Origin of the sequence: Psychrobacter sp. P11G5, from assembly GCF_001593305.1 — a bacterium.
In the GTDB taxonomy this organism is placed as follows: domain Bacteria; phylum Pseudomonadota; class Gammaproteobacteria; order Pseudomonadales; family Moraxellaceae; genus Psychrobacter.
On the sequence record NZ_CP012533.1, the window covers coordinates 519043 to 576713 of the forward strand.

49 protein-coding genes and 1 other annotated feature (2 of these 50 only partly in view) are annotated in these 57671 nt (G+C 41.4%); of the genes, 27 read left to right on the forward strand and 22 right to left on the reverse strand.

What is annotated here, in order from left to right:
* The 4 genes from AK825_RS02170 to cysM all read right to left on the reverse strand — a co-directional run.
* A protein-coding gene (locus tag AK825_RS02170) for a bifunctional (p)ppGpp synthetase/guanosine-3',5'-bis(diphosphate) 3'-pyrophosphohydrolase (RefSeq protein WP_068034361.1) crosses the window boundary here: on the reverse strand, window positions 1–598 show its 5' portion. 1961 nt of this gene lie to the left of the window's left edge; 598 of the gene's 2559 nt are visible here — the first part of the coding sequence; it begins with the start codon at window positions 596–598; the stop codon falls past the left edge of the window.
* 434 nt (window positions 599–1032) lie between these two features.
* Window positions 1033–2574, reverse strand: coding sequence for a 23S rRNA (uracil(1939)-C(5))-methyltransferase RlmD (gene rlmD / locus AK825_RS02175; protein ID WP_068034362.1), 1542 nt, complete (start codon window positions 2572–2574; stop codon window positions 1033–1035).
* 117 nt (window positions 2575–2691) lie between these two features.
* Window positions 2692–3516 carry a 3'-5' exonuclease gene (locus tag AK825_RS02180; protein WP_068034364.1) on the reverse strand — a complete coding sequence of 275 codons (825 nt, stop codon included), beginning with the start codon at window positions 3514–3516 and terminating at the stop codon, window positions 2692–2694.
* A gap of 20 nt (window positions 3517–3536) precedes the next feature.
* Window positions 3537–4490 carry a cysteine synthase CysM gene (gene cysM / locus AK825_RS02185; RefSeq protein WP_068034366.1) on the reverse strand — a complete coding sequence of 318 codons (954 nt, stop codon included), beginning with the start codon at window positions 4488–4490 and terminating at the stop codon, window positions 3537–3539.
* A 698-nt stretch (window positions 4491–5188) separates the two neighbouring features.
* Between cysM and AK825_RS02190 the strand changes: the two genes are divergently transcribed.
* From AK825_RS02190 to tsf, 13 genes are all read left to right on the forward strand, one after another.
* Complete coding sequence (locus AK825_RS02190; protein ID WP_068034369.1) at window positions 5189–8770, forward strand: ATP-binding protein; 3582 nt, start codon at window positions 5189–5191, stop codon at window positions 8768–8770.
* 240 nt (window positions 8771–9010) lie between these two features.
* A complete protein-coding gene (locus tag AK825_RS02195; RefSeq protein ID WP_068034371.1) occupies window positions 9011–9823 on the forward strand; it encodes a crotonase/enoyl-CoA hydratase family protein in 813 nt (270 codons plus the stop codon).
* Between the two features lie 251 nt (window positions 9824–10074).
* Window positions 10075–11334: a multidrug effflux MFS transporter gene (locus AK825_RS02200; protein ID WP_068034373.1), complete on the forward strand. Its 1260-nt coding sequence runs from the start codon at window positions 10075–10077 to the stop codon at window positions 11332–11334.
* 394 nt (window positions 11335–11728) lie between these two features.
* Complete coding sequence (locus tag AK825_RS02205) at window positions 11729–12613, forward strand: transporter substrate-binding domain-containing protein (RefSeq protein WP_068034375.1); 885 nt, start codon at window positions 11729–11731, stop codon at window positions 12611–12613.
* Between the two features lie 350 nt (window positions 12614–12963).
* Window positions 12964–14183 (forward strand): IS3 family transposase gene (locus tag AK825_RS02215; RefSeq protein ID WP_149038742.1). Its coding sequence is split into 2 segments (ribosomal slippage): window positions 12964–13249 and window positions 13249–14183, totalling 1221 coding nucleotides; the frame shifts between segments, so codons are not numbered across the junction.
* Window positions 13239–13355, forward strand: a sequence feature (AL1L pseudoknot). (Overlaps the previous gene by 117 nt.)
* 66 nt (window positions 14184–14249) lie before the next feature.
* Window positions 14250–15092, forward strand: a complete 843-nt coding sequence (locus tag AK825_RS02220) for a transporter substrate-binding domain-containing protein (protein WP_068034381.1) — start codon at window positions 14250–14252, stop codon at window positions 15090–15092.
* Between the two features lie 516 nt (window positions 15093–15608).
* Complete coding sequence (locus AK825_RS02225; protein WP_068034383.1) at window positions 15609–16490, forward strand: transporter substrate-binding domain-containing protein; 882 nt, start codon at window positions 15609–15611, stop codon at window positions 16488–16490.
* Window positions 16491–16502: 12 nt separating this feature from the next.
* Window positions 16503–18710, forward strand: coding sequence for an ATP-binding protein (locus tag AK825_RS02230; protein WP_068034385.1), 2208 nt, complete (start codon window positions 16503–16505; stop codon window positions 18708–18710).
* Window positions 18711–18742: 32 nt separating this feature from the next.
* Window positions 18743–19093 carry a response regulator gene (locus AK825_RS02235; RefSeq protein WP_228138930.1) on the forward strand — a complete coding sequence of 117 codons (351 nt, stop codon included), beginning with the start codon at window positions 18743–18745 and terminating at the stop codon, window positions 19091–19093.
* 30 nt (window positions 19094–19123) lie between these two features.
* The gene (locus AK825_RS02240; RefSeq protein ID WP_068034388.1) at window positions 19124–19573 is read left to right on the forward strand and encodes a chemotaxis protein CheX; all 450 of its coding nucleotides are present in this window, start codon (window positions 19124–19126) and stop codon (window positions 19571–19573) included.
* Window positions 19574–19614: 41 nt separating this feature from the next.
* On the forward strand, window positions 19615–20064 hold the full coding sequence (locus AK825_RS02245) for a chemotaxis protein CheX (protein WP_068034390.1): 450 nt from the start codon (window positions 19615–19617) through the stop codon (window positions 20062–20064).
* Between the two features lie 433 nt (window positions 20065–20497).
* Complete coding sequence (rpsB, locus tag AK825_RS02250; RefSeq protein ID WP_068034393.1) at window positions 20498–21313, forward strand: 30S ribosomal protein S2; 816 nt, start codon at window positions 20498–20500, stop codon at window positions 21311–21313.
* Window positions 21314–21645: 332 nt separating this feature from the next.
* Entirely contained in the window at window positions 21646–22530 is an 885-nt protein-coding gene (gene tsf, locus AK825_RS02255; protein ID WP_068034395.1) for a translation elongation factor Ts, read from the forward strand.
* 122 nt (window positions 22531–22652) lie between these two features.
* Here tsf and AK825_RS02260 read toward each other — a convergent pair whose 3' ends face one another.
* The 4 genes from AK825_RS02260 to hflX all read right to left on the reverse strand — a co-directional run bounded on the left by AK825_RS02260 (window position 22653) and on the right by hflX (window position 27060).
* Window positions 22653–23468 (reverse strand): lytic transglycosylase domain-containing protein, encoded by an 816-nt coding sequence (locus AK825_RS02260; RefSeq protein ID WP_068038919.1) that lies wholly within the window; start codon window positions 23466–23468, stop codon window positions 22653–22655.
* A gap of 503 nt (window positions 23469–23971) precedes the next feature.
* On the reverse strand, window positions 23972–24661 hold the full coding sequence (locus tag AK825_RS02265; protein WP_068034397.1) for an LrgB family protein: 690 nt from the start codon (window positions 24659–24661) through the stop codon (window positions 23972–23974).
* Window positions 24662–24677: 16 nt separating this feature from the next.
* Window positions 24678–25112, reverse strand: a complete 435-nt coding sequence (locus AK825_RS02270) for a CidA/LrgA family protein (RefSeq protein ID WP_068034398.1) — start codon at window positions 25110–25112, stop codon at window positions 24678–24680.
* 469 nt (window positions 25113–25581) lie between these two features.
* Window positions 25582–27060: a ribosome rescue GTPase HflX gene (hflX, locus tag AK825_RS02275; RefSeq protein WP_068034400.1), complete on the reverse strand. Its 1479-nt coding sequence runs from the start codon at window positions 27058–27060 to the stop codon at window positions 25582–25584.
* Window positions 27061–27498: 438 nt separating this feature from the next.
* On the opposite strand from hflX, the gene AK825_RS02280 reads away from it, so the two are divergent.
* Window positions 27499–28323: a lysophospholipid acyltransferase family protein gene (locus AK825_RS02280; RefSeq protein ID WP_068034402.1), complete on the forward strand. Its 825-nt coding sequence runs from the start codon at window positions 27499–27501 to the stop codon at window positions 28321–28323.
* Between the two features lie 116 nt (window positions 28324–28439).
* Here AK825_RS02280 and AK825_RS02285 read toward each other — a convergent pair whose 3' ends face one another.
* Together AK825_RS02285 and fkpB are read right to left on the reverse strand one after the other, a co-directional pair.
* Window positions 28440–29480, reverse strand: a complete 1041-nt coding sequence (locus AK825_RS02285) for an aldo/keto reductase (protein ID WP_068034404.1) — start codon at window positions 29478–29480, stop codon at window positions 28440–28442.
* A gap of 49 nt (window positions 29481–29529) precedes the next feature.
* Complete coding sequence (fkpB, locus tag AK825_RS02290; protein WP_068034406.1) at window positions 29530–30027, reverse strand: FKBP-type peptidyl-prolyl cis-trans isomerase; 498 nt, start codon at window positions 30025–30027, stop codon at window positions 29530–29532.
* Between the two features lie 532 nt (window positions 30028–30559).
* On the opposite strand from fkpB, the gene AK825_RS02295 reads away from it, so the two are divergent.
* The 5 genes from AK825_RS02295 (at window position 30560) to AK825_RS02315 (ending at window position 33457) form a co-directional block, all read left to right on the forward strand.
* Window positions 30560–30955 (forward strand): outer membrane protein assembly factor BamE, encoded by a 396-nt coding sequence (locus tag AK825_RS02295; protein WP_068034408.1) that lies wholly within the window; start codon window positions 30560–30562, stop codon window positions 30953–30955.
* Between the two features lie 11 nt (window positions 30956–30966).
* Window positions 30967–31497, forward strand: coding sequence for a hypothetical protein (locus tag AK825_RS02300; protein WP_068034410.1), 531 nt, complete (start codon window positions 30967–30969; stop codon window positions 31495–31497).
* Window positions 31494–31919 carry a hypothetical protein gene (locus tag AK825_RS02305; RefSeq protein ID WP_068034411.1) on the forward strand — a complete coding sequence of 142 codons (426 nt, stop codon included), beginning with the start codon at window positions 31494–31496 and terminating at the stop codon, window positions 31917–31919. The genes AK825_RS02300 and AK825_RS02305 overlap by 4 nt, the downstream gene beginning before the upstream one ends.
* 181 nt (window positions 31920–32100) lie before the next feature.
* Complete coding sequence (locus AK825_RS02310; RefSeq protein ID WP_068034413.1) at window positions 32101–32781, forward strand: cold shock and DUF1294 domain-containing protein; 681 nt, start codon at window positions 32101–32103, stop codon at window positions 32779–32781.
* 196 nt (window positions 32782–32977) lie between these two features.
* On the forward strand, window positions 32978–33457 hold the full coding sequence (locus AK825_RS02315; protein ID WP_068034415.1) for a hemerythrin domain-containing protein: 480 nt from the start codon (window positions 32978–32980) through the stop codon (window positions 33455–33457).
* A 96-nt stretch (window positions 33458–33553) separates the two neighbouring features.
* Here AK825_RS02315 and AK825_RS02320 read toward each other — a convergent pair whose 3' ends face one another.
* The 4 genes from AK825_RS02320 to AK825_RS02335 all read right to left on the reverse strand — a co-directional run bounded on the left by AK825_RS02320 (window position 33554) and on the right by AK825_RS02335 (window position 39530).
* Window positions 33554–34159: an O-acetyl-ADP-ribose deacetylase gene (locus AK825_RS02320; RefSeq protein ID WP_082787144.1), complete on the reverse strand. Its 606-nt coding sequence runs from the start codon at window positions 34157–34159 to the stop codon at window positions 33554–33556.
* 411 nt (window positions 34160–34570) lie between these two features.
* Entirely contained in the window at window positions 34571–35209 is a 639-nt protein-coding gene (gene lspA, locus AK825_RS02325; protein WP_082785609.1) for a signal peptidase II, read from the reverse strand.
* Complete coding sequence (gene ileS, locus AK825_RS02330; RefSeq protein WP_068034417.1) at window positions 35202–38045, reverse strand: isoleucine--tRNA ligase; 2844 nt, start codon at window positions 38043–38045, stop codon at window positions 35202–35204. Before ileS ends, lspA begins: the two co-directional genes overlap by 8 nt.
* A 768-nt stretch (window positions 38046–38813) precedes the next feature.
* Window positions 38814–39530, reverse strand: coding sequence for a GntR family transcriptional regulator (locus AK825_RS02335; protein ID WP_068034418.1), 717 nt, complete (start codon window positions 39528–39530; stop codon window positions 38814–38816).
* Between the two features lie 218 nt (window positions 39531–39748).
* On the opposite strand from AK825_RS02335, the gene AK825_RS02340 reads away from it, so the two are divergent.
* The 4 genes from AK825_RS02340 to AK825_RS02355 all read left to right on the forward strand — a co-directional run bounded on the left by AK825_RS02340 (window position 39749) and on the right by AK825_RS02355 (window position 43942).
* On the forward strand, window positions 39749–40447 hold the full coding sequence (locus tag AK825_RS02340; protein ID WP_068034421.1) for an aspartate/glutamate racemase family protein: 699 nt from the start codon (window positions 39749–39751) through the stop codon (window positions 40445–40447).
* 61 nt (window positions 40448–40508) lie between these two features.
* Window positions 40509–41879: an NCS1 family transporter gene (locus AK825_RS02345; protein ID WP_082787145.1), complete on the forward strand. Its 1371-nt coding sequence runs from the start codon at window positions 40509–40511 to the stop codon at window positions 41877–41879.
* A 197-nt stretch (window positions 41880–42076) separates the two neighbouring features.
* Window positions 42077–43192, forward strand: coding sequence for an alanine dehydrogenase (gene ald / locus AK825_RS02350; RefSeq protein ID WP_068034423.1), 1116 nt, complete (start codon window positions 42077–42079; stop codon window positions 43190–43192).
* Between the two features lie 156 nt (window positions 43193–43348).
* Entirely contained in the window at window positions 43349–43942 is a 594-nt protein-coding gene (locus AK825_RS02355) for a glutathione S-transferase (RefSeq protein ID WP_068034425.1), read from the forward strand.
* 97 nt (window positions 43943–44039) lie between these two features.
* Here AK825_RS02355 and AK825_RS02360 read toward each other — a convergent pair whose 3' ends face one another.
* Window positions 44040–44591 (reverse strand): protein disulfide oxidoreductase, encoded by a 552-nt coding sequence (locus tag AK825_RS02360; RefSeq protein WP_068034427.1) that lies wholly within the window; start codon window positions 44589–44591, stop codon window positions 44040–44042.
* Window positions 44592–44783: 192 nt separating this feature from the next.
* Window positions 44784–46421 (reverse strand): carbon-nitrogen hydrolase family protein, encoded by a 1638-nt coding sequence (locus AK825_RS02365; RefSeq protein WP_068034429.1) that lies wholly within the window; start codon window positions 46419–46421, stop codon window positions 44784–44786.
* A gap of 534 nt (window positions 46422–46955) precedes the next feature.
* On the opposite strand from AK825_RS02365, the gene AK825_RS02370 reads away from it, so the two are divergent.
* Entirely contained in the window at window positions 46956–47585 is a 630-nt protein-coding gene (locus tag AK825_RS02370; RefSeq protein ID WP_068034431.1) for a BLUF domain-containing protein, read from the forward strand.
* Between the two features lie 126 nt (window positions 47586–47711).
* Here the strand turns inward: AK825_RS02370 and AK825_RS02375 are convergent, their stop codons facing one another.
* Window positions 47712–49154, reverse strand: coding sequence for an FAD-binding oxidoreductase (locus AK825_RS02375; protein WP_068034433.1), 1443 nt, complete (start codon window positions 49152–49154; stop codon window positions 47712–47714).
* A gap of 342 nt (window positions 49155–49496) precedes the next feature.
* Here AK825_RS02375 and serA point away from each other — a divergent pair, with 342 nt between their 5' ends.
* Window positions 49497–50723: a phosphoglycerate dehydrogenase gene (gene serA, locus AK825_RS02380; protein ID WP_068034435.1), complete on the forward strand. Its 1227-nt coding sequence runs from the start codon at window positions 49497–49499 to the stop codon at window positions 50721–50723.
* Between the two features lie 97 nt (window positions 50724–50820).
* Here the strand turns inward: serA and AK825_RS02385 are convergent, their stop codons facing one another.
* Window positions 50821–51819: a rhodanese-related sulfurtransferase gene (locus tag AK825_RS02385; RefSeq protein WP_068038930.1), complete on the reverse strand. Its 999-nt coding sequence runs from the start codon at window positions 51817–51819 to the stop codon at window positions 50821–50823.
* A gap of 307 nt (window positions 51820–52126) precedes the next feature.
* On the opposite strand from AK825_RS02385, the gene AK825_RS02390 reads away from it, so the two are divergent.
* Entirely contained in the window at window positions 52127–52759 is a 633-nt protein-coding gene (locus tag AK825_RS02390) for a peroxidase-related enzyme (RefSeq protein WP_068034437.1), read from the forward strand.
* A 101-nt stretch (window positions 52760–52860) separates the two neighbouring features.
* On the opposite strand, the gene AK825_RS02395 is transcribed toward AK825_RS02390, so the two are convergent.
* The 3 genes from AK825_RS02395 to AK825_RS02405 form a co-directional block, all read right to left on the reverse strand.
* Window positions 52861–53442 (reverse strand): tetratricopeptide repeat protein, encoded by a 582-nt coding sequence (locus AK825_RS02395; protein ID WP_068034439.1) that lies wholly within the window; start codon window positions 53440–53442, stop codon window positions 52861–52863.
* A gap of 409 nt (window positions 53443–53851) precedes the next feature.
* Complete coding sequence (metW, locus tag AK825_RS02400) at window positions 53852–54469, reverse strand: methionine biosynthesis protein MetW (protein ID WP_068034441.1); 618 nt, start codon at window positions 54467–54469, stop codon at window positions 53852–53854.
* The gene (locus AK825_RS02405) at window positions 54466–55773 is read right to left on the reverse strand and encodes a homoserine O-acetyltransferase (protein ID WP_068038933.1); all 1308 of its coding nucleotides are present in this window, start codon (window positions 55771–55773) and stop codon (window positions 54466–54468) included. The genes metW and AK825_RS02405 overlap by 4 nt, the downstream gene beginning before the upstream one ends.
* Before the next feature lie 563 nt (window positions 55774–56336).
* Between AK825_RS02405 and hemH the strand changes: the two genes are divergently transcribed.
* The gene (hemH, locus tag AK825_RS02410; RefSeq protein WP_068034444.1) at window positions 56337–57356 is read left to right on the forward strand and encodes a ferrochelatase; all 1020 of its coding nucleotides are present in this window, start codon (window positions 56337–56339) and stop codon (window positions 57354–57356) included.
* 97 nt (window positions 57357–57453) lie between these two features.
* Here the strand turns inward: hemH and AK825_RS02415 are convergent, their stop codons facing one another.
* Window positions 57454–57671 carry the 3' portion of a hypothetical protein gene (locus tag AK825_RS02415; protein ID WP_068034445.1) on the reverse strand. The gene runs 133 nt beyond the window's last position, so 218 of the gene's 351 nt are visible here — the last part of the coding sequence; its start codon lies off the right edge, out of view; it ends in the stop codon at window positions 57454–57456.

Sequence of the window (57671 nt, forward strand, 5' to 3'; positions counted from 1 at the left end):
TAACTAAGGTCGCGATATCAGTACCAAAGTTTTGCTCGATTTCTACCAAACTGACTAGTGACTTACGTGCGCTACGATAGAGCATAGCCGCGACTAAAGCATCTTCGTCTTGATATAGATAGGTTAGAATATCAGCCATACCAATACCAGTAACATAAGCACCAGAACGCTCAGATTCGCTAGTGTTCATGCGACTGCGGATAAACTCGCAAGCAGTAGATAGATTAGGTACAGAGTCTTGACCAATACGTTTTGCAACGTTATCAAGCCAAGCAGGTACATCAATATTGGCTTGAGCCAAGTCATCGACATTGGATATTTCTGAGAGCATTTGAACGTTATCTAGAAGAATATGCTCTGAATATTCGTTTTCTAGCTTCGGATCATGGTTATGATAAGAGTATCGGGCAGAGCGATCGAAAGTAGTATGGAGTTTGTGAGTTGCCAGCTGTTGTTTGATATCAAGCGGCACTTGAGCATAGCTATTAGCAGATTGATGAGAGCGCTGGCTGGCAACTAACTGTGCTGCCAATGCCGCACTATCAGCATGCGTTGTTTGTCCATCAATCAGCGGTAAACCTTCTCGAATCTTTACCATAGCCGGCTCCTCTTAGCTATTTTCAAAATTTCTTATTGTCTTACCTGCTATGCACAAACTCTCGTTCTAACCCGTAATAAATTATTATCGGATATAACCAACACCGCGGCAAAAGTCCATTTTTGCTAACGATGATAAAGAATTAATGCCCAGTATCTTAAGACTATAAGTGCAAATGCACACAATATTGTTTAACAATACGTATAAAGATTAAATAATACACATACAGACTGTATGGGTATTATTATGTCATTTTAAAGTTGTAATTCAAGCAAGGCTCTGTAGTGATAATGCATATAAGAGTAACTATATCCTAACAAGCTTTTGTTTGTTAAGAAAACGTCCCAGCTGGAGCAATAAAGAACCTAAAAATGTATTCAATAGTCCAGTCCAGTCCAGCCCAGATAAGCTAAGTTAAGCTAAGTTAAGCTAAGTTAAGCTGCTACTTTTTCGAAGCGTGCGATTGACTCAACGTGCCCAGTATGACAAAACATATCCATCACTCCAGCATGAGTCAGACGATAACCTTGCTCCAATAGTGCTTTTGTATCACGAGCAAGAGTAGCAGGGTTGCAAGAGACATAAACAATCCGCTCAGCGTTAAACTTAGGTAAATACTGCATAATTTCCCAAGCGCCAGAGCGGGGTGGATCGATAAGTAATGCATCAAAGCCTTGATTAGCCCATGGTTTATCTGAGCAATCATGAGTCAAATCTTGAGTATAAAATTCAGTATTATGAATGTCATTGCGACGCGCATTCTCTGCTGCACGTGCAGTCATTGCATCACTACCTTCAACGCCTACGACTGAACCGGTTTCTCCGACAAGACGTGCTAATGGCAAACTGAAATTGCCCAAACCGCTGAACAGATCTAGTACGCGTTCACCCGCTTTTAGATCTAATAATTCGCAAGCAAGCTTAGTCATCTGTCGATTAACGGACAGATTTACTTGGGTAAAGTCCGTAGGGATAAACTCAAAAGTAAGATCATATTCTGGCAATTGATAATATAGACGCCCAAACTGCTCGGTCATATCATCAGCGTCAGTTAAAGCAATACGTTTAATACTATCAGCGCCTTTAGACTGTAGATATAACTGCCAGTTGCGTGCAGCAAAAAAGACTTTTAGCTTCTCTATATCTGCGTCAGATAAGGGTGCCAAGTTACGCACAATGAGTGCAACTGGCTGATTGCCATCGGGTAGCTCTGGCATTTGCTCACCCATTGCCAGCTCAAGCTGAGCAATTTTGTCACGGCTCTCAAGCGTACTAATAAGTGTTTTTAAATTCTCAATCTCAAAGCCAATGCGCGGATCTAAGATATGACACTCATTTAACTCTGCCAAAAAGTTACTTGAGCGCTCACGAAAGCCGACCAAAGCGGTTTCTTTTTTGGCGACATAGCGTACGCCCAATCGAGCTTTGGTGCGATAGCCAAGGCGATCACCCACTACCGGCGCAAGCCAAGTATCAGGCTCAACATTCGCTTGATGCACGAGCATCTCCGCAAGTACCGATTGTTTAAAGTTGATCTGACTATCTGGCTGCCAGTGTTGCAAGTTACAACCACCGCATACACCGAAGTGTGGGCAAGGCGGTACAGCGCGTTCAGGGTTTGGATTGGCAGTGATACTAATTGCGTCGCCTTCTTCAAAACTGGTACGGCTATTAGTTAGTTTCACTAAAGCACTTTCACCCGGTAAAGCAAAGCTGACAAAGACCTTTTTGCCATGCTTATCTTCTACATGACCATCGGCCTCACCAAAGCCATTGCCATATACCGCAACCCCGCGACCATCATGCGATAAGCCATCAATAGTAAAAGGTAGTGGCTCTGCCTCTTTTAGACGACGACGCGTCTTTGACGATGGTTTAGATTTTTTCTTATTAGGCGGGATAGTGATCGTTTGGGTATCGTTGACTTGTGACGTAGTATCAGGTGCTGTAGACGTTTGTGAATCGGTGGGTTGCATAAACCTGCCTTAATAATAAATGATAAATAACTAAAAGAATGATGGCGCGTGCTACTATTTATGGCGCTATTTCTATGACTCTGGTTTTTACAATTGGGGTGATTATGGCTTTAGTTTTTATGACTGGGGCGCAGATGACCAATCAGCAATAAACTCATGATGGCGAGCTTTGCCATCTGCTTGAGTGAATTTTGCCAAATAATCACGACTCTGCTGTTGCCAATAAGTATAAGACGGTGACGACAGCTTACCTGTCAGACGCAGCCAGCGTAAATATATCAGCCATGTATTCATGACATCAGATTCGCAATATATCGATAGCGTTTGCCAATCACCCTGGTTAACGAGTTCGCCAACCATGCTGCCATCCACATCAGTCTTACCGGGTAGGCCATATAGGCTTGCAACGACATCCATTGCTTCACGTCGACTCGCACCGTATTGGCTAAATCTGTCCATCAGATCCAAATGCTTTGTTTGAAAACGGTTGACGTAATTATCAAAACGCATACTTTTTATACGTTCGCCTTCCTCAAATAACCATGGGGCAGACAAATCGTATTGCATAGCACGGTAAATAAGAACCGGAATATCAAAGCCAGAGCCATTCCAACTAATCAGCTGTGGCAAGGTTTCAATATCATTAAATGCTCGAAAAAACTTGGCAAGAATATCTTTTTCGCTAAATTTATCTGCAGTTAAAGAAAACAAAGAAAACTGTCCATCTTTAATATATAACGCCGATATGCAGACAATACGTTGTAATGGTAAACGCATAAAGTCATGCCCAGCCTCTTGTATTCTGATCGCAGTCAATGCACTTAAAGCATCGGCATTGTTTAAATCAGCCAACTGCGGATAGATACGGCGTGCGGCGTCAGTATCTGCTACTGTCTCAATATCGAAAACCAGTATGGGATTAGCAGGTAGGGCATGTGACATAAATAATCCTAGTTACTTACTTATGCTTGCGTGCTGCTGTCATCAACATTATACAAGCCAGTTGATAGATAACGATCGCCACGATCACAGACAATAAAGGCAATAACGGCATCTGGGTTTTCTTTGGCAACTTGCGTAGCTGCCCATGCTGCTGCTCCTGATGAAACACCTGCAAAGATACCTTCAGTCTTCGACAGTTTACGCATATAGACTTCAGCGATACGCTGATCAATATCCATAACTTCATCGACTAAATCTGCTTCAAAGATACCGGGCATGTAGGCAGCAGGCCAGCGGCGGATACCAGCGATAGAAGCTTCTTCATCAGGTTGCAAACCGATAACTTTAATCGCAGGATTTTGCTCTTTAAGATATTTTGACACGCCTGTGATAGTACCTGTAGTCCCCATTGAGCTAATAAAGTGGGTGATTTTACCATCAGTTTGTGCCCATAGCTCAGGACCCGTAGTCAGATAATGCGCTTGCTTATTATCAGGATTATTAAATTGATCTAATACGATACCCTGACCTTCAGATTGCATTTGTAGCGCTAAATCACGTGCTGCTTCTATTCCTTCGTCTACTTCAATCAAAGTAGCACCATAAGCCATCATCGCATCTTTGCGCTCTTGGGTAGAGTTGGTCGGCATCAGTAGTGTCATTGGATAACCGCGCATAGCGGCGACCATGGCTAAAGCAATGCCAGTATTGCCACTAGTTGCTTCAATCAAAGTGTCACCAGGCTTGATATCACCACGCTGCTCCGCTTGATAAATCATATTAAAAGCAGGACGATCCTTTACAGAACCTGCAGGATTATTACCTTCAAGTTTGGCCAATAACACCGCGCCATTTATAATGTTTTCTTCTATAGGCAAACGATGTAATTTCACTAATGGCGTCTGACCAACGCAATCGGCAAGCTCAGTGACTTGAGTAATAAAGTTGGCGTTTGACATGGCCGTAGAGGACATAAGGTATCCTTGTTTATTTTCAAATAATAGTTTGTTTTTTTAAATATAGTTTTGGTTTTTGACTAAGTGTTTCCACAGCTACTAGCCGTGTTAGCTAATGATTGATATAAACGCTCATTAAAGCATTTCAATCATAAGAAAATGGCGACAATTAAAAATTTGCATCATTATATCATTTTGTTTTTAGCTACGCTGATAGCATCAAGATATTTTGGTAAACAAATAGTGCTAAAAACAAGGCTGTGCAAGTAAATTGCCTCCCAGTAATAACTATTAACCATAAATGATGAAGCGTTTTTTAGCTATTGGAATATAAGGTAAGCACTAAAATCCATAGCAAGTTGGCAACAACAATCTTCTAAGTTGTGATTTACAGTCGCTCATCAGCAATGATTTGCAATGACAACCTTTATATCTATAAATACTGTTAAAATACCTAAAATATTTAGAAAGTTAACTATTAGGGCATGTCCTCAATTCAATCGATTATCATCTAAATGGACTAAAAATGGCTAAATTTTGCCAAACAGCGTCAAATAGCTGGTTAATATCTCGATATTATCTGCGCTATCTTCCTTGTTTGACTGCAATTTATCTCATTTTTATCACCATTTTTAAAATGAGGACATGCCCTAGGCAAAACAGCTTATATTTGCTATTTATACATAGCATAAACGTCTGTAGGGATTAAATCTAACATGGCATACAAAAAACGCTTTGATACCAGTAGCGCCTATGGTCAGTTGATCATATTGGTGTTTTTGCCGATTTGTGTGTTGGCAGCGGTCGGTGGCATTCTAGTTTTTCATGAAACTATGCGTGCCAGTGAATCAGAGCAGGAGGCTTTAGCTGAAGCCGTGTTGATTCGTTATAAACCTATGGTAACTGAGCTGATCCCTGCATTATTGGAGCAAGAACGTCAGCAGTCAAAAGCTAATGAGGAAAATTCTCAAAATATGGTTAGTGATATGGCAGCTGCTAGCCAAGCGGCACTTGAAAACAATATCCGACCTGAGAATCTACCCTTATCTCAAGTACATTCAGACCATTATATTAGTGCTCGTGGTGGTAGATTGAGTAGTGCAATTCTATCAGAAGAAGCGCTGGGAGGAATGCCTACCTCTCATTCATCTACTGCTCGAGTAATTGATGAAAGTCTCAGTGCGACAACTGATGCTCCTAAAGGCGCCATGGCAACATTGGTATCGATTCGCGATAGACTGAGTCGTATGCAGTCGGAACAGCATGTACAACGCATTGCAATTATCAATGAGAATGATCAGGTGCTCGCGACGGTAGGTTATGGGGTTAGTGAAAGCTGGCCTTTAATTGATACGTCGCAAAATTTTTTATCACAGCAAGCCACGCCTATTGGTACGGCTTATGGCAGCGTATTGGGTGATTTTGAAGGGCAAAGATTGTGGCTGTTCGTCGATATGGATAATGAACCGCTTTACATTGCGCGCTACCGTATCGCTATGGCGCTGGTTATTACCGGTCTCTTTACTATCTTAATCTTGCTGTTGAGTCTTAATATTTATGCCAAACGCTGGATTGCGCCTATTTATGAGCTGCGTTTGCAGCTACAGCGTACTCATGTAGATAATTTATATAAGCCTATTCCAGTAGAGTCCGATGGTGAGTTGAACTTGCTGCAACAAGACTTGGTAAAAACTTTACGGCGCTTGCACTCAAGTTTTCAAGAATTAAAAGATCATGCTGAACAGACCGAGGATGACTTACGTCTGGCTTTTGATGAGATGGAAATGCAAAACATCTCTATCCGCAATGCGCGTGATGATGCGATTTCAACCAGCCAAGCCAAATCTGCATTTTTAGCCAATATTAGTCATGAGCTGCGGACACCGCTGAATAGCATCGATGGTTTTATCAATCTGCTGGCACGCCACGGTGAGCTAAATCCTGAGCAAGACTTATACGTGCATACGATTCGTAAATCATCTGCGCATCTACTGGCGCTCGTGAATGATGTGTTGGACTTCTCTAAGATTGAAGCAGGTAAGTTGGTGCTTGATCGTCATGAGTTTGACCTTTACGACACCATATATGACGTGGTCGATATGCTCTCTCCAGTATCGGCGGAGAAAGGCCTACGTATGGCCGTGTTGTTCTACAATGATGTGCCAATGCGCATTGTGGGTGATGCCCTACGCCTCAAGCAAGTTTTGACCAATCTAGTCGGTAATGCCATTAAGTTTACAGATAGCGGTGATGTAGTGGTGCGAGTAAGCTTGGACGATCATCGCGATAATTATCTGATGATTAGTGTCCAAGATAGTGGTAAGGGAATTTCTCTAGCAGATCAAAAGATGTTATTTCAAAGCTTTAGCCAAGGCGATCCATCCATTACACGTCAGTATGGCGGCACAGGGCTAGGCCTTGTAATCTCTAAGCAATTAACGCGCCTTATGGGCGGTGATATTGGTTTTTATGATAACGCCCAAGAGAACATAGCCAATCAAGGGGCGACCTTTTGGTTCCGCATGCCAACTCATATTGATGTGTTAGAAGCGGCGACAGGGCAAACCATTGCGTTACCGGTACTAGCGCCACTTGCCAGCGAAAATGATGAATTTAACGTCTTGGTTTGGATTAATCACAACGCTTCCAGACAAGTACTCAAAGCCAGCTTGCAGACCTTACCGATTAAGCTTACTCAGGCCAACTCTTTACCAGGTGTACTTGAGTCGCTTAAAGAGCAGGGCAATTATTGGGACTGGGTAATCGTTGATAATGATACTCAAGATGACATGATGGCACTGCTTAAACAAATTCGTTTGCATTATCAAGGTAAGCTCGCTGTCTTTGGCTATCAGGTTGCCGCCGATCAGGCACTATTAAACCGTTATCACGCCAATATCCTATATGAGCCGTTGGATAAAAGGCAGCTGTATGCCATGCTTGATACCCAAAAGAAAAGCGAACCAATCGAAGCGCAAGCACCGCGCTGGCATGGCGTGACTGTGCTTGCTGTAGACGATCATCTGCCCAATCTCTTGGTGTTAGATGCACTTCTCAGCGAGCTTGGCATTCACGTCATTACTGCCAATAGTGGCTTTGATGCTATTGAATTGATTAGTAAACAGCAAACTAAAAATATAAAAAATGCTAAACCTACTCAGCAAAGCTTATCCAACAAAACGCAGATTTCAAAAGCCCAAGCTCGTGCTCAAATCAATACAGCTTCTACTAATACTGCATCGACTACAGATATGCACACAGAAGAAAAATCAGCTAACTCAAAAAATAAGGCGCAAGATAAGGCACAGGATAAAGACAGTATCGATCTTATCTTTATGGATATCCAAATGCCGCGCATGTCAGGACGCGAGGCAGCGCAGCAAATTCGCAAAATCGAAGTCGGTGATAGTCATATTCCTATTATTGCATTAACCGCTCATGGATTATCTGATGAGCGTGACAAGCTGCTCGCGTGCGGTATCGATGATTATGTTGGCAAACCAATCAGCCAACCGCAATTGTTACAAGTGCTACAAAAATGGTTAGGGCGCACGTCAACCACACAAAGTCTGAGCACAGTTACGCCTGCTGATGATATTAATAGCATAGCTCCTGAGGTCATAGATAGTGCTAGTGTCAGCATGCCAAAAAGCACGCCAGTAGATAAACCAGTACCGCGCCCATTATCATTAAAGAAAATTCGTGACGATTATATGCGGGATATTCAACCTCGTGATGATTATATGCGAGAACCGCAACGTGTTACTCAGCCGCGTTATCAAGGCTTACAATACCAAGACCAACTGCAAGAATCTTCCAGCGAACAAGATGGGCAATCACAAGAGCAGTCGTCAAAAGACAACGGTTGGAAGAGTAGTGCTATTGATGGACTAAAGGTATTGGACTGGGAAGACGCCTTGACCCGTTCGGCGAATAAGCCAGATCTTGCTGCTAAGCTAATCATTATGATGATTGATACGATTGCAGATGAAAAAGACGCCTTGGCTCAAGCATGGCAGGCACGAGACCGAAACATGCTCGCGCAAGTTGCGCATCGAATTTTAGGTGCAAGTCGTTACACTGGTGTTCCGCAATTACGGCAAGCTAGCCAAGACTTAGAAGATAAGTGCTTATTAAATGTACAACACACTACGCCAGCACAGTTTGCAATGCTCAAGCCTTATCATGAAGCCCTATTGCTCGCGTTGACCAATTTACAGATGCTTGATCTATCTCCATACCCGCAATTGACCTATCACCGTCTAAGCGAAAATGATATGACATGGAAGATGATTTAATGAGAATAAAAAATAAGTTGAATAAATATTGGCTAAAATAATAGGCTAGATAAGTAGTAAATAGCTATTTGATAAGTTATTTATAATGTCATGGAAACGTGTTTTTAAACATAAAGATATTGATAGCGCTACAGTCAATTATTCGTAAGGTATAGCAGATATAAGCCTGTTAAGATTGATAGCATATTGCAGCTAAAATGAACATTATCTTATCTCCCTCATTTATTATTAAGGATCATTATGCATGCTATCACCGCCTATCAATATAAAACCCTGCAAGTCAGCGTGACTGAAAATATTGCAACCGTTACGATAAATCGGCCAGAAAAAAAGAATGCCATGAGCTTTAAAGTAGTTGATGAACTGATTGCTGCTGCTGGGCACATTAGCAAGGATAAAACGTTGCGTGCTGTCATTCTTAATGGTGCTGAAGGGACGTTTTGCGCTGGTATTGATCTGGGTGATTTAAATCATCCTAAAAATCAGGCTTATGCATTTTGGGAATTAATCAAACCATGCCAGAGTTTATTTCAGCAAGTTTGTTTGGTCTGGCGTGATGTACCAATTCCCGTGATTGCCGTATTAGAAGGATATTGTATTGGAGCAGGTTTGCAATTAGCGTTAGCTTGTGATGTACGTATCAGTCATCCTGATTGCAAGCTTTCTATTATGGAAGCTAAATGGGGTTTGGTGCCAGATATGGGACTAACGCAATCAGCGCTAGGAGTAGTGCGTGCAGACGTCCTAAAAGAGCTGGCGATGAGTGCACGTACCATTGATGCAGAAGAAGGGAAGCAATTGGGATTGGTTAGTCATTGTAGCGAGTCGCCATTACAACAGGCGCAGACACTTGCTGCTGAGTTCGCCGAGCGTTCTCCTGATGCAGTACTTGCTAGCAAGCGAGTCATCAATGCGATGTATCAGCAATCGAATATTACTTTGTATAAAGAAAAAATGTGGCAATTGAAGCTAATGATGGGACGCAACCGTAAGCTTGCATTAAAGAAAGCCAAGCAAGCCAGCACTGCTTTCGCTAAACGCCAATTCCGTTAAGCTGGAACATATCTTAAGGCATTATTTTAGTTGATTTTTAATTGTCAGGGTTTGTTCTATTAACGTTATACATCCATTGAAATATAAGCGAGCAGTACGATATAACACTGTCAGCTTATGTACCTAGGTTTATAAACACTTATGTATGCATAATTATTGTTTTTAGTAGTCTATTTTTATTCATAAATAAAATCTACAAGCAATTAAAATATCAATAACAAAATAATAAACCTATATAAAACGGCCTAACTATGTCTGCTCCAAAATCCTCTCTGCCTAATAGACCTGTTGCTTCTGAACGCGTGCGTTCTGCTGATTTGCCCGTTGCATGGATTATGATGCTCGGGCTGATTGTTGCGGTAGGGCCATTATCTATTGACATGTATTTACCTGCACTCCCATCAATGGCAGATGACTTTGGTGTATCAACGGCATTTATGGCCAACTCTGTCCCTGCCTATTTTTTTGGCTTGGTATTTGGACAGCTGTTTTATGGTCCTTTTAGTGATCGCGTTGGTCGCGTAAAACCTTTATATATTGGTATGAGTTTGTATGTAGTTGCATCAATAGTGTGTGCTACGACCAGTAACGAGTACGTGTTATTCGCTGGGCGTACGCTGCAGGCGCTAGGAGCGTGTGTAGGTGCAGTCGTTACGCGTGCAGCGATACGTGATCGACTTACTGCACGACAAACTGCCAAAGCATTTTCTATTATGATATTAGTAATGGGGTTAGCGCCTATACTAGCGCCATCGCTTGGTGCACTATTTTTGCAGTTCTTTGATTGGCATTCTATTTTTTGGTTTTTAGCAGCTTTTGGGGTGCTCAATCTATTACTAACTAAGTTTTTCTTCTTTGAGACCCTCACTGAAGAAAACCGTAACGTGCGTCCTGCCAAAGAAGTGCTCAGTCAATACTGGGAGCTATTAAAAGATCCAACCTTTAATTATCCAGCGATTGGAGGTGGTCTATTGATGGGGGCGATGTTTGTCTATATCGGCTCAGCTTCTGAGCTAATAATGGATACTTACGGTGTTTCCGCAACGCATTTTGGTTGGCTTTTTGGTATGAATGCCGCAGGCTTTGTAGCATTAACCCAGCTAAACCAATGGCTCACCAATCGCTTCCGTATTTTAAGTATCTTACGTTTCGGCGCGATGATGCAGGTAATCTCTGCCGCTGCACTGTTTATCATAGGTCTTACTCTTGGTGTAGATGCGTGGCTGCCGTTGGTATTAACCTGTATCTTCTTTTGTATTGCCGGTCTTGGTTTGACCCAGCCAAACGCTTCTGCCATTGCGCTGGCTTTTCAAAAGCGTCGTGCTGGTATGGCAAGTGCAATGCAAGGCTCATTGATGTTTTCAGTAGGTATCTTTGGTGGTTTATTATTAAACCTGTTTCCGGTTAATCCAGTACTCAAGATTGGGATTGCTATGTTTACCTTAATGAGTCTTGGTTGTTTTTTGATTTGGAAAATAGACCGTAATTTGAATCTTGACGATACTGAATAACCAATTGGCAAGTTGAAGCTCTCTTTATTTAAGGAGTTTTCTCTATCTAATAAGCATCCATACGTTTAATACGTAGTGGATGCTTTTTTTCGTCTTTATTAAAATATAAGTAAAACTCAAATACAAGTAAGCCCAGTCAATAAAGTTCCTACTTTCTGTTTCATCTTAAATCAGTGATTATTCGTTTAAATTCTCCTAATAATAGTTGTTACTACCACTTGTCAACTTATCTGCCCACCTGTCTATATTTATGTATATGTCCATAGCTATCAAAAAGTTACTGAAGTATTATCGAATGTAATAGTTTGTATTTAATATTATGAAGATATTCTACAAATCTATTAAGTTTTTATTCGAGGTATAGCAAATATTTTCTAATGTTCAAGGATGAGTTATGAAGACATTGTATAAAGTACTTCCAATTATGTTAAGTGTTGGATTGTTTGGATGTAGCAACTCCACTAATAACGCGACTACGCAAGAGAATGCTAATAACAGTAGTACAGCAGCTGTTGAAAACAAAAGTCAATTTGTAAGTAAGTTGCCTGATACAGCGCCAATAGTGAAGCTTTCTACTGATGCACAGTTTGCGCCTTATGGTTTTAACGATGAGTACGGTAGTGTCACTGGGTTTGATATCGATCTCATGCGTCAGATCGGTGAAGATCAAGGATTTAAAGTCGAGATCTATAGTGATCCATGGGAAGAGGTGTTTGAAAACTTAGATAATAAAACTCGAGATATGCTTGCAGCAGCTGTGCCTTATAGTGCTGAGCGTGATCGGAAGTACTTACTTTCAGATCCATATGCGCCGCTACCATCAAGCCTTGTATATTTAGATAAATCCTTAGAACTCAAATCGTTAAAAGATTTAGGTAGTGTCAAAATAGGAGTGCTCGGTGATACGGTACAACATGAATATTTTAGTAGTGGTGAAAACAAAGTTGAATCTGTCACTCCATATCCATCAACTTTCTTAGCAGTAAAAGCAATGGCACAAGGTGAAGTCGACGCTGTCGCAGAGGATGCTGGTGCCCTTCGTTATATTATGAACGACCTGCCTGACTTACAACCAAATTATTTCGACTATGAAGATATTCATGCAGAAAGTGCATACAAAGTACTCCTTGTTGAAAGAGATCAACCTGAGTTACTTGAGAAGGTAAATGCAGGTCTAAAAAGTCTTAAAGAGAATGGTACTTATGCCACCTTAACCACAAAGTGGTTTGGTGAAGATTTGACGCAAGCAGTTTCACAGCAGCGTAAACCAAATACTTAATATTTATGAGGTAAAAAAACTTTTAATTAATTAAAAGTTTTTCTCTAAAGAGCATTCATGCGTATGAATGCTTCTTTTTGTTTTATATGTTCAACAATGTTCTTCACTATCATTCGTCTAAGAACAAGTGTTATTTGTTCGGATAATACAGATCAGTACTACTTTTAAGTGATGAATAGCTGTTGCTATTGGAAAGTTACTTAATTATCAATCAGTGTAACAATCTATTAGATTGTTATTAAAAGAAATATAAAATTTCTTAAAATTTGGGGACAAAAGATGAAAACCTTTTATAAAGTATGAACCGCCCCGGGATTGTCGGAGACTCAACATTCTGAGAGAATACGACAATGAAAAAACAAACCTACACTCCTGAGATTAAAGAACGCGCCGTTCGCATGCTGATAGAAGCGTTGGGCGACTATCCCTCCACATGGTCAGCGATTCAAGCCATTGCCCCTAAGATTGGCTGTACGCCTGAAACCCTGCGGTCGTGGCATAAAAAACACATCGATCAAACTATTCCTGCATCGGTGCAAGCGCAAAGTGATAAAGAGCGCATCAAGGAGCTTGAACGCGAATGCAGAGAGCTCAAGCAAGCCAATGAGATCATACGTAAGGCTGCCGCTTTTTTCGCCCAGGCGGAGCTCGACCGCTGACTAAAATCATGATTCAATTCATCGACGATCATAAGAATAATTATGGGGTCGAGCTGATCTGTAGAGTATTACCGATTGCCCCATCAACCTATCACCGTGCTAAAGACTTGGAGAGCTACCCTGAAAAACGCTCACTGCGCAGTCAGCATGACGACTACTATCTCAGCGAGATTAAACGCATCTGGCAGGACAGCAAATGCCGTTACGGTGCGCGTAAAGTATGGCAGCAGATGAAAGCTGACGGGTTAAAGGTTGCTCGGTGTACCGTAGAGCGATTAATGAAGCAGTATGGCCTACAAGGCGTCTGGCGTGGCAAAGGCAAGATTACCACCAACAGCCGTGACGACCAAAAGCGCGCTGATGACTTAGTCAATCGTAACTTTAGCGCTTATCGTCCTAACCAGCTGTGGGTTGCAGATTTTACCTATATCAAGACGACAAGCGGCTGGGTCTATACCGCTTTTATTATTGATGTGTTTGCCCGTGCTATCGTTGGTTGGAAGGTATCTAATCGTATGAACACCGATATGGTGATGGCGGCTTTAAATCAAGCAATAGCAGATAGAAACCATCCCAAAGATGTCATTCATCACAGTGATCGAGGGGTTCAGTACTTATCCATTCGCTATACTGATAAAATGACGGATTCTGGCGTGATTGCCTCTGTTGGTACAACAGGCGACTCTTATGACAACGCATTGGCTGAAACGGTCAATGGGCTTTATAAGTCTGAGGTGATTCATTATTTAAAGCAAAACTGGACTGGTGTGAACGATGTTGAACTGGCAACCCTTGAGTGGGTGGACTGGTTTAATAAAACACGACTGCATAGTACGATTGGTTATGTGTCACCTTTTGATTTTGAAAAGCGGTATTATGATAATTTAACCCTGTCAGGCATCGCTGCCTGACTCAAGTAAATCACTCTCCGATAAAGTCGGGGCGGTTCAGTACTTCCGATCATACTAAGTGTTGGTTTGTTTGGTTGTGGCAACTCTAGTACTTCTAATAATGCCGCTACTCAAGAAAGCACTAGTACGCCTACTACCAAAGGTAAAGATGACTTTGTTAGTAAGTTACCTGATACAGCCCCTGTGATTAAAATGGGTACTGAAGCAAACTATGCTCCATATGAGTTTAAGGACGAATACGGCAATGTTACTGGATTTGATATAGAACTCATGAATCATATTGGTGAGTCTCAAGGCTTTAAGGTTGAGGTCTATAATGATCCTTGGAAGAAGCTGTTTGATAATATAGATAGTAAGAATAGAGATATGGTGGCAGCTGGTCTTACTTACAGTGATGAAAGAAATAGCAAATATTTACTGTCAGATGCTTATGCGCCCCTGCCTACCAGCCTAGTGTATTTAGATGATAAATTGAACATTAAGTCATTAAATGATTTGAATGACGTGCGTATTGGTGTATTAAGCGATTCTGAACCTTATCAGTTTTTTGCAAAAGGCGATTATAAAGTGGGTGCTCTAGAACAGTATCCAACCACATTTGCAGCAGTACAAGCTATGGCACAAGATAAAGTCGATGCGGTCGTAGATGATTCTGGTGTTATTCGCTATTTATTAAACGATTTATCAGATTTAACGCCAATATATTTTGACTATGAAGGTATTGGTGCAGATGGTGCTCGAAAAGTTTTCCTCATTGATAAAAATCAGCCTGAATTACTTAAAAAGGTCAATGCAGGGCTAGAAGGGTTAAAAAAAGATGGTACTTATGCTGTGTTAACGACAAAATGGTTTGGTGAAGACTTGACTGAAACGGCTTTAAAACAGCAAAAAATGTTAAAGACAAGCTAGAAATCGATAAAATCAAAGCGATCTGACCTTTTATATTGTTTTTTACAAAAAAGCATTCATACGATTAATACGTATGAATGCTTTTTTGTGTTCCTAACAAAATATAAGCCTACCTAAACTCGAAACTGTATTTTTCATTAGGCTATAAACGCAAACAGATGTTTATATACCATCAAATGAAAATAGATATCATTTACTATCCGCTTACCTTGATTGCTTTTGCAAAGTTACTTAAGTATTATTCATTGTAAATTTCTGTAATAAAGATATGGTTTATTTGTCGTAGAAACATACTAAATTGTTATTGGATGCATTTTTAGAAAATATTGAATCAATAACTTTTTATCAAAAGATTTTATCGTTGAAGGCTATCTGCCTTCACTACGGCATATTAATACACTATACAAAAGATACGTAAGCAAAATTATTTTTCATTCTGCATAAATGACTAAATATTAAAGCTAGCGATCATTACTAACTAAAACGTACATGTTTTTTAATTTTCAAGGACAGATCATGAAGCAATTATATCGAGTACTTCCTATCGTACTAAGTGTTGGGTTATTTGGCTGTGGCAATTCTAATAATGCTACTACTACTGCTACGCAAGAGAGCGCAAATACCAACAGTCCAGCAGTAACAGAAAGCAAAGATACTTTTGTAAGTAAACTACCTGATACCGCTCCAACGTTAAAGGTTGCAATGACTGGTGATCTGCCTCCTTTTTCGTTTCAAGATGATTATGGCAATATGCAAGGAACGGATGTTGATTCAGTTCGCGCTCTTGGTGAAGAGCAAGGTTTTAAGGTTGAGTTTTATAAAGAAACTTGGCAAGACATGTTTGATAGCGTGGAATCAGGCGATCGAGACTTGGCGATATCGGGTATCTCTTACAAAGACGATCGTAATGTAAAATATGGTTTATCAAAACCTTACTTCTTCAATCCAGCCACCATTATGTATTTAAAAGGCGATTTAAATATAAAAGGTTTGGAAGATATAAAAGGGATGAAAGTTGGGACTCTAGAAGGTTCAAAAGAAGAAGATACCTTAAAAGAGATGGGTTCATCTGTTGAACTCTTTTCAAGATCAACTATATTTCTAGCATACGAAGATCTAATACAAGGTAAGACTGATGTCCTTTTATATGATTTGCCTGTATTACAACATATTGTAAAAGCTCGTCCAGAACATGAAGTCGTACTTGTACCTTATGAGGCGGCAGATGCTCCATCTGCACAGCAAGTAGTGTTGATGGCAAAAGGTAACACTGAGTTGATCAATACCGTCAACGAAGGTATTGCCAAACTGAAAGAAAAAGGCACGTTCAAGGAAATTGAAGAAAAATGGTTAGGTGTAACTAAACCTGCTGCCGAAACTACTGAGCAAGCAAACTAAAGGATTTCCAAAATGGCAACCACACATAATGTCGATAATAAACGTTATCAGGGTCTGATCATCTCAATTGCACTATTTTTATCCTTGATCGGTGCTTTGCTCGCGTTTACGTTTTATACCTCAAGTTTATTAGAAAGAAATACGATTCTAATTGACCAAACCAACCAAGTGGCTAACAGCGCGCAAGCGGTGATTAAAGACTTATTTGACTTAGATAATAGTTACGGTGAAGATACCAACTCTCCACATATGCAGCGGGTTTTTGAGCGCTTGGAGCGGAATACTTCGTTAATTACTGACTCTATTGCTGCTATCGGACAAGGTGGTACGATTACTGATGTTGATGGCAACAGTTATAATTTGCCGAAAGTTGATAGTGTTGCACAAGCAGAAATTACGGCAGCTAATGAGCAATGGCAGCTTTTAGAGCCTAAGATTCAGGCCTATCTAAAAGATGCTGATAACATTATGGTTGACTCTGCAGATGAGCTGACTCAAGCGGTTGAACAGGCAAAAACTTCAAGTTTGCTTATTAACGACTCTTTAGATCAACTTACTGATGACGTATTTACGAGTGCTGAGAACCAAGCAAATACCATTCGTCTGATTCAGGTACTTGGTGTTGTTGCTATCTTCTCTTACTTCTTGATCTTCGTATTCTTCTTTGTACGTCGCTTGCGTGATACTGATGCTGAAGCATTGGCTGCACGTCGCGAAACACAAGAGATTATGCAAACGGTTAATACAGGTTTGTTCTTGCTTGATAAAGACTTAAATATCGGTCAGCAGCATTCACAGGCACTTAATAGTATTATTGGCGCTGATAGCTTGGCAGGAGAAAACTTTGCCAACGTACTACGTGGGCGTATTTCTGATAAAGATCTAACGACCACCCGTCAATTCGTTGAGCAACTATATAACCCACGCGTTAAAGAAAAGCTCGTCAACGACCTTAATCCTCTACATAAAGTCTTGCTACATAACACATCTGGTGAGCATGGTTCAGACAGTCGTTTCTTGGATTTTAGATTCTCACGTGTTTATGAAGATAAAGATATTGCTCGTATTTTGGTCAACGTTAATGATGTGTCAGACGCTGTTTACTTAGAACAACGTCTAGAAAAAGAGCGCTCACAGAATGACATGCAGATTGAGATGTTAACAACCATCTTGAACGTAAATCCAAAAATCATTAATGAGTTCATCGCTAATACCAAAAGTCATATCGAAAAAATCAATAATGTATTGAAGAATCCTGGAAGCACGCAATACGAGCTTGAGGTTAAGTTAAACTCTATCTATCGTGAAATGCATAGCTTGAAAGGTGAGGCTTCAGCATTAAAACTGCATAGTTTTACTAAGATTGCATCAGAGGCAGAAGACCAGCTTAACGTGCTACAAAATCAAGGCAAGCTATCAGGTAATGATTTCCTACCTTTGGCAGTGCATTTAGATGACTTATTGAGCCTATCTAATACTATCGAAAAATTAGGAGAACGTATAAATCGTTCGTCACCAGCAAGTGCAGCGAATAGCAGTGCGGCGACAACACCAAACTCTGTAGTGGCAGATTCGAGTACGCCTGTAGCCGAGACTCAAGCAACGAACTTTTCGATGAATGATTTAGAAGTTGAAGGTAATAATATTGACTTAGAGGAAGAGTCAGATAATCATCTACTAGCTTATTATCATGATTTTGCGCAAGATATTGCAGCAAGACAAGGTAAACAAGTACAGCTTGATAGTACTACTTTAGGGCAAGTTAGAATACCAGAACGCCTTAGAAATACCGTTAAAGAAATTAGTATCCAGCTGCTACGTAACGCTGTAGTGCACGGTATTGAGACACCTGATATACGTCAATCAGTGGGTAAACCTGCTGTTGGTACCATTGGTCTAGAAATGCAAAGTAGTGGCCAAGACTTCGTTGTTACTTTACAAGATGACGGCCAAGGCATTGACTATGACAGTATTCGTGAAAAGCTAGTCAAAGAAGGTCGTTTCGATGTACAAGAAGCGAGTCAGCTTGATCATAGTGGCTTACTAAAGCAACTATTTTCTTCTGGGTTTTCTACCAAGGAGAATGCGGACGAAGACGGCGGTCGCGGTGTTGGTTTAGATATCATCAAGGCTCAAGTAAAAGAATACGATGGTAAGCTCAATATAAATAGTGAGTATGGCAAGATGACGCGTTTTGTCATTACGCTACCTAACGCTTAATTAAGGATAATAGATACGTTATGTATAAACTAATGATTGTTGATGATTCCAATATTATCCGGAACCGGATTCAGCGGGCTTATGACTCAGGAAATTTCATGTTGGTTGCTACAGCAACCAGTGGTGTTCAAGCCATTGAAAAATTCAATATGCATCGCCCAGATGTCATCACGATGGATCTAACCATGCCGCAAATGGATGGTCTTGAATGTATCGAGAAGATTATTGCTATTGATCCTGATGTACGGATTTTGGTTGTATCGGCTTTGTCTGATAAATCTACAGGTATTGAAGCATTATCGTTGGGCGCCAGCGGGTTTCTCTGTAAACCTTTTTCAGAAGAAGATCTCGTAGAATCTTTGTATGAGCTGATGCAAGACTGATATCATCCAACGACTTAAGTAGATGTAATTATGAAAGAACAAAAGCTACAGATTTTTTTGAACATTATTAGCAACTATTTTAACCAGTTTGGGGGTGCAGAGCTCATCGCTGATACTCCCTACTTGTTAGAAAATAAACAGCCAAAAGTCCATGACTATACAGGTGTAATTGGTATATCAGGGGTTCAAAAAGGCGTGGTGTACTTTTCAGCAACGCGTGAATTACTGGCTTCTATATTAAACAGTATGGGCGAAACTGACGAGAGTGAAGATATTTACATGGACCTTGCGGGTGAGGTTGCCAATACGATAGCTGGCAATGCACGCAATGAGTTTGGTGCAGAATTTCATATCTCGGTACCGTTCGTGTTTAAAGGTTCACCGCAAAGTATTGTATTACCTAGCGGTGAGCGTTCCTTTATCATTCCCATCACTTGGCTGTCGCAAGTCGGCGAGATTGTGGTCTGTCTGCAGGATTAATTATCCTGCTGGCACGTGATGAATATGGACAATAATATATTATGGTTAAAGTAGAGAAGTTAGGTGTGTTTCTAAGTTCGATTAATGCATTTTTTACGCAGATCGATGACGCACAAGTGGCTATTAGCACTCCTTATTTAAATAACAACAGAAGCGCTATTGGTTATGACTATAGCGGTGTTATTGAAATATCAGGCCCTCTTAAAGGCTGTGTTTATGTGAGCGCTCCCAGCATTATGCTGCGCGAGGTTATCAAAGTTATGGGTGAGCCTGATTCATCAATTACGATGATGAAAGACTTACTTGGTGAAATGGCCAATACCATATCTGGTAACGCGCGTACTGAATTTGGTTCGGAGTTCATCATCTCGCCACCTAAGATTGTTGAAGGTGCACCAAGCGTATCTTATCTGCCAAAAGACCGGCATAGTTACATTACACCCTTCACATGGCGCGGCTATGAGGCAGTGATAGGTATCTGTATCGCTTAATCTAAATTAATCAGCAAAACTGGCTATGATTAAAAAAACGACGTATATGCGTCGTTTTTTTATGCTTTATTAATAAGTGCTTCGTGTTAGCCTTAATTAATGAGAGAGATAAAGTATCCAATCAAAACAATTATTTATAACTTATATCTGCTTCAATAAACTGCTGGAGCTTATCATGAGTTATATGATAAAATACAGCGCAGCTATTTCTATAATTTACTTATATTTTTGACTATAGCTCAATTTTTTAAACCAACCAATGACACACACATCATGGCAAAAAACTGCTGGGTGTCTGGCGACTTGATTAATTTGCATTTAATAGATAATTACGATGTTGCACATATAAAGCATAGATCGTAAGCAAATGCGTGTCGCTAGATAGGCAGTTTTTGTGATGTGGAGGCATAACCCAACCAACAGGACATTTGACATGGCTACAAAGAATCCAACTAAAATTGAAATGCGTGACTTACTACAAGCCGGCGCTCACTTTGGTCACCAAACACGTTTTTGGAATCCAAAGATGGGTCCATATATCTTTGGTGCACGTAACAAGATTCACATCATCAACTTAGAGCATACTGTAAAAGCATTTAACGAAGCATTGACTTACGTAAACGGCTTAGCTGCTAAGAAAAACAAAGTATTATTTGTTGGTACTAAACGCGCTGCTAGCGGTATCATCCGTGAGCAAGCTGCTCGTGCTGGCATGCCATACGTTGACCATCGCTGGTTAGGTGGTATGTTGACTAACTGGAAAACACTACGCCAGTCAATCAACCGTCTAAAAGAGCTTGAAAAGCAAGCAGAAGATGGTACTTTCGCTAAGCTAACTAAGCGTGAAGCGTTAGAGCGTACTCGCGATATGGAAAAACTTGAGCGTTCACTAGGCGGTATTAAAGATATGGGCGGTCTACCTGATGCAATCTTTATCGTTGATGTAGATCATGAAGCGATCGCGATCAAAGAAGCTAAAAACCTAGGTATCCCAGTTATCGGTATCGTTGATACGAACTCTAATCCAGACAACGTTGATTACATCATCCCTGCAAACGATGATGCTATCCGTGCTGTGACGCTGTATGTAACTTCTATTGCTGATGCGATTATCGCTGGTAAAGAGTATGCACAGACTCAAGCTGGTGGCAAAGCTGAGCAAGAGCAAACTTCAGAGCAAGCGCCTGCTGCTACTGAAGAAGCACCAGCTGAAGCTAAAGCAGAAGAAGCTGCAACTCCAGCAGAATAAATAGCTGACCCCTAAGGTTTAACTTTATAAGGGTGTCTTGATAGTGTTTTTATTGACATCCATATAAGGTTATTAACAGCGTATAAGCTCACAATAGGCATGATGTAGTTTTACTCGTCATGCCTTATTGTTGATGGGAAGCTCGTTAATAGGCGAGTATTATCGCTTATATTTGTCCTCGTTATATACAATACCTGACATGCAATAGTTGTGATAACGACCAATAATGAGCGCTCTCATTGCTATAAGAGCGGCACAGTAATAACAAATATCGAAAATATATTACATAGAAATTAAGCACTCCTATACATAACAATACTAAGGTGACTCTTATGACAGAAGTAAAAGTATCTGCCAAAATGGTAAAAGAACTGCGCGACCGTACTGGTCTTGGCATGATGGAATGTAAAAAAGCGTTAGAAGAATCAAACGGTGATGTTGAAGTTGCCATTGATAACTTACGTAAGTCTGGCCAAGCAAAAGCGGCTAAAAAAGCGGGTAACATCGCAGCTGATGGCGCTATTATCATCGCTCAAGGCGACAATAAAGCATTCTTATTAGAAGTTAACTGCCAAACTGACTTCGTTGCAAAAGATGATAGCTTTACTGCATTTGCAGAAAAAGTTGCTAATCTTGCGTTAGAAAACAACGTCACTGATGTTGCTGCTATCTCTGAATTGCCTTATGGCGATGGTCAAACTGTTGAAGAAGCTCGCATATCATTGGTACAAAAAATCGGCGAAAACATTCAAATCCGTCGTGTTGAAACTATCGAAGGCGACAACATTGCATCATACCGTCACGGTCTACGTATCGGTGTGGTTGTATCTTACGAAGGTGGCAGTGCAGATACTGGCAAAAACCTTGCCATGCACATTGCTGCATTCAACCCTGTCGCAGTAGATGACGAAGACGTTGCAGCTGACGTACTAGCACGCGAAAAAGATATCATTGAAGCAAAAGCGAAAGAGTCTGGCAAGCCTGACAACATCGTTGAAAAAATGATTGAAGGTGGCTTACGTAAATACCTAGACGAAGTAACTTTACTACGTCAGCCTTACGTTATGGACAATGAGAAAAAAGTTGGTGACGTTCTAAAAGCTGAAGGCGTAAAAGTACTTGGTTTCAAACGTTTAGAAGTTGGTGAAGGCATCGAGAAAAAGCAAGAAGACTTCGCTGCTGAAGTTGCTGCTACACAAGCATTAGCCAATAAATAAGTTTTAATTTATTGTAGCCATTGCTAATCGGTGTTTTTAATTTAGCATAAAAAAGCCCGTTATTTGATTAACGGGCTTTTTTGTGTCTATTACTAACGTTCAATATTATAACTGCTTTTTAATTACCGTAGTGCAGCATAGGCAGAGTTAGCATAACTGGCACTGCCACTGTTATTACTAGTGCCATAACTGACGGTTTGCATCCCGCCACTGTTATCATTGCTATTGATCGTTGTATTACTGGCGCTCATAGTATTACCTGAGAGACCAGAATCGTTTTTATATAAACTATGATAACGGCTCATCACTTGTTTGACATAGTTACGAGTTTCTTTGAAAGGCGGAATACCATTGTATTTATCTACGTTGCCTTCTCCGGCGTTGTAACCTGCAATCGCAAATTCAACATTATTGTTGAAGCGGCGCATGAGCCAAGCGATATATTTGGCCGAGCCTTCGATATTGTCAGCAGGATTCCACGGATTACTAACCTTAAAGCGACTAGCTGTAGCAGGCATCAATTGCATTAAGCCTTGTGCTCCTACAGGAGAGCGTGCATTTGGATTAAAGGCTGATTCAGTATGCATCATTGCTTTCATTAAGCCAGGATCAATACCGTGACGAGAAGCAGAGGCGCGGATATAACTGTCATAGGCATCACGAGTACCACTTCTACTCGCAGAGCTACTGCCATAATCAGTGCTATTGCTGGCACCATCATACATTTTTGAATCTTTATAATAAGTAACTTTTACTTTTTTGGTAAATTTATCGAAGTTGCCACTTGGATTGACGTTAGTGAGGAGAACTTGTCCACCTTTGTCTTTATAAATATACATGTTACCGGCTTGAGCAGTAACAGATAAAGTAGATAGGGCAACAGTAGTCCATAAAACAGGAGATAAAAAACGGTTAAAGAAGGGTGCAATATTTATCATAAAGGTATCACTTTTCATCGAATAGTAGCAAATTACTTTGCTCATAGGCGCGATATTTTGCTTATCAAAGTCGTTACCGCGATTATAGAATTTCATAACAGTAGCTAAAATAAATAACCAACAAAAGTCACGTCTAATAAAAATCACTTGCAATAGATACAAAAGATAATAGTTGCTTACTATAACATAAAATAACTTTTAACCCTATAATCTTAACGAAGAAGCCTATTCTGATAGCTCTTAATTTGTAAGAAAATCTTAACCAAATCAAAATATTAATGTTACCTATCCATTGGTTAAAACTAGTAACGAGAGATGAATAATTCTATCTATAATATGATTGCAAAATGGTAAAAATAAATAAAGCGTTAATAGTCTTAAAGTTAGGTTGAACAGAAGTTTGTATTATTAATGAAGATAATAGCTGTGATAAGTGGTGAACTTGATAGTTAATAGCTCTTGATACAAGAGCTCTCAATATAGTAGCTCTTAATACGAGATATCTAGATACCTAAAGCCCCAATGAATATAGGTACCCAAACTGCGGTAAGCAAACCGTTCACCGCCAGTCCAAACGCAGCATAGCGTCCAGCAGTATGACTTATTTGCCAAGCTTCTACGGTACCAAAGGCATGAGCCGCTAGTCCTAAAGCCAAGCCTTTAGCACGGTCGTCATCAATACCGCGAAATAAAAATCGAGCCAAAGTGCCACCTATCAGTCCTGAGACAATAATAATTAAGTTAGCCATTGCCAGAGGTGCTTTAATCAAATCTGCCACACTCAGGCCAATAGGCGTGGTCACAGAACGGGTAGCGAAGGCCAGTATAGTGTCATGGCTCAGTGAGAATATATAAGCTAATGACATCGGTAGTAATGCCCCAACCAGACTAGCAATAACCACAATTAGAGTTAAGCTTTTGACAGGTAGACCTTTAAAACTCATCGCTGCCAGTGGTACAGCTAGCAATACGGTTACATAACCTAATAAGTGATCGAATACTGGTTTGGCAACACCGTAATAATTATTGTAATCCCACCGCAGAATGAATAAGAACACGATGACTAATACAAGCGCAGTGATAACCATAGGCAGCCAAGATATCTTCCTTGCTAATACGCGAGCAATCACGTGCGCCGCTAGAGTCAGTAATATCGCTGCAAGGGTAGCCATAAATACACTATCAAAGCTCATAATTTTCCTCCGCAGCTCATTGCTGTCCCTTTTGCTGGTTAGTAGTGTCAGTATTGTTGTCTGCATTATGATTTAGCCAGCGATTGGCAAGTAGCCCCAGACCCCAAAGCGGTATCAGCGTACTAATCAATATGGTTAGCATGACGCCCCATAACTCATCACCTAATGCAAAAAGTAGCAAGCCTGCACCAGCTGATACTGGCAAAAAGGCAAAGCCGCTATCCACTAGTAGTGTATTGCTAGCTTTGGTCAACCAGCCCGGTAAACCTTTTAGCAATCGCCATGCTACAAGAATAAAAAACATCGCTACTAAACCAACTACATTGGCGGCTTTTTCAATACCCGCCCACTGACAAATAACAACCGCTGTTTCACGGACAACAATAACCATAGCTAGCGTCAATATTAACGCAATCCATGGTGGCATAGTCGATGAGTGAGTCGTCTTCATAAGCATTCCTTGCCAAGATAGCAATTAGTAAATGTCATCAGTAAGATAGGATAAGGGTTGTGAGCTGTTGGCGTAGAAAGCTATGTTATAGTCAATCCACTATAAAAGAGTTACTGCGTTAATCTCGCTTGAAGTATTACATATACATCCGCACTCGGTTGCCTTGTACCGCTTTTAAATTGAATCGACTATATAGAATATGGTTATAAGCGACAGGCAGTAGTGTGCAGTCAATAATAAATTTTATTGACTCTGTAATAAACTTCGCTTGATTATATACACAATAGATAGACTAATAAACCTTGCTAGATGGTCATATCTGACCAGCAAGGTTCAATACCTGAATTTGCTAAAAGTTTTTGCTACGTAAGTAGTTAGCATGGCTAGAATAAAAGAAGCCTGTACAAGCTAGATGATAGCAAGTACAGGCTTTTGTTTTAGATTAAAACATGACTCTCATCAAGTAGGTCTAAGACGATGAATCAGTAGTGGATGGTTCATCAGTATCCAAGTTGGCATCAGTATCGATGTCAAAATTAGTATCAGTCTCAAGAAAGTCATCAGACTCTTGAGTATTAGCATTCTCAAAGCCATCAGTAACTTGATCGTCTTTGATAGCTTTTTCAAATGGCTCAAGCGTAGGCATCAATAATGTTGCTTGCGCTAATGGTAAGACGTCTAATGGTGACAAGTTCGCTTGTCCCAGTAATTGCTTAAGTCTATCGCTTGGCAGACGAATGGTTAAGCATTCATGTCCCGTATCATCGTAACTTTCTGCTTGGATAACACCCAGCTCGTATAATGTGTTTTTGAGCTGACCGGCATCATAAGGAAGGGTCAAGTCAAACGTGGTTAGGGTACCCGTCAGTAATTGCTGCACGGCAAGTGACAGCTCTTCCATGCCTAGATTGTCTTTTGATGACACATATACACGATTGGGTTCACCTTCGGTCGCATAGCCTATATGCGCAGGCTCACCTGTCAAATCAATTTTATTATAGATATTGAGCACTGGTACATCGTTACCAATCTCAGCCAAGACATCTTTAACCGCTTGGATTTGCTCATGCATATCTTCACTAGATGAGTCGATGACATGTAGCAATAAATCAGCCTCTAGCGTCTCTTCCAAAGTAGCATGAAAAGACTCAACCAATTCATGCGGTAAGTGACGGACGAAACCAACGGTATCGACCAACACTACTCGCCCCACGCCTTGCCAGTCTAAGCGGCGTAAAGTAGGGTCTAAGGTTGCAAATAGCTGATCCGCTGCATAGATGTTTTCATCAACTAAGCGGTTAAACAAAGTTGACTTACCCGCGTTAGTATAGCCAACTAATGAAATCGTTGGCACATCTGATTTTTGACGCTTAGCTCGACCTTGCGCGCGAGTTTGTCTTACTTTATCAAGCTTGTTCTTAAGCTGATTGACTCGTGTCTGTAGTAAGCGGCGATCTGTCTCAAGCTGAGTTTCACCTGGACCACGCAGACCGATACCACCTTTTTGACGTTCCAAATGCGTCCAACCGCGTACTAAGCGCGTAGACAAATGGTTCAGCTGCGCCAGCTCTACTTGCAGCTTGCCTTCATAAGTACGCGCACGCTGAGCAAAGATGTCTAAAATTAAACCAGTGCGATCAAGTACGCGGCATTTAATCAACGCCTCAACATTACGCTCTTGGGATGGCGATAAGCTATGATTAAACAAAACAATATCGGCGTCATGTTCACGTACCAGTTCAGCGATTTCTTCTGCTTTACCGCTGCCAACGAAGTATTTGGCATCTGGTCTTGAGCGTGAGCCAGTGACGAGTGCTAAACGATCTGCACCTGCCGAATCCGCCAACAGCTCAAACTCGCCTAGATCGTCAGGATCTTGGATTTGACGGATGTCTAAATGTACGATAATGGCGCGTTCGCCACCTGAATGTCTTTCAAAATAATCCAAAGAGTATCACCTATGAATAGAGTAAATAAATCGCTACTATTATATGAGATTGGCTCATTAAAGCAGCGTTAAGATAAGGTCTATATGTGGTCTGATGTCTTGATATTAAAGCGTATAAAGATAATTAACGATTGTTTTATGTTACAGAGCTATTTGTAAAACTTATCCTTATTAATAGTCCAGTCGTCAAAGTGAATAATAACAATGAGAAAAAACGCTAAATAAACTGAGTGAAATTTTAGTAAAATAATAAAGAGTATTAGGCCAAAAGAAGCATGTTAGGACTGAGTGAACAAATCGTCACTGACTGTCAAAATTTTGTTATACTTATGTCGTTTTTTGCCGTTAAGATGTACGTCTTAACCTGCAGACTTAATCCAAATTTTCTAATTTAAATAAATAATTATTCAAACAGTTATCTAATTATGAGGGACACAGATGAGCCAATCTAAGTCAGGATTTTCGCTCAGAAAACAGCTAGGTCGTGGTAAGCAAATTGCTGGTATGACCTCTACTATTGCCGGTGGTATGCGGACAGCGCAACGTATTGGTGCCTTTCGTGAGCCACCACGTGAGACACTACCACGCTATATCCAGACCTTTTGTCGCAAAATGGCAGGCTCCTTTGGCGTTAAAATCGTCCAAGTTGAGCCTGTGCCGCAGCATCATGGTCTATGGGTATCCAACCATGTCTCATGGATGGATATTCCGGTAGTCGGCACAGTCAGTCCAGCCTTCTTTTTATCAAAGGCAGAGATTGGTGATTGGCCCATCTTCGGTAAGCTTGTGCATGCAGCAGGGACAGTGTTTATTAAACGTGGCTCTGGTGACGTAGGCTCAGTCACGACGCAAATTGCCAGCTTCTTGAATGAAGGCTTTTCGGTGATATTTTTCCCCGAAGCGACCACAACTGATGGCAAAAAGGTAAAACGTATTCATGGCACCTTATTGCAATCGGCTATCGACGCTGACGTGCCTATTCAGCCGCTAGTGTTATGCTATGTTAATAAGGACGGCACGTTGAGTGAAGAGTTGCCTTATTATGGCAAGCTTACGATGAAAACCAGTATAAAACGGGTGTTAGATAGTAAAGATGTGACTGCTTATGTATTGCCGCTTGAGCCGTTAGACCCGAACGGCCGTAGTAAGAGTGAGCTGACCAATATATTACAGAAGCGTATGCAAGATGGTTTAGCGGAGCTACATAATCGCGTGTTAAGTCAACCTGCTAATAAAATAGAGAAATTGGCTTCAACTTCATAATTTATTGAAATGCTTGAAATCGCTATTAGAAAAGGCGCAAATCGCAGTGATAACACTAGCGATTTGCGCCTTTTTTATGTCAGTGATAAACACTAAGTAATGTTAGTCATACAACTCTATGGAGATGGATTAGGCTGGCGTGTATGCACTGCTTCTATAGCGTCGATTACATCGGTGGTCAAGGTCAAGTTAATGCTGTCGATATTTGACTTTAACTGTTCGAGAGTCGTTGCTCCAATGATATTACTGGTGACAAATGAGCGTGAATTGACGAATGCCAGTGCCATTTGAGCCATATCTAATCCGGCATCAGCTGCTATCTTGGCATACTGAGCCGTCGCTTCTTTTGCCTGTTCATTAACGTAGCGCTCAAAACGGTCATATTTAGTCAAGCGTGCACCAGCAGGTCGTTTGCCATCGAGATATTTACCTGATAGTACGCCAAAGCCAAGCGGTGAGTAAGCGAGTAAACCGACGTTCGAACGATGCGAAATCTCTGCCATTCCTACTTCATATAAACGGTTAAGCAAGCTATATGGATTTTGCACAGTAATCGGTGCTTTTAGACCATTTTTATCTGCTTCCCACAGATAGCGCATCAAACCCCAAGCGGTATCATTGGATAGTCCATAAGCACGAATACGACCTTTTTTAATCTCATCGTTTAAAGCGCTGATGGTTTCCAAAAATGGCGTTAAGTCTTCTAACGGTTGCGCGGCCATGTCTTCAGTATAACCACGCTGTCCAAAATAGTTTGATTGACGTTCAGGCCAGTGCAGCTGATAGATATCGATATAATCCGTTTGCAGACGCTCAAGATTGCCATCAATAGCGCTACTTATTTGTTCAGCGGTATAACGGGTTTGTCCGTCACGTAAAAAGCTCATTGGCGACATTTTGCTAGCAAGTATGACTTTGTCGCGCTGCTTGGTTTTATTGAACCAAGTGCCGACGTAACGTTCGGTGTCACCTTGTTTGTCTTTGTCCGGCGGTGAAGGATACATCTCTGCAGTATCCCAAAAATTTACGCCTTCGCTTAGCGCCATATCCATTTGCTCATGTGCTTGAGCCTCAGTATTTTGCTGTCCCCATGTCATCGTACCTAGACAGATTTTAGAAACTTTTTCGTCGATTTGCGGAAGCATTTGATATTGCATACGAGTATCCTTTTTGAGATTGTTTATTCCATATATTATTTTTAGGCTATCACATTATTTGGACGCCAGTGACGCCAGGTGGAGTCACTTTAAAGACCTTTACTTTGAACAATACTGACTGACCAGCAAGAGGATGATTAAAATCCACTTCTATCTCATCATCATTGATAGCACTAATCGTACCGGGTAGGGTATTTTTACCTTTATCTTCAAATTCGACCAACATCCCAATTTCTGGACTGTCAGTGACGAGAGCGAATTGAGTACGACTAAAATGCTGTATATTTTCAGGATTCCACTCACCAAAAGCTTGCTCAGGATCAAGGTGGGCGGAGCGAGTGTCGCCAGCACGTAAGTTCATCAGTACTTGCTCAAAACCTGGTAATAAACTCTCATCACCAATAGTTAGCGTCACGGGTGAATCACGGTTGAAGGTTGAATCAATAGTGGTGCCGTTTTCTAGCGACACTTCAAAATGTAGCTTAACGAGGCTGCCAAAGGTGATGCGCGTGTCCTCGTTAGGATTAATAAATTGAGAATCGGTCATAGTAATGTGTCTTTTATTGAATAAGATTTAGAGGGTTAATTATAATAGAGAGTTTAGCATAATCACCTAGCTAAGCACGATTGTGCCATCAGAAGGCTTCAAAATAGAGATAAGATTTTAAATAGTACCTATCATTTATATTATTGTAAGGTGCACTATTTAATTTATTTGAATTATTATCAATCGCTGCAAAAAGCGAAAATATTGATTGTATCTCAAAGATAAATTTTTGTTTACTTAAGTTCCTTTATTGTAATTAAGATGTTAAAGTTGTTTTAGAGCGTAAGTGGTTTTTGACTCATTATTATGCTTGTTTTTGAACGTTTGCTTAATCTCATTTGCTTTTTACATTTTTGATTTTGACTTCACCATGATGTCATCTGACATAAGATCAAAGTCTCTTATTTAAGCCTTATTACGTTGCTACATCTCTTTGAGACATTAGTATTAAGTAAGTTACTAATCTTAATATCGTAGATACTTAAGCAGTACAGCTAAATTACTTGTTAATTTGAAAGGAAGGAAGAGAAAAATGAAAATCATATTTACGCTATTGGCTGCTTTATCGCTCGGTGGCTGTGTTTCAGCATCTCAGCATGCTGAACAAGTGCAAAGCAATAGCAATCTCTCTGTAGGAGTTGTCCAAAAACAGATCAAAGTTGGAATGAGTGGCGCAGATGTATTACAAGCACTTGGCTCACCAAACATGGTTTCTACAGATGATCAAAGAAGAGAAGTTTGGGTTTACGACAAAGTAGCAACAGATACCGTACAGTCATCAAGTACAGGTTGGGTATTTGCTGTTCTAGCTGGTGGTCAGACGAGCTCAGCTGCATCATCTAGATCACAAAGAACATTGACTATCATAATAAAATTTGATGAGCAAAACTTGGTAAGAGACTTTGCCTACCATTCCTCGAAATTCTAAAGGCAAACTAAATGAAAAAGCTTAAATACATATTTGTTGCTTGCGCTTTAGGAATAACAGGTTGTGCAACAACTGCACCAGAAAACTTATTCCAAGTAGCAGAGACTTCACTACAAGATCGACAATTGCAGTCGAGATTTTTTGAAACAAATAACGAAGTAGAACTTCTTTCAGCTGGAGTAGCTGTGTTGCAAGACATGGGATATTCAATAGATGAAACAGAGACAAAATCAGGTGTTGTGACCGCGTCTAAAACTGTAGATGCTACTAACAATGCGCAGATAGCGGGTGCTGTATTGCTAGCTGTACTTGGTGGCGGAAACATGTCGATTGATAGCCAGCAACAAATAAAAGTTAGTTTCGTAACGTTGCCGTCTAAAAATAATAAAAACGGTTATTTAGCTAGAGCTACTTTCCAACGCATTGTGACGAATACACAAGGACAAGTAACCAAAGCCGAAACAATGAAAACCGAAGAGCTATATGCTGAGTTCTTTAACAAACTATCTAAATCAGTATTCTTAGAGGCTCAAAAAATATGAATACATTAAAAATAGCTTTATTCGCAGCTTGTCTAACTTTGATTACTGGTTGTGCTACAACTCATGATGCCAGAATTTTAGGCGCTGACAATCAAGTAGAATTACGTAGTATGCAAACTAGATCTTTTGATACTAGTGATAAAACTATAATTGTTAGAAATGTCATATCAACGTTACAGGATTTGAGCTTTGTAATTGATAAGGCTGATACTGACCTTGGTACAGTTTCGGCTACAAGATTATACAATGGCAACAAGGTTAGAATGACTGTAACCGCGAGACCTTCTTCTTCTAGCAAGTCTGTAATCGTTAGAGCTAACGCTCAGTACAACCTAAAGCCAATTGAGAATCCTAAAATATATCAGGATTTCTTCTCATCTTTATCAAAGTCGCTTTTCTTATCAGCTAATGCTGTAGAGTAAAAGGCTAGTAAATAAGGAAAATTACTTTATATTTTCCTCTATTGTTTGAAAGATATGGTTTTTCATATATTATTAGACACTTTATAAGCAGTAAAAAAGCTAAGAGTAAAGCTCTTAGCTTTTTTTGTGAGTGCAAGAAAGTTATATAATAGTTGTAAAAATAATCGATGATAAAAAAACTATGAATACGAAAACGAAAAACCTAAGCACTAAACAGCAAGGTCATATTAACAAATGGCAAGAAGATAAAGGCTTTGGTTTTATTGAAACTGAGGTTGGTGAGTCCGTATTCTTTCATGTCAGTGAATTCAAAGCCCAGCGTCGCCCCAAGATTGGCGAGTCAGTCGTCTTTACGATTGGTCGAGATAATCAGGGTCGCCTGCAAGCTAAACAAGTACAAGAGCTGAGCTTCGTGCAACAAAAAATGGCACAAAAGAATCAACAAATTCGTAAACGTAATCAAAAGCGCAGCTCACAAGCAGAATTTCAGGAGGGACAAAAGAAGCGTTTGTTCCTCGGTATTGGTTTTTATGGCGTGTTAATCCTATTGGCTGCAACAGACAAGCTCAGCTGGCTAGTGATAGGTTGGTATGTGGCTTTAGGATTCATAACTTACGCAATGTATGCCAAAGATAAAGCCGCTGCCCAAAATGGTGATTGGCGTACGCCTGAAACAACGTTGCATCTATTAAGTGCACTTGGTGGCTGGGTAGGAGCGATGGTCGCACAGACGTATCTGCGCCATAAATCACAAAAGTCTGAGTTTCGGATGACTTATTATCTGACGGTAGTGATTAATATGGCAGGGTTGTTGTTTATATTAGCTGGTGGACAATTGAGCATTTTGGAAGCGCTGTTGTAGGTCATCTTTTGGCGTGGCTTGGTTTAGTGTGGTTTGGATTGACCCATCAAGATCTAGTAGATGATGTTAACCAAACGATAGTCTATCGATAACTGATAGATGACAGTAATCGCTTTTAATATTGTTATTATATTGAGATATTTAATAAAACTATTTAAATAGTTGATACACAGATAATTTAAAAGAGGAGAAATCCATGAGTAACGATACTGACGTTGATTTGAAACAAGATATTTTTGCAGCGTTAATTGAAAAACATGAGGTTCAACGCGAGCTATGCGACAAGCTTGAAAAAACAGAGGGTGATGCACAGCGTAAAACCGTTTATGAAGATCTCAAACTAGAGCTACAAGCACATGCAGCGGCTGAAGAGCGTCATCTATATGTACCAGTTATGCAGCATGATGAAGGTCTGGAGTTGTCTCGTCACGCCATTACTGAGCATCATGAGATGGATGAGATGATGGAGACTTTAGATGATGGTCGTATTGGACAAGAGAAGTGGGATAAGACTTGTGCAGATCTGATTCATAAAGTACGTCATCATTTAGAAGAAGAAGAAAATGAGTTTTTTAAACAAGCGGAAAAGATTTTAGATACGGATTTGCAGCAACGTCTTGGTGCTTTGTACCAAGTTGAACATGCTGAATTTGAGCAAACCCACGCAGATGATTGATTGCTAAATGTTTTGATAAATTGCAAAGTTAGCGTATTAAAATAGCCACTATATGTAGTGGCTATTTTTTTGGTGGATAGTTTTATAATAGTTGTTTCAATGCAACTCTAATACTTGCTTATAAAGCGCGGCATCTGTTGCCGAAAAGCAGCAGAATATCACTTCACGGATTGAAAGGTCAGCTGCCTTCTTTAAGCCACTTTGCATATATTCTTCGACAGTATTAACCGCAATCTCAGTCGCTTGCTCCAGCGGATATCCATACACGCCAGTGCTGATAGCGGGGAAGGCAATACTGGCAAGATTGTTTTCAATCGCTAAATTCAACGAGTTCTGATAGCAACTAGCAAGTAACGCTGCCTCATTATCATGACCGCCATTCCAAACAGGTCCTACGGTATGAATCACATACTGAGAGGGCAGATTAAACGCCGGACTGATCTTAGCATCGCCTGCCGCGCAGCCATTTAGTGTACGGCAGTATTCTAGTAGCTCAGGCCCCGCCGCTCGATGAATCGCGCCATCGACACCGCCGCCACCAAGCAAACTTGAATTAGCAGCATTCACAATTGCGTCAACCTTTAGCGTGGTGATATCTGCCTGTAATACTGACAAAGTCACGGCATTAGAGCGCTCACTATTAGAATTTTTAGAAGCAGAAATTTTCTTTTGATAAATAGGTCTTGTTTGAGTGTTTGACATAGAAAAACCCTTTTATTTGTGCAACAATCTTATTTTATAACTTATTCTAAATTATTTTCCATCGTTTGCTTGTATGTTGTATGGTTATAATAAGTTGCACTTTATAAGCATAGTTTTACAGCTCTATAAACAAATAAATAGGCAAATAAACAGCTAAAAAAGGTGAGCAAAGAAATCCTGAGTTTTTGGCGATTAATCTCTTTGGTAAAATCTCAACGTTGAGAATTAGAATTGCTTGAAGTGTGTTCAAAATGCGTTACCAATTGCTTACGCTTGGTTAGATGAGCAGGAATATATAGCAGGAGCAGCTCCAACACCTTAACTTAGCAAAAATAACAGGCAAAAGAAAAGGTGGGTTACGTATTTGTAAACCCACCTGCTAAATCTAAAAACTATTTACGATTATAATCGCTAAACCTCACGCTTCTTTTCTAAAAACAGCATATCAATGACAATCATCGCCACACCAATACTTATTCCCATATCGGCAATGTTGAAGATCGGATAATGCCAGACATCCGCGTTGTGCACATGAATAAAGTCAATGACATGACCATGTAGCAAGCGATCTATCAGATTACCAACTGCACCGCCGAGCACTAGTGCTAGACCTGTAGATAGCAGCTTGGCTTGGCGTGGAGCCTTTATCAAATAGCCTATCAAGAACAGCGACATGATTAGAGCAAGACCCGAGAAAAACCACTTTTGCCAACCGCCTGCATCGGCCAAAAAGCTAAACGCAGCACCATAATTGTACGCTAAGGTCCAGTTAAGAAATGGTTCGATAACGGGCACTGGCTCATGGAATGTCAGGTTGGTTTCAGCCAGCCATTTCGTCCACTGATCAATGATAAGCACGGCAAGCGACAGCAAATACCACATAAAAGCGCGGCTACCATTTGCAATCATTTTTGGGGTCTTGGTCAAACGACTTCTCGGTGTCGTTGAGCTACCCGTGGTCGCATGAGCAGGCCTAGGTGCATTGTCGAGCTCGATATCAGGCTTCTTATTTTCAGGTGAGTCCGTTGGGTTAGGCGTAGAATTAGGCATAGTGGCGCACCTCACCGTTACCAATGACGTTGGTTACGCAGCGAGCACATAGTTCAGGATGTGCTGCCTCTGTACCGATGTCATTACGGATATGCCAACAGCGCACGCATTTGGTACCAGTCGCAGCGCTAACATTGACCACTAAGTCTGACATCTCTTTGGTGCTGTTCTCGGCTTGCTCTGCGGCATTATCTGTATCAGCAGCAGGTGCATCACTCATCGGCTTTAAGGTTGCGCTGCTGGTGATTAGTACAAAACGCAGCTCTTCGCCAAGCTTGGCTAAGCTTTCATGCATCGCACCGTCAGCATATAAGTCAACGTCAGCTGATAAGTTAGCATTGATGATTTTTTCACCACGTGCGGTTTCAATATGCTTATTCACCATATCTTTAGCCAGCATGATACGTTGCCAGTCATCGGTACTGATGGCGCTTAACTCAAACTCTGGGAACTCGTACCATTCTTCCGTAAATACATAAGCGCTTTCATCAGCATTGTTGCTATGTAGTACTTCCCACGCTTCTTGCGCGGTGAACGACAAAATCGGCGTAATCCAGCGAATCAATGCTTGGGCGATATGATAAATAGCCGTTTGCGCAGAGCGACGCGGCTGTCCATCAGTTTGGGTCGTGTACTGACGGTCTTTGATAATATCTAAATAGAAGCTGCCCAAGTCTTGCGAGCAAAACGCTGCAATATGTTGCGTGACTTGGTGAAAGTCCATGGCATCATACGCAGTAATGATTTGTGCTTGCACGGTTTGCGTACGCTCAATGATGAACTTATCAAGGCTGACGAGTTCATTGATATCAACGCTGTTGGTTACTGGATCGAAATCATCGGTATTGGCCAGCAAGAAACGCAAGGTATTACGAATACGGCGATACATGTCAATCGCGCCTTTAAAGACCGTTTTACCCGCGCTCATCTCATAACGATAATCACTAGACGCAATCCACAAACGCAGCATATCTGCGCCTGTTTTATTAATCTCGTCTTGCGGAGTGATAATATTGCCCAGTGATTTACTCATCTTGCGACCGTTTTCATCAACCACAAAACCATGTGTTAACACTTGCTTAAACGGTGGGCGCTCGTACATCGCTTCAGACGTAAGCAGTGACGTCTGGAACCAACCGCGATGTTGATCTGAGCCTTCCAGGTACATATCAGCTGGATTGGTTAATTCATCGCGCTGCTCGAGAACGGCAAAATGCGTAGTCCCTGAATCAAACCAAACGTCTAAAGTGTCGGTAGATTTATCATAATCAGCGGCTTCCGCGCCTAAGTAGTCTTCACAACTGGCATCAAACCAAGCTTCAACACCGCCTGCATCGATATTTTTCGCGGCTACTTCCATTAGCTCAAGCGTATTAGGATGCAGCTCACCCGTTTCTTTATGAGTGAAAAAGGCAATCGGCACGCCCCAAGTACGCTGGCGTGAGATGCACCAGTCTGGACGACCGGTCATCATAGATTCAATGCGGTTTTGTCCCCATGCTGGCGTCCATTTGACCGCTGGAATATCCGCAAGCGCACGTGCGCGTAAACCTTTGGTTTCCATGTTGATAAACCATTGCGGCGTTGCGCGGAAGATAATCGGCGACTTATGACGCCAGCAATGCGGATAGCTATGCTCAATTTTGGTATGGCTAATTAAGTGTCCGTTGTCATGTAGGGTGGCGATGATTTTTGGATTGGCTTTATAGATATGCTCACCAGCAAATACCGCTGCACTTTCTAAATAGACACCTGTACCGCTCACTGGGTTTTCAACTGGTAAGTTATATTTAAGACCAACGATATAATCGTCGAGACCGTGACCGGGTGCCGTATGTACTAAGCCAGTACCGCTATCAGTGGTTACGTGATCGCCTAAGATAAGCGGCACTTGACGATCTTCAATCAATGGATGCTGGGCACGCAGACCTTCAAGCTCACGCCCTGATATGGTTGCCAATACGCCTTCATTACTAAGCTTAAGCTCGGTTAATGCCGTTTCAATAAGGTCAGTTGCTAATAAGAAGTTACCTTTGTCAGTCGCGACGACACTATAGTTATGTTCAGGATGTACAGCGATCGCTTGGTTAGCAGGTAATGTCCAAGGCGTCGTGGTCCAAATAATGGCTGCAATATTGCCATCGATTTCGCTTAATGCGGCAACCTTTTCGGTATCAAGCACATCAAAGCTAACGTAGATAGCATCAGATACTTTGTCTTGGTATTCAACTTCGGCTTCAGCTAGGGCAGAGCTACAATCCAAGCACCAGTTGACTGGCTTCATACCGCGGGTCACATGGCCATTGTCATAAATTTTAGCCAGTGCGCGTACGATGTTGGCTTCTTGATGGAAGTTCATCGTGAGATAAGGGTTGTCCCAATCACCAAACACGCCTAGACGTTTAAAGTCTGCCTTTTGCAGCTCAATCTGCGTGCTTGCATACTCACGGCACAGACCGCGGAACTCGGTAGCAGAGACTTTTTGACCGACCTTGCCGACTTTGGCTTCGACTTTTTGCTCGATAGGTAGACCATGACAATCCCAACCGGGCACGTAAGGCGCATCAAATCCTGATAAGGTTTTTGACTTTACGATAATATCTTTCAATACTTTATTGACCGCGTGACCTAAGTGAATCTGACCATTGGCGTATGGAGGGCCGTCGTGCAAAATGTATTTGGTCGCACCTGTACGCGCCTTGCGAATTTTGCCGTACACATCATCCGCTTCCCACTCAGCAAGCCAATCTGGCTCACGTTTGGCAAGGTTTGCGCGCATAGCAAAGGGCGTATCGGCAAGGTTCAGCGTGTCTTTATAGTCGATAGATTCGGTCATAGTCGTTGTCTTTGTCTCTATTTATACAGTGGAAAGATAAGGGTTAGGATGCGCAATATTATAAGGTGACTCATAAACCAACGGACATGTTTAGCAAAAATAAAAGCTACCCATTATAGGATAAATAAGGGACTAAAAATAGGGGTTATCATTCATTGACTAACCACTAGTTTCAAGCTGTTGCTAGGTAATGGATAGTGGATACGCGTTGGTTTTGCATCATTTTTCGGGAGCGTAATGGTATTGGTAGTATAGTCAGTTCAAAATAAAAGAAGCACACACTGTAACATCGTTCTGCTGGTATAGATTTTCCTCGATTGCTGTGCGCAAGCCAGATAGAGGCTTCGAAAAATTCATCCCAGCAGTACTTTATTTTTTTTAAAGTGAGTAGACTATATTAGCTGCTTCATTGGGATATGCGTGTTGTGCCAGTCAATTTCAAGATTAGGATGTTTAGTTGCTAGCCTTGACTTTAACATTAACATCGTCTCTAGCTGCCAATTGATTCGTCACCATAATCAGTCCTAAATAAAAGAAGTGCAAAAATCATAACGCGCTACTGAGATAAATGCCTTGCAAAAGAAATGGCAGTACAGCATAGATAACTAATAAGCAATTAGGGGAGAAGATGGCAAAATAGGAGGTAAGGGGAAAAAGGGCAAGCTGTATAACAGGAGGTAAAGCCTATCGTTAATCAGGTTCAAAAACCATGCCCTTAAAATATTACATGGTCTTTTAACGTGCTTGAACATATGTTTTTTTGAAAAGTTAGACCGGTACGATGGTCAGCTGCTCTGCCAAGCTAAAGAATGGTTTTGCAGAGCATTCAAAATCAAGCCCAGCCTCCAAATGATTCAAATGCTCGTCAATTAATAATAGAAGGCGTTCTTCATCCTTTGCTTCGATAGCCTGTACCATATCAAGATGTTCATCTTCGGCACAATTGGACGATCCGACCTTATTATACAAGCCGATAATTAAGGTAGTACGTAGCGTCAATTCACTCAAAAACCGCTCTAGGACTTGGTTGTCAGCGATGGTAGCCAAATGCATATGAAATGTACGTGACAAGCGAAGTTCTGCGGGCTTATCGCCTTGCGCACGTGCTTTAGCCTCAGCGGCTATCGTGGCGCGCATATCAGCAATATCTTGCGGAGTGATGTTCTTGATTACCTTACGTGCAAGCGTCCGCTCAATCGTGCGGCGGGCTTCAAACACATCGCCAGCTTCTTTCGGCGAAGGCGTGGATACAAAAGCACCTCGATTAGGCTGTAATTGCACCACATGCATGGTTGCAAGCGTAGAAAGCGCACGCCTGACATTGGCTCTATTACATTCAAATAGATCGCTCAACATCTGCTCACCTAGCTTTGTTCCGGCTGGCAGACGCTGCTCTGACACCGCAGCGGTGATAGAGTTAATGATCGTTTGCTCTGGTATCTCATCGAACCCAGAAGCTGATTTTTTAGTTTTTACAATATTCATAGGCGCAATTATAGAGCCCCATCCTCATCGCCACAACAAATATTATAAATTTTTGATTGTTTTGTTAACAATAATAGTTAACAATGTTTGTTAACAACAATTATTTGATGACAGTTCGATATTGAATAATTGATAACGAGTAATTAACAACAAAACTAAAAATTAATAATGAAACTAATAACGAAAATGACAACGAAAACGAGAAATAGCGAGCTTCTATGAAAATTTTAGTAATGAATCCAAATTCAACGACTTCAATGACAGATAAAATCGTTGAAAGTGCGCGTCAAAAAGCCAGCGCTGGCACTACCATTATTGGCGCATCTGGAACGGATGCTCCTGCCTCTATTCAAGGACATCACGACGAAGCGTTGTCTGTTCCTGGTTTAATCAGACGTTTACAGCAAGCTGAAGCAGAAGGTATTGATGGGGTGGTGGTTGCTTGTTTTGATGATCCGGGTATCGGCGCTTGCCGCGAAGTTTTTTCAGGACCTGTTCTTGGAATTTGCGAAGCAGCAGTCAAGGCGGCGAGTATGATTTCGACGTCATTTAGTGTTGTCACGACCTTACCTCGATCTGTACCTGTGATTGAAGAGCTTATTCATGGTTATGGCTTATCCCATCGCTGCCGCCGTGTACGCTCTGCTGCCATACCGGTACTTGCACTTGAAGAGCCTGGCTCTGGCGCACGAGAAAAAGTCCGTGATGAGATTTTACGTGCGGTACGTGAAGATAACTGCGAAGCCGTTGTTTTAGGCTGTGCTGGTATGGCTGATTTGACAGAGTGGTTGACTGAGGAGACTGGCGTTCCTGTCATTGATGGCGTTGCTGTTGCTACGCGCATGGTTGAGGCCTTGGTTGGCTGCGGCTTGAAAACAAGCAAAGTTGGCGCCTATGCGGCACCGATTCAGAGTTAAATAAATTGAAATGAGATAACCCACGATTAACCAATAAACTTTCTCAAGGAAGGAGAACGTAATGGAAAATGCGAAAGTTGCCGTCGCTGCGGCAGGAGTGAAAGCCCTCGATCATAAGACGGTTGGAAAGGCGGTTGGAGAAGAAAGTCTGGCACCGCAAACTACGCGGATTATGGGCTCATGGTCTTATTTATTTGCTTGGTTAGGTGGGTGTGTCTCCATCGGGACATTCACGGTTGGATCAGGCCTCGTCGGCACCTTAAATCTACTACAAGTGGTTGTCGCCATTACGATTGGTTGTAGCGTTATTGGCGCAGCGCTGATGATTAATGGCCGAGCCGGTCATAAATATGGTATACCGTTCATGGTGCAGACTCGCTCTGCCTTTGGTTTTTCCGGTAGCCGTATTCCAGCACTCGTGCGTTCAGTGCCAGCGATTGTATGGTTTGGCTTTCAGAGCTGGATTGGTGCTGGAGCCCTAAACTTGGTATCTGATACTTTGTTTGGCTACAACAATATTGTCGTCTTCTTCATTGGCTTTCAATTCCTACAAATTGGTTTATCCGTCCTTGGTTTCCATGGAATCAAATGGCTTGAAAATATTGGTTCCGTTTTTATTATCGGTTCACTTGCATACATGTTTTTTAGTGTCATTAACAAGTATGGCGCTACGATTTCTACCAACCTTGTTAATGTTGAAGGCACATGGGGCACACCGTTTTGGGGTGCAACGATGTTGTTCTTGGGTGTCTATAGCACGATGATGCTCAACGTCTCTGATTATTCAAGAGAATTGCGTAAGAATGTTGGGCTATTCCGTCAAGTGGTTATTTATGCCAACTCAATTCTTCCTGCCACACTATTTATGGGGTTGATTGGGGTGATGGTCACTAGTGCGACTGGTGAGGTCGATCCTATTCAAGTGTTTTCTAGCGCCGTCGATAACAAGCCTTTATTGATTATCACCATGCTTTTCATCGCTTTTGCGCAAGTCACGACCAATATCTTAAACAACGTTATTCCACCTGCTTATGCGTTAATGGATATCTTTAACCTTAAGTATAAAACAGCGGCCGTTATTGTTGGTTTGCTAGCATTCTGTACCTTCCCTTGGGAGCTGGTAAAAGATGAATCTGCCGCAGGATTGAATCTATTTATTCAAACGTATTCAGCCTTCTTGGGCCCAATATTTGCAATCTTAGTAGTAGATTACTATTTCTTGCGCAAACAAAAACTTGATATCGATAAGCTCTATGACAAAGACGGCCCTTATAAAGGCGTCAATATGGCTGCAGTCATCGCTATGGTTATTGGTACTGGGGTCGCGTTAACCTTCTCAAGTATCTCATGGTACGCAAGCTTAATTCCAGCAGGTGCTATCTATTGGATCTTGATGCTTAAAATGCCCGCTGCGCAGCGTTTTATGTCATAAACAATTTCGTTCAGAATTTGAGATAGATAAACAACAATCCCTACCGTAGGGATTGTTGCGTTAGGCAGCTGGTTGCTGCATGATAACCTTAAGTTGTCAGGATCTTAGCTGATTTTGAGGTGTTAAACAGTGCTAAGCTCATATCGCTTACTTTTTTTACTGAAATGTAAGATTACTCTCATCAAGGAAGATGAAATATGAAAATAGGCATCCCTAAAGAAATTAAAAATAATGAAAATCGTGTTGGCCTAACCCCAAGTGTGGTTAGCATCTTGGTCGACAACGGTCATGAAATTTTGGTCGAAAGTAATGCTGGTATCGGCTCACAATTTACTGATGAGGATTATAAAGCGGCAGGGGCTACTATCGTTAAAAGTGCCGATAAGGCTTGGAATGCTGAGCTGGTTATCAAGGTAAAAGAACCTCAGAGTAATGAATATAAGTATTTGATTAAAGGTTTAACATTATTTACCTATTTGCATCTCGCTAACGAGCCCGAGCTTGCGAAAGTGTTGATCAATAATAAAGTAACCGGTATTGCTTACGAGACAGTGCAATTGACAGACAACTCATTGCCACTACTTACGCCGATGAGCGAAATTGCTGGGCGTATGAGTACGCAAATTGGTGCGCAGTTTTTGCAGACTTTTTATGGCGGTAAAGGGATTTTGCTAGGCGGCGTTCCAGGCGTTCAAAAGGGCAGAGTGACTATTATTGGTGGCGGGGTAGCCGGTACAGAAGCGGCAAAAATTGCGATTGGCCTACGTGCTGACGTTACTATTTTGGATCTTGATCCTAAACGTCTCAAGCAGCTATCTGAGATGTTTGATAATAATGTGCAGACTCTAATATCTAACAAAGTCAACATCGCAAAAAGTGTAAAAGAAAGTGATTTGGTTATCGGTGCAGTGTTGATTCCAGGAGCGGCAACACCGAAACTGGTCAGCGAGGAGATGATTAAATCAATGAGCGCTGGCAGTGTCATTATTGATATTGCTATTGACCAAGGCGGCGTCTTTGAAACTACCGACCGTATTACTACTCATGATAGTCCGACTTATATTAAGCATGGGGTGATTCATTATGCGGTTGCTAATATTCCAGGAGCAGTGCCACGTACCTCAACAATAGCGCTCTCTAACGTCACCTTGCCGTATGTATTGGCACTAGCTAAAAAAGGCTATCGGCAAGCATGTCTTGATGATCCAGCACTGGCAAAAGGCGTTAATACCACTCAAGGCTATATGACCTATAAGGTAGTTGCTGAGACGTTGGGTTATGAATATAAAACACTAGATGATTTGATTGGTTAGATTCTTTAGAGAATAGGGCTGCTGGTGGGGTCAGTATGTATCGCGTTTCAATATAAAAGCACAATGTTTTCAATGATTTAAATTGACGGCAAATACTCATTATTATACTGTAGATAATAGACAACAACCACTATAGACAATATAGGAATAACAGACATGGAACTTTATGATTTAGAGTTATCAGGGAATTGCTATAAGGTTCGGCTGTTTTTAGCATTGATTCAACAACCTTATACATTGCGCTCGGTGGATTTTTTAGAAGGTGAACATAAGAATGAAGAATCTATTAAACGTAATGTCTTTGGTGAAATTCCGGTATTCATTGATGGCGATTTAATTCTTAGAGATTCGCAAGCCATTCTTGTTTATCTTGCTAGAAAGTTTGATAGAACGGACTGGTATCCAACGACGCCTGCTGATGAGGCTAAGGTTGTGCAGTGGTTAATGGTCGCTGAAAGCGAGATTGCCAGAGGGCCTAATGATGCCCGATTGCATGATAAGTTTGGCTATCCATTAGATATTGATTTGGCTAGGAGTAAGTCAACTCGCATCCTTGATATCTTAAATGAACATCTAACAGATCGAGACTGGTTAGAGCTTGATCGGCCGACGATAGCGGATTTAGCTTGCTTCCCTTATGTCGCACTTAGCCACGAAGGCGGCGTATCACTAGAGTCTTATCCAGCGATACAGAGCTGGATAGAGCGTATCAAGGCGCTACCAAATTTTGTCTCCATGCCTGAAATATGATGAAAAATTACTCCTACGGTAGGCTTATTAATGCAATTAGATGGAATTTTAAATTAAGCAACTCTCTAAGTAAGCCATCTATATTAATTGTAGTAAATTAGAAATTTGAGCTAAGCCACAACCTTAATCTAAGCGACCAAAGCGGCTGAATACCTGTCAATCCTTGTGTCATCTCACCATCTTTTAAGATGACATATGAAGGTGTGACCTGTCCTTGCCAATCGGCGAAAATATTGCCTTCTTGGTCATTAATTGTCGTAAAACTATAATCATGCTCATTAAGATAGCTGTGAAGTTCTTGATCAGAGCCTGACTTAATAGCGATAGTAACTACTGGATAGGTATTCGCTGCTGCGAGCTTGTCTATAGTTGGCGAGGTCACGCTACAAATCGGACACCATGTCCCCCAGAAATATACCAGCGTTGGCTTATCCGCACTCATAGCAGCCAAATCAACTGCCTGTCCTTGATAGTCAGTAAGTTGCAGCTGCGGATTGGCTGGCATGACAGGTTGTCGCCACCAGTTAATTGCAGTATATACCACCACAAAGACTAGGCCATATAACAGTACGGTCTTAAGCACTGATAACAGCTTCTGTTTTGGGGTTTTCTTAGGCTTTATCTTTTTCTTTTCAACATCAGTAATCATAGCGTCTGCTTTTCTTGTCTTCAGTCTATTTACTTAAATGAATTACTCGGAGTAGGGGTTTTCTGAAATAAAGGTTTTTTGGATAAAAATAAACGGCTGAATGGTCAGCCGTTTTATTAAAATAAAGGTTGTTAAAGTAGTAAGTTCTTAGAGTAGTAAGTTTTCAAAGTTTGCAGCTGTCTTTTAAAGCTTTTAAGACTTCTCAGCACGTCCTTGCAACGGATCACCTAGTAACACACTACCAGAGTTTTCGCGACGCTCTTCATCGCTGATTTTACTCGCAGAAACTTTGGCTTTTCGCTTCCACTTAAGACTAAACAAGTCGTCACGGCGATCAAGCAAATTATGTACTGAACCTTCGTTACGCACATGAATGAGCTTATCTAAATTCACATCAGAGAAAAATACCATCTCTGTATTAGGTGTGGTTTCTGCCATAATGGCATCATGCGGAAAGGCAAAATCTGAAGGTGAGAAAATAGTCGACTGCGCGTATTGAATATCAAGGCTTTCAACTTGCGGCAAGTTACCAACTGATCCGCAAATCATCACATAGCATTCATTTTCGATAGCACGTGCTTGCGCGCAATGACGCACACGCAAATAACCATTTTGCGTATCTGTCCAGAACGGTACGAATAAAATATCCATATCATCAAGCGCCATTAAGCGTGCAAGTTCAGGAAATTCGACATCGTAACAAACCAAAATACCAACACGGCCAGCGTCAGTATCAAACACTTTTACCTCATCACCGCCTTCGATAACCCAAGCACTACGCTCGTGCGGGGTAATATGGATTTTGCGCTGCTCTTCTACGGTACCGTCACGGCGGCATAAATAGCTGACATTATATAAGACATCGTTTTCATCGATTAGCGGCATAGAACCGCTGATGACGTTGACGTTATAGCTTACTGCCAAATGTGAGATCTCATTTTTGAACCATTCGGTATAACCAGCCAAAAATCGAATAGCAACGTTTTGATCCGTTGATTCGCACAGACCCATTAATGGCGCATTAAAAAACTCTGGCAAGCAAGCAAAGTCAGAATTATAATCTGCCATAATATCGACAAAGAATTCAACTTGTTGTAGGAGTTCTTCTGGCGACTCAACTTCGCGCATCTGCCATTGAATACCACCGATGCGTACTTCAGATTTACGAGTGTTTGGCTTGTAATCTCTGGGTTCGTAATAGATATTTGCCCACTCAAGCAGGGTTGCAAAGCCTTTAGATTGTTTATCATCTGGTAAATAAGCAGTTAAAATACGCTTGACAATAAAGCCATTAGACAACTGGAATGATAGAGCAGGATCGTGAATCTCACGCGATTCAACAGCCTCGATATAGTCACCAGGGGATAAATCCTGATGGTCATGATATTTCGGAATACGTCCACCAGCTAGGATAGCTCGCAAGTTGAGCTGGCGGCATAGCTCTTTACGAGCATCATATAATCTACGACCCAAACGATAGCCACGATATTCAGGGTCAATCAGCGCATCTAGACCATAGATAGCATCGCCTTCAGGGTTGTCTTTAATGATTTCTTTTTGTCCAATTAAATCATCATAAGTATGCGGGTTCGAGAACTTGGTATAATCAACACGCATAGACAGCACGATACCGATTAACTGATCGTGGTCAAATAAAGCGATTTGCCCTTCTGGAAAAGCATCAATCAAAGTGTGAATAGTAGTCTTTGACCATGAACCGCCTAAGTTAGCATAGACACGATCCATCAATGATTTTAACTGTGGGTAATCTTTTTTCTTAATTTCGGCAATCGTTAGATGAAAATCGTCTAATTTTTCAATTTTGCTCATAGTATTCCTGTTTTGGGTATTTACGAATGTTAAATCGTTGGGTTTGAAGTGGATTAAATATTTATAGGATTTATAACACTGAATTTTTGTGTAACAAAAGTCATAAAAATATACCAATCATTCCGTATAATCGTTACAATAATTTATCGTTGCATTTACAATGAGTTATCACTGCTATATTGGTTATTTAGTAAGCATATAGATAGAGGTAAGTTAACGTTTTACAACTATTAACTTAGAGTTTGTCTCATAATTAAGTAACTGTTTATTTTTAAATAGGCGTTCGTTCATGAATAAATATCTGATTATAAGTAGATATTTAGACTAATAGCTAATTTTCAGCACTTTTTATGACGATAGCATAGCTTACTAGGATAGTTATTCTATCAAGCAAAGTAAGTAATGACAGTCCAGCATAGTAAATATTTACTACGTTTTTGTGAATTGTTTCGTGTTACTTATTTTAGTATCACTTCTTTCGTTTGTTCAGCTTTATTTGTAATCCGCGCAAAAGCGCTATTTTTAGGACTTTTCATGCCCTTGCAACCTGTTGATACGGTCAACTTATTAGAGAATACAGAAGAGTCGGCACTCATTCAGCTGGTTTACGTTAGTAGTATCACTTTTAAAAGTCGTATAAATACGTCGATATTCGATGAAGTAGAAAAACACGCGCGCGACCACAACGAAGACCATGGTATCACTGGCATTTTATGCTATGGCAATGGACAGTTTTTACAATGCATTGAAGGTAGCAAAAAAGAAGTACTTACCTTACAAAAGCGTATCTTTGCTGATACTCGTCATAAGAATGTTAAGGTACTGCTGATACAAGCTATCGATCAGCGTAGCTTTAGTGATTGGCGTATGCGTTTATTGTTTTTGGAGCGTTGGCTATGGTCACCAGCGACAAAACAACAAGCGGCACAGTTGGCACCATTTCTGCCTTTTAGTCCGCACGGCTGGTCTCCTAAGCGCACCGAACAGTTTTTACAAATCATTAAAAACTTTGAGACTCCGCCTCATATTAAAGCTGCTGGCATTACCTATAATGCCTTGGGTAATATGGTTCAGCACATCGCAGCGCCTCATCAGGCATTTTTAATTGTGCAGAGTGTCTTAAGCTTACTAGTTATCGTCGCTCTGATTCTATTATATTTATAAGTTCTATCACATAGCTTACAAACATATAACTTACATATAAGTCATGCGGTTGCAGCTGAATGAAAATGACGCTAAGTAGTCTTACCTAGCGTCATTAATTTATGATACCAATTAAAAATTATCCATTCACATATCAAAAATCTTTCCACGATTCATAATATTGTTTGGATCAAATACTTTTTTGATTTGCCTTAAGTAATCAATTTCAGTCTCGCTGCGACTATAGTGTAGATAGGGCTTTTTAGTCATGCCGACACCATGTTCAGCGGATACTGAGCCACCGTATTTTTGCACTGTCTCAAACACGTATTTATTGACAATTTGACACTCGCTAAAGAAGTCATCCTTGCTCATATTTTCAGGCTTGAGAATATTTAAATGCAAATTGCCATCGCCGATATGACCGAACCAGCAAACTTCGAAATCAGGATAATTGCTGCTGACAATATGGTCAATCTCAGCGATAAAATCAGGCACATGGCTGATTAATACCGATACGTCATTCTTATATGGCGTAAATACTGAGATGGTCTCGGAGATATACTCGCGTAGTTTCCATAGCTCCTCAGCTTGCGCGATGCTTTGGCTCATGACGCCATCAACGACCCAGCCTTGTTCCATGCAATGCTCAAATATCGCCATGGCCTTATCCATAATTGGCTCATAAGGCGCTTCAAACTCAAGCAGCGTATAAAACTTGGTACGCGACTCAAACGGCTCTTGAACCTGACCATGCGCCATTAATTTGTCAACTGCCACATCGTCGAAGAATTCAAAAGCAGTCAAATCAATCTGTGCTTGAAAGGCAGACAGTACATTCATCACATCATTAAACGTGTCCATGCCAAGTACCATGACATTCAAGTCTTGCGGCAGACGCTCAAGCTTGATTTGTGCATGAGTGACTAAGCCTAGCGTGCCTTCACTACCAATAAACAGCTGGCGCAAGTCGTAACCAGTGGCGTTTTTGACCATACCACGATTCAATTGCAAGATATCGCCTTTGCCCGTGACCACGGTTAAACCCATAATCCATTGACGGGTCATACCGTAACGAATCACTTTGATACCGCCAGCATTGGTGCCGATGTTACCGCCCATCTGACTTGAGCCTGCCGAAGCAAAGTCAACAGGGTAGTACAAGTCTTTGGACTCCGCGAATTGCTGTAGCTGCTGAGTGACCACGCCTGCTTCGATTTCTACTAGACGATCAGCAGGGTAGAATTGTCCGATATGATTCATCTTATCCATACTGACGACAATCTCGCCATTGGCAGCGACCGCGCCAGCAGATAAACCCGTACGACCGCCACTAGGTGTTAGTACCACGTTGTGCTCATTAGCGAGTAGTACGACAGCTTGTACTTGTTCCGTCGTTTTTGGAAAGACAATAGCCGTGGGCGCGGGCGCAAAATGCTTGGTCCAGTCTTTACCCCAATGCTCTAAGCTTTCGCTATCGGTTTTAATTTGTGTATTATCGAAATTGTGCTCATTTACCAAGCTATTCAGAATGGTATCGAGCTTATCATTATCGGTAACAGTTGTAGTCTGAGTTGCAAATGGCGTCATGGTTGAGTCTCTGTATAAACATTAGCGCTACACCTAACGGCTTCTCTTAACCGAAAAATTTCAACTAAAGTTAGGGCTAATTAAAAGCAGCTTTAGATAAATAAGTTAGGACAAGCTAGGTAATATTATGAACGCTTAAAGGCTGTAAATAGTGAATAAAGCAGTTTAAACAATGTTTAGATAACAAAGCTCACTATAGCATAAAAAGTTTTCAGGCTTGATAAGCAATAATTCATCTAATCTGCTAACATCACCGTTAAATTTTGTGTAAGATAACCGGACTGTTTTCGTTTCATCTAGCATAGATTATTTTTAATAAGACAACCATAGGACAGTCCTCACATGGCATTATCATTACAAAAAGACAAAATCCGGTTTTTATTACTTGAAGGCTTGCACGAGAACGCCTTAAAGATTTTAGACAATGCTGGTTATAAAAATATCGAGTATCTTAGTCACGCTCTAGATCAAGATGAGCTAATTGAGAAAATCAAAGACGCGCATTTCATTGGTATTCGTTCGCGCACGCAGCTGACTCGTGAAGTTCTTGAGCACGCGGACAAGCTTATTGGTATTGGTTGCTTTTGTATCGGCACCAACCAAGTCGACCTTGAGGCGGCTCGCGAGCTCGGTATTCCAGTCTTTAACGCGCCATACTCTAACACTCGTTCGGTTGCAGAATTGGTATTAGCAGAAGCGATTATGCTATATCGTGGTATCCCTGAAAAGAATGCCACTGTCCATCGCGGCGGCTGGGGCAAGTCTGCTACCAATTCACATGAAGTACGTGGCAAAACAATCGGTATTGTCGGTTATGGCTCTATCGGCTCACAGCTATCTGTACTGGCTGAAAGCTTCGGTATGAAAGTTATCTATCATGATGTGGTTACTAAATTACCGTTAGGTAACGCCCATCAAGTAGATAGCTTAGAAGAGCTACTATCTACCGCTGATATCGTGACTTTGCATGTGCCAGATGAGCCAAGCACACGCTATATGATGAAAGCGGCGCAGTTCGCACAGATGAAAGAAGGCAGTTACTTTATCAATGCGGCACGCGGAACTTGCGTTGAGATTGATGATCTTGCTGCGGCACTTGAGTCGGGTAGAGTCTTGGGCGCTGCCATTGACGTATTCCCGAAAGAGCCAAAGTCTGCCGATGAAGAGTTTGAATCTCCATTGCGTAAATTCGATAATGTCATTTTAACTCCGCATATCGGTGGTTCAACGCAAGAAGCACAGGCCAATATCGGTTTAGAAGTAGCTGAGAAGTTCGTTAGATATTCTGATCAAGGCGATACTATCACGGCTGTGAACTTCCCAGAGGTTTCTATTCCCTTTAAAGAAGGCACGCATCGTTTGCTGCATATTCATAGAAACGTGCCAGGTGTACTGTCGCAAATTAACCGTCTATTTGCAGAAGCGCACATTAACATCTTAGCGCAAAGTCTAATGACTGAAGGCGACGTTGGTTACTTGATGATGGATGTTGATTATAATGATTCTAGAGCGGCTCTTGATCAGCTAAAAGACGTAGAAGAAACGATTCGCGTGCGGATTTTATTTTAGAGTTGATGCTTATCGTTTAACTTTACAATTAGCATAATAAAAAAGAGATGCCACTTGAGCATCTCTTTTTTTATTATCAATTTTACTAGTAGTGAATCTAGCCTAATTTAGCTTTGTTAGCAGCGTCCGCTTGACGGCGTGCCTCAGTTTTGGCTGCTTTACGTGTTTCCATAACTTCATTGACGTCGCTACCAATATGGGCTTCACCGCGTTTTTTCGCTAATTGCATTTGATGCTCACGCTCACGGAAGCGCGCTTTTTGCTCCTCAGTGGCTTTATTGATACAGTGCGGGCAAGACTCACCTTTGATATAGGCGACACTTTGCATGTCATCAGCAGTGATGGGCATACGGCAAGCAAAGCATTGTTCGTAATCACCTTTTTCTAAGTTATGATTGACCGAAACGCGATTATCAAATACGAAACAATCGCCCTCCCACATAGAATCGCTGGCAGGTACTTCTTCTAGATATTTTAGAATGCCACCTTCCAAGTGATAAACCTCTTCAAACCCTTGCTGACGCATAAAGGCCGTTGATTTTTCGCAGCGAATACCGCCAGTACAGAACATCGCCACTTTCTTATGTTTACTTGGGTCTAGCTCTTTTGCCACATACTCTGGAAACTCGCGAAAGGTTTCCGTGTTTGGATTTACAGCATTCTGAAAAGTACCGATTTGTACTTCATAATCGTTACGAGTATCGATTAGTAATACTTCAGGATCTGAGATGAGCGCATTCCATTCACTTGGTTTTACATAGCGCCCAACCGATTGCAATGGATCAATATCTTCAACACCCATCGTCACGATTTCTTTTTTTAATTTTACTTTAGTACGATAAAAAGGCTGGGCATCAGTATAAGATTCTTTAAAAGTAAAACTACCAATCGCCTCAATGCTACGCAGATAATCAAGGACATTATTGATGCTCTCTCGAGTACCAGAAATCGTACCGTTAATGCCCTCGCTTGCTAGCAGTAAAGTACCTTTTACATCGTTGTCGAGCATACTGTTTAAGATAGACTCACGGTACTGCTCGAAGTCCGCAAAGCGCGTAAATTTATAGAGAGCTGCGACGACGATATTGTTGGTCACGCTATCATACTCAGTCGCTTTTTTGCTCTCAATGCTTACATTATCTAAGGTAGTGCTCATACATATCTCCTGCTGGCTAGGTCGCAAACCTAGTGCAATAAGTTAAATTTAAGTTTTGGTGTCTTATAACACTGGCACAATTGTGGAATTTTTAAATGCGCGGGTAGTGTAGCAAATTTGAGGTGGGTTTTGAATATTTTATAAAGGTGAGCAGGATAAATTAAGGGTCTTTTTGACTACTTATTACTCATCTATAAAGGTAGACTAATCACCTACAGCAATCAAATAATGTCAATGGAGATGACACATGAGCGAACCATCTATCAACACACCTATCAATCCAACTACTAACGCTTCCGCCAGCCCAGCTATTAGTCGTTACCCTGTACCGTCATTAGATAGCCTGCCTGATGATATTCTTGCACGTATTCTAGCGGTGCAAGAAAAAGCCAAATTTATTCCCAATGTATTTTTAGCGCTAGCATACCGCCCAGCAGAGTTCAGAGCCTTTTTTGCTTATTATGATGCAGTTATGGAGCGGGAGGGTAGTACGCTAAGCCCAGCCGAAAAGGAGATGATCATTGTCGCTACTAGTGCCGCCAATGGATGCCAATATTGTGTCATCGCCCACGGTGCGCTGCTGCGTGTATTCTCTAAAGAGCCGCTGCTGGCAGACCAAATAGCGGTCAACTACTTACATGCGCCTATCACTCCTCGACAGAAAGAGATGCTAGCGTTTTCACTAAAACTTTGTCGCACACCAGAGCTTGTTCAAGAATCAGATTATGTAGCACTCATGGAATATGGCTATGATGACGAGGATATTTTAGACATTAGTGGTATTACTGCATTCTTTGGCTTGTCTAATAGAATGGCGATTGTAATGAATATGCAGTCCAATGCAGAGTTCTACACCATGGCTCGCGCACCGAGGGAATAAGAGTTATCTAAGACAGTTAATTTAATCATTCATCCTTATACAAACACAAAAAATCCAGCTCAAAGGCTGGATTTTTTATTATTAGCTTATTTATCTAAAGCTTACTTACTTTGGAACCAACGATCTGCTTGGCTACGAGCGCTAGCGATGTCTGAGCTTGATAAGTTCAATGCCAACTGACCGATTTTACCACGAGCTTTGTTACGGACTTTTTCATCTAACATGCCGTCACGGGCAGCAAGGTCATACCATTTATAGGCATCAACTAGATTTTTTTGCTTCTCATCTAACAACGCAAGTGTATAGCTAGCACGGTTATCACCACGCATTGCTGCTTTTTCTAACCAACCACGTGCTTGCTGCAAGTTTGGCTTTACACCTTCACCGCGTAGATACATGATAGCGAGATTAAGCTGGGCAGGGGCAACACCTTGTTCTGCAGCGCGCGTGTACCACTGTACTGCTTGCTTAGTATTCTGAGCGATACCTTCGCCTTTTTGTAGACGCTTAGCGAGATAAAACTGTGCATGATCGTTACCCTGTGAGGCACGAGCTGACAGCTCACTAACAGGCATAAGCTCAAAACGTGACGTATCAAGTGGCACGTTTGAGATTAAATCAGCGTTCGCCATACCAGCACAAGAGAATAAAGCAGTAAACAAGGCGGCTTTTAATAATTTCATAGCAGCTCCAAAATTAGGCAGTTGATAAGCAATGGATAAAGTTTGCCGCCAAAACTCAAAAGATTAGGCGGCGCTATCATAGACATTACACTTTGCAGTATGAACTTACCTAGTTATTAGCAGAGTTATATTAACTATAAATCAGTAGCAGACCTATAAATATAAGTCGCTGTGTTTACGCTAAATCAACAGATAAGTAATTGTAATGGGGGTGTCATCGACACTATTTTGCTAGCTTACCACCCAAAGTTACGAAACTCAAATACTAATTACTCGTTTTAACGTCATTTTGGGCTTTATAGTATGTAACAAAATCATACGGTTATTAAACCGTATGAAAGAGTATACAGAAAAATGACGCTTAGTCAGCTAGTAGTTAGCTCAGTTATAAAAGGTTAAGTTTATGATTTTAACTGGATTTATGTTTGGTTACACGATAGATAGCAACATCTGCCAATAGGTTAGGTGCTTGTCTGATTAATGCTGTCATCAATGGCGAATGACCTTTATCAGAGTCACTGACTGCAAAACGACTGATAATATGAATATCATGCTTTGCACACAGTTGCTCAAAATCTTTGAACGTACACAGATGAATGTTGGGAGTGTTGTACCACTCGTAAGGCAATGCTTCTGAAACTGGCATCAGACCTTTTAACCCCAAATGAAGGCGGTTTTGCCAATGGGCAAAGTTAGGGAAGGTGATGACTGCCTCACGAGCAACCCGAAGCATATCTAGCAGGAGCACATCAGGCGCTTTGACGGCTTGTAGCGCTCGTGCCATGACTACGGTATCGAAGCTATTATCAGCAAAGCGACCTAGACCATCGTTAAGGTCTTGCTCGATAATGGACAAGCCCTTACCAATAGCATCATTAATCTTATCTTCGTCAATCTCAAGCCCGTAGCCAGTTACGCCACGTTTTTGTTGCAAATGTGCGAGCAGCTCACCATTGCCACAGCCTAAATCTAGCACGTGTGACTGCGGGGCAATCCAGCGTTCGGCCAGCTGATGATCCATTCTCATGAGCGTTCTCCTTTGGCTGTCAGGCTCTTAGCAATAAACGGCGCGGTTAAAAATCCTCTAACAGCGCCCATATAGCGTGGAATATCGAATAAAAATGAATCATGACCATGTGGTGCGTCAACATTGATATAGCTGACCGGCTTACCCGTAGCCATTAAGGCATTGACTATCTCTTGCGAGCGCTCTGGTGCAAAGCGCCAATCAGTAGTAAAAGACACCACTAGATACTGGCACTGCGTATGGGCGAATGCTGCCTTAAGCGCGGTAAGTTCTTGATGGTTTCCATGCTCGTTACCATCGTGAGTCACTAAATTATCTTCAAGCTCACTTTCACTAGTATTGACTGACGCGGCGATTGAGTCTTCAATTTGTATTGACGGATCTGTGTTATCAGCTGCTTGTGTTGATGGATAATCGCGCGTCGGGTCAAAGTAATCTAAGGCTTTAGTCATTAGCAGATAAGTATTGGCATCGAAGTTTTCGCTAAAACGTTCACCTTGATAACGTAGATAGCTCTCGACTTGGAACTCAACGTCATAGCCATACATGAATTTGCCAGATTTTAAATCACGACCGAACTTTGCTTTCATTGCATCTTCGGTCAAATAAGTAATATGACCAACCATGCGCGCAAGGATAAGACCGCGACGAGGATATGTGCCTGCTTGTATGTAGCGTCCGTCTTTAAAATCAGGATCAGACAAAATAGACTGACGAGCGACTTCATTAAAGGCAATATTCTGGGCGGAAAGCTTTGGAGTGCTGGCGATAACCACGCAACGTTTAAGTCGATTTGGATAATCAACTGACCATTGCAACGCTTGCATACCGCCCATTGATCCGCCAACAATGGCATGCCAGACGTTAATGCCTAAGCGATCTGAAAGCATGGCTTGAGTCTTTACCCAGTCTTTAATTGTGACAAGAGGAAAGTCAGGGCCATAAACTTGTGATTCACTATCATCAGCTTTTTTTACGGTGTCAGGATTAATCGTCGTTGGACCGGTAGAACCAAAGCAACTACCAATATTATTGACGCATACCACATAAAATTGATTGGTATCGATAGCTTTATTAGGGCCAATCATATTGTCCCACCAGCCAGATTTTTTGTCATCAGCACTATGGAATCCTGCCGCATGATGACTGCCTGATAGGGCATGGCAGATCAGAATGGCATTTGATTTATCACTATTAAGCGTGCCATAGGTCTCTATCATTAAGTCAAACGAGGGCAGCGTACGGTTGCACTCCAAGGTCAATGGCTCAGCGAAATGGAAGTTTTGGGGCGTGACGATTCCCACTGAGCCAACTGCATTGGGCTCATCTGTGGGGGACTGGTCACTGGTATTATCAGGGCGTGCGTTCAAAGCTACCTCGCAAGACAACAATCATCAATGAAATAAAAGCAATATGCCGACAGAATAATTTGCCTATACTGTTTTTTTGAAATGGGCTCGCCTATTGTATGGCGATGCGCGTATGAGTACAACCTTCGAGCGCAGTCTTTATTTTAAGCGCGTATCAAGTCAGGTATTGAAGCACGTGTCAAATTGTATAACGGTTGCCTTTACCATGCGTTTTCATCTTATAAAATGCTACACTAAAGGCGAACATTAGCAGCTATTTTAAACCCTATAATAGCTCGGTCATGAAATTTTCTGCTTGCTAGCTGTGTATCTATCTAACATATAGTTAATACACTTTAAAAGTGACATAGCGCTACTGGGATGAATTTTGCGCAGCCTCTGGGAACGCAGCACGCAAGTAAAATTTATACCAGTAGCGCGTCTACATCTATAGCAGTTTTATTTTTAATTGACTATATACTCTCTAGTGACTTAATAACTAAATAAATAATGCCCTTATGAAACCTAAACTGCCCCCACGTATTGCCGTCCTCTTAGTCAACCTTGGTACACCTGATGAGCCGACTGCGCCTGCCGTCCGTCGCTATCTCAAACAGTTTTTATCAGACCCACGAGTGATTGAAATCCCTAAATTTTTATGGGCGATTATTCTAAACTTGTTTGTATTGCCAAGTCGTCCTAAACGGGTAGCAAAGGCTTATGCTAGTATTTGGGAAGGCGACTCGCCCATTCGTAAAATTCTAAAGAGTCAGGTTGAGCTGTTAGAGCCGCGCTTGGCCGATAGTGTTGCACCGTTTCGAGTTTCTGTGCATCCTGCGATGAGCTATGGTAATCCTGGTTTGCCGGATGTCATGGACACTTTGCGTAGTGAAGGCGTTGATCATTTCGTTATCCTGCCACTATTCCCGCAGTATTCTGCTTCTTCTGGCGGTGCGGTATATGATGCGCTAACGAAGTGGACGTTAAAGCAACGCAACTTGCCAAACTATACGATTGTCAAAGACTACTTTGCGCATCCGCTTTATATTCAAGCATTGGCAGATTCTATTCGCCGTTTTCAAGCAGAGCATGGCAAACCTGAAAAGCTAATGTTTAGCTTCCACGGTATTCCGCAGCCCTATGCTGATAAGGGCGATCCGTATCCAAAACGCTGTAAATGTACTGCCGCCCAAGTTGCACATGCGCTCGGTCTACAAGATGACGAGTGGATTATCAGTTTCCAGTCGCGCTTTGGTAAGCAAGAGTGGGTCAAGCCTTATACCGATGTAGTGCTAGAGGATTGGGGTAAGTCTGGCGTACGTTCGGTACAAGTCATCAGCCCTGCATTCTCTGCCGATTGTTTAGAGACGCTAGAAGAGTTGGCTATTGAAAACCGTGAAAACTTCCTGCATGCAGGCGGGCAAGAGTATCATTATATTCCAGCGTTGAACTTAGATGAGGCGCATATTGATTTGCTTAAAGCGCTAAGTGCGCCATTGGTCAAAGGTTGGGCGGGAACTTTGAATGGCTGGGCTTAATTAATTAAATTTTTAAATCATAAAAAATACCGAACATTATGTCCGGTATTTTTTTGTCTAAATTATTTTTCTACTTCCTTATCATTAAACGACTGACTTAAAAATCATCGTCGTTGGTGCGTTCAGCAGCGTCTTTATCTGCGATATCGACGATATCAGGATAATCGTTGTCATCTAAATTGCCCTCAACCAACAACTCATCCACTTGAGCTTCATCGACGTTTTGACGATGCATTGGTGTAAGTCCTTGGGTCGCGCCACTACCTGCTTGCGAATTGTCGAACCCTGCGCTATTGTCAATCACATCGTTGTTCT

Coding starts and splice junctions, on each gene's coding strand:
- AK825_RS02230 (WP_068034385.1), top strand. CDS start 16,503: ATGGCAACCACACATAATGTCGATAATAAACGTTATCAGGGTCTGATC.
- AK825_RS02355 (WP_068034425.1), top strand. CDS start 43,349: ATGGAACTTTATGATTTAGAGTTATCAGGGAATTGCTATAAGGTTCGG.
- rpsB (WP_068034393.1), top strand. CDS start 20,498: ATGGCTACAAAGAATCCAACTAAAATTGAAATGCGTGACTTACTACAA.
- AK825_RS02265 (WP_068034397.1), bottom strand. CDS start 24,661: ATGAGCTTTGATAGTGTATTTATGGCTACCCTTGCAGCGATATTACTG.
- AK825_RS02370 (WP_068034431.1), top strand. CDS start 46,956: ATGCCCTTGCAACCTGTTGATACGGTCAACTTATTAGAGAATACAGAA.
- AK825_RS02375 (WP_068034433.1), bottom strand. CDS start 49,154: ATGACGCCATTTGCAACTCAGACTACAACTGTTACCGATAATGATAAG.
- AK825_RS02200 (WP_068034373.1), top strand. CDS start 10,075: ATGTCTGCTCCAAAATCCTCTCTGCCTAATAGACCTGTTGCTTCTGAA.
- tsf (WP_068034395.1), top strand. CDS start 21,646: ATGACAGAAGTAAAAGTATCTGCCAAAATGGTAAAAGAACTGCGCGAC.
- ileS (WP_068034417.1), bottom strand. CDS start 38,045: ATGACCGAATCTATCGACTATAAAGACACGCTGAACCTTGCCGATACG.
- AK825_RS02285 (WP_068034404.1), bottom strand. CDS start 29,480: ATGCAATATCAAATGCTTCCGCAAATCGACGAAAAAGTTTCTAAAATC.
- AK825_RS02315 (WP_068034415.1), top strand. CDS start 32,978: ATGAGTAACGATACTGACGTTGATTTGAAACAAGATATTTTTGCAGCG.
- serA (WP_068034435.1), top strand. CDS start 49,497: ATGGCATTATCATTACAAAAAGACAAAATCCGGTTTTTATTACTTGAA.
- ald (WP_068034423.1), top strand. CDS start 42,077: ATGAAAATAGGCATCCCTAAAGAAATTAAAAATAATGAAAATCGTGTT.
- AK825_RS02345 (WP_082787145.1), top strand. CDS start 40,509: ATGGAAAATGCGAAAGTTGCCGTCGCTGCGGCAGGAGTGAAAGCCCTC.
- AK825_RS02205 (WP_068034375.1), top strand. CDS start 11,729: ATGAAGACATTGTATAAAGTACTTCCAATTATGTTAAGTGTTGGATTG.
- AK825_RS02260 (WP_068038919.1), bottom strand. CDS start 23,468: ATGATAAATATTGCACCCTTCTTTAACCGTTTTTTATCTCCTGTTTTA.
- AK825_RS02295 (WP_068034408.1), top strand. CDS start 30,560: ATGAAAATCATATTTACGCTATTGGCTGCTTTATCGCTCGGTGGCTGT.
- AK825_RS02335 (WP_068034418.1), bottom strand. CDS start 39,530: ATGAATATTGTAAAAACTAAAAAATCAGCTTCTGGGTTCGATGAGATA.
- AK825_RS02340 (WP_068034421.1), top strand. CDS start 39,749: ATGAAAATTTTAGTAATGAATCCAAATTCAACGACTTCAATGACAGAT.
- AK825_RS02240 (WP_068034388.1), top strand. CDS start 19,124: ATGAAAGAACAAAAGCTACAGATTTTTTTGAACATTATTAGCAACTAT.
- AK825_RS02320 (WP_082787144.1), bottom strand. CDS start 34,159: ATGTCAAACACTCAAACAAGACCTATTTATCAAAAGAAAATTTCTGCT.
- hemH (WP_068034444.1), top strand. CDS start 56,337: ATGAAACCTAAACTGCCCCCACGTATTGCCGTCCTCTTAGTCAACCTT.
- lspA (WP_082785609.1), bottom strand. CDS start 35,209: ATGCCTAATTCTACGCCTAACCCAACGGACTCACCTGAAAATAAGAAG.
- AK825_RS02190 (WP_068034369.1), top strand. CDS start 5,189: ATGGCATACAAAAAACGCTTTGATACCAGTAGCGCCTATGGTCAGTTG.
- AK825_RS02270 (WP_068034398.1), bottom strand. CDS start 25,112: ATGAAGACGACTCACTCATCGACTATGCCACCATGGATTGCGTTAATA.
- AK825_RS02360 (WP_068034427.1), bottom strand. CDS start 44,591: ATGATTACTGATGTTGAAAAGAAAAAGATAAAGCCTAAGAAAACCCCA.
- AK825_RS02390 (WP_068034437.1), top strand. CDS start 52,127: ATGAGCGAACCATCTATCAACACACCTATCAATCCAACTACTAACGCT.
- AK825_RS02305 (WP_068034411.1), top strand. CDS start 31,494: ATGAATACATTAAAAATAGCTTTATTCGCAGCTTGTCTAACTTTGATT.
- AK825_RS02235 (WP_228138930.1), top strand. CDS start 18,743: ATGATTGTTGATGATTCCAATATTATCCGGAACCGGATTCAGCGGGCT.
- fkpB (WP_068034406.1), bottom strand. CDS start 30,027: ATGACCGATTCTCAATTTATTAATCCTAACGAGGACACGCGCATCACC.
- AK825_RS02300 (WP_068034410.1), top strand. CDS start 30,967: ATGAAAAAGCTTAAATACATATTTGTTGCTTGCGCTTTAGGAATAACA.
- AK825_RS02225 (WP_068034383.1), top strand. CDS start 15,609: ATGAAGCAATTATATCGAGTACTTCCTATCGTACTAAGTGTTGGGTTA.
- cysM (WP_068034366.1), bottom strand. CDS start 4,490: ATGTCCTCTACGGCCATGTCAAACGCCAACTTTATTACTCAAGTCACT.
- AK825_RS02195 (WP_068034371.1), top strand. CDS start 9,011: ATGCATGCTATCACCGCCTATCAATATAAAACCCTGCAAGTCAGCGTG.
- AK825_RS02395 (WP_068034439.1), bottom strand. CDS start 53,442: ATGAAATTATTAAAAGCCGCCTTGTTTACTGCTTTATTCTCTTGTGCT.
- AK825_RS02245 (WP_068034390.1), top strand. CDS start 19,615: ATGGTTAAAGTAGAGAAGTTAGGTGTGTTTCTAAGTTCGATTAATGCA.
- AK825_RS02180 (WP_068034364.1), bottom strand. CDS start 3,516: ATGTCACATGCCCTACCTGCTAATCCCATACTGGTTTTCGATATTGAG.
- AK825_RS02365 (WP_068034429.1), bottom strand. CDS start 46,421: ATGAGCAAAATTGAAAAATTAGACGATTTTCATCTAACGATTGCCGAA.
- metW (WP_068034441.1), bottom strand. CDS start 54,469: ATGAGAATGGATCATCAGCTGGCCGAACGCTGGATTGCCCCGCAGTCA.
- rlmD (WP_068034362.1), bottom strand. CDS start 2,574: ATGCAACCCACCGATTCACAAACGTCTACAGCACCTGATACTACGTCA.
- AK825_RS02310 (WP_068034413.1), top strand. CDS start 32,101: ATGAATACGAAAACGAAAAACCTAAGCACTAAACAGCAAGGTCATATT.
- AK825_RS02280 (WP_068034402.1), top strand. CDS start 27,499: ATGAGCCAATCTAAGTCAGGATTTTCGCTCAGAAAACAGCTAGGTCGT.